Origin of the sequence: Priestia sp. J2 (assembly GCF_020790095.1) — a bacterium.
GTDB lineage: Bacteria > Bacillota > Bacilli > Bacillales > Bacillaceae_H > Priestia > Priestia zanthoxyli.
In genome coordinates this window covers 510172-566247 of sequence record NZ_CP086208.1, presented here as the reverse complement: position 1 = coordinate 566247, position 56076 = coordinate 510172, and the positions used below count along the sequence as shown (strand labels likewise).

Genomic DNA, 56076 nt, shown 5'->3' with positions numbered 1-56076 from the left:
GAGTAATTGAAAACCCGTCATGTATACAACAAATAAAACAACCACTATATTGCCGTATTGAAACGGCGCAGCTACAATTAAAAATCCGCCAATGACAGTTAAGCGAACGAGCAAGCTTAAATAATCTCCTGATCGCAAAAATGTTCTGGTGTACAAGTAATGGTAAGTAGCATTTTGACGAAATGGAATACGTGTTACTAGCCAATCTAAATATCTACGGCGTTTGATTCGTTCTTTGACTTGTGGAACATCCGTAAATAAATTAGCTAATCGATAAAAATAGCCCATGCGCTTTTCTTCTAAGTCAATTAGCTTTTCCCATTTAATCGGCTTCCTTTTTGTAAGAGAGCGATAATAAACGGCTAGCGCAATCATAATTACCGCTACAATTCCTGTGAAAAATACGTATGCATGCGAAAATAAGAAATAAGTAAAAACTGCGTTTAAGAAAAACCTGACGATATAATCTGTCCACTTCGCCCACTTTTCTTCAAACCATACGGCCCACCAAGACATGCCTAAGTTTACAACTTTCAGAATGAGTAATAGCAGAAAAAACACAAAAACGTTTGAGTAAGAATCGTGCATTACCTTTACTTGAAGAGGTGCTGCTGCACCAGTCGCAAATAATAAAATATAAAGCTGAATCGTAAAGGTAAACCAAAAAGATTTTTTAAAATAAGGCTGCAGCTTCGTCTCCAAAGGAAGTAAAAAGACTAAATCAGGTCGTTTTAAAAACGTTTGAATTTGACCCATGGTTAAAATCAATCCCATAAGAATCGCAATCACTACAGCCGAAGGAAACGCAGGTGTTAATGTACTCAGCCACTGTTGATAATAGTAGGCTAAACCGCCAATCGCAAAAATTAACACTAATTTAATGTGGTCATTTAAGATATATTTTGTATATCTTCTTACATCCACTAAATATTGCTGAAATCGTTGCTTCCATAATGCATCAATCTTACTCATAGCCTTCTTCCTTTGTTAATTCAATATAAATTTCATCAAGAGTAGCATTGCGCATCTGAAATTCTTCTTGAAGGTCTTTAAGCGTTCCTTGCGCTCTTACTTCTCCGTTATGTAAAATAACAAATTTATCGCAGTAGCGCTCCGCGGTCGCCAAAATGTGTGTGGACATTAAAATGCCTGCGCCTTGCTTTTTCATATCCGTCATCAAATCAAGTAAAGATTGAATACCAAGCGGGTCTAAACCTAAAAAAGGTTCATCAATAATATAAAGAGACGGCTGAACCAAAAAAGCGCACATAATCATAACCTTCTGCTTCATTCCTTTTGAAAAATGCGCAGGGAACCATTTTAACTTCCGGTCTAAACGAAATTCTTTTAAAAGCGGCTGCAGACGTGCTTCATATGTTTGAGGCTCAAGTCCATAAGCCATAGCTGTCATATCTAAATGTTCTTTTAATGTTAATTCATCGTATAGCACCGGAGTTTCTGGAATAAACGTAAACTGACTTCGATAACCTGTTGGGTCTTGTTGAAAGGTTTTATTATTAATGGATACACTTCCTTTTTTTGCTTCCATTAATCCAATGATATGTTTAATCGTTGTACTTTTTCCGGCTCCGTTTAACCCGATTAACCCAACTAGTTCACCTGCATTTACATCAAACGATACATCTTTTAAGACGGGAGTTTTTGTATATCCCCCTGTAATATTGTTAATTTGCAATAAAGAACCCATCACGATCTCCTTTTATTTGTTCTTTTTTGTCTAAAAGCGCAAGCGCTATTTGCTCTATTGTACCAAATCTTTTTCGTCCTCACATCGTTTTCAATTCTTTTCGGTTAATTTTTCCAGAATATAATCGAAATATCGGGACATTCTATATAGGGAAGAAGGAAAACAAGTTATTGATTACAACTAATCATTACAAAGCTTCTTACATTTGGGATGAGGTGTCTACAGCAGGCATATTTCAGAAAACCTTATTGTAAATCAATGTATGTTTGATTCATAAGGGGATGGTAGTCATGAACGTAGTAAGAATATATATAATGGGTAGACAATAATGTTCATTTATTACTGTGTAAATGAGGTGTTTGTCAAAGACCAAGAACGATTTCGTTCACATTGTATATTTTTTTAGCTTAATGCTTAAATGAGGTGTTTGTTAAAGAGAATATACTTTTTCAAGTGACTGTTTCATTAGGCAATGCAATTACGTAAATGAGGTGTTCCTTAAAGATCATATGCTGCATTAAAAGCTATTTTTTCCTTCTTCACATGACGGGATGCATAATCGTTTGCATCCCGTTTTTGTGTATAAAATATGAGTGGCTATTTCTTGCCTGCTGATTGCATTTCTACTTTGTGGTAAAATAAACGTACATGTATACCCATACATTTATATTAGTAACGGAAGGTGAACATAATGAGCACACATGATGAAAACTGTATTTTTTGCAAAATTATTCGCGGTGAAATTCCAGGTGCAAAAGTATTTGAAAATGAACATGTATTAGCTTTTTTAGACATTAGTCAAGTAACAAAAGGTCATACGTTGGTGATTCCAAAAGTACATAAAAAAGACATTCACGAACTAACACCGGAAATTGCGCGCAATTTATTTGAAGTGGTTCCTCAAATCGCAAATGCAATTAAAGAAACATACAGCCCAATCGGCTTAAACATCTTAAATAATAATGGTGAAAAAGCTGGTCAATCCGTGTTTCATTATCATATGCACATTATTCCACGCTACGGGGAAGGCGATGGATTCGGTGCTGTATGGAAAGAGCATACAAGCGAATACACGCCTGAAAAACTTCAAGAAATCGCTGGCAATATTTCTTCTCGCCTTTCTTGAAACAAAAAAAGCTTACACATGTAAGCTTTTTTTGTTTTATCTATTAATCAGTTTATGATGTAAAACTCAATACGTCTCTCGCTCATTATGAACCATTTTCTGCCTTAACTTCTAAATTCATACGCTCTTCAATCAATTTTGTTAATGCTCTTGATCCTTCAGGTACCAAGTGGACACCATCTGATGTAAAGTATTCAGGGTGCTTAGAAGCCTCAGAGTACCAATCTACAAGCGTGACGTGATCAAACTTTTCAGAAGCAGCTTTCAAGTTCTGGTTCACGGTGCTTTCCCAGGAACGAGGAACGCGCGTATTCACTAAGTAAACGTCCGCTTGTGAAAAAGCTTTTAACAGTTGTTCAAGTTCTTCATTTGTAAAATAACCGTTCGTTCCTAACTCAATAATCACTGCGCTGTTCGGATTATTAAATGCTTGATAACTAGGAGTTAGCTGCAGTGCTTCATTGAGCTGCCTTCCTACTTTTCCGTCAATCGTAATACTAAGCGGCATCTCTTTAAGATTAGGAGCAATATCCAGCATGACCGAATCTCCAATCGCAAGAACATCTCTGTAAGAATTCGGCTGCTGTTCTTCTTTTGCATCAGATTTTTCTTCTGCGGAGTTCTTTTCCGCGTTCTTTGTTTTTTCATCCTCCGCTTTGTTCTTGTCTTTGACAGAAGTTGAAGCATTTTCTTTATGATTCGTTTGAATTTTAACCTCTGTTTGTTTTGCTTCGGTCTCATCCTTTTGCTGCGTACTAATAGCAAAGCTTGTCATATCCGCTGTAAACAACGCCAAAAAGAAAATGAGACTGCCCAAAACCGCTTGTCTCGAACGAGAGAGATTACGCCATTTAAAAAGCTCTCTCGGATGGTAATGCCGGAAATAATAGCGAAAACCGCGTGTGCGAATAGGCACCTCGATGTAACGGTACGAAAGTTCAGCAATGATAAATGTAATTCCTACTTGTAACAGCGCATGCCAATAGACCGGGCGGCCAATCTCGGCTACAGGTGTTGTAAGAACAATAACCGGATAATGCCACAAATAGATACCGTATGATCTAGTACCAAGCCAGCGAAGCGGTTTAAACGACAAAGCTTTTCCTAAAAAGCTACTAGGGTGACTAATCGTTGCAACCAGCACAGCAGCGTTTAAACAAATCAGCAGCATGCCACCTTGATAAAGAAAAGATGCATGCGTATACTCATCAACGCTCCATACGCAGAGAATAAATACAAAGAAGCTTACCATACTTACTGCGTTTAATACTTGCTTGCCCACAGCTGGAAGATTTTTTGATGATAAACGATACATGGGCCAGACAAATGCAAGTAAACAACCGATTAAAAGGGCAAACAGCCGAGTATCGGTTCCATAATAAATGCGGCTAGGATCTCCTCCTGGCTCATATAAAAAAGACATCAGAATGGCTGAGGCCATTACTCCAGCTAAAATAAATAGAGAAAGAATTCCTCTCTTTTTAATAAATTTCAAACCCAACAATAAAACAAGTGGCCATACAATATAAAACTGCTCTTCAATAGCAAGTGACCATAAGTTCTTTAATGGTGACGGTGATCCAAAACTATCAAAATATGAAACTTTATGAAAAATAAACCACCAGTTACTCATATAAAAAATAGACGATAATGCATCGCCTCGTAGCGTTGTTAACAATGGTCGGTTAAATAAAATAACCCACGCTGCAGTTAATACGACCATCACATACACAGCTGGAAGAAGTCTTCTCGTACGGCTAATCCAAAAATGCTTCAAATTCTTTAAAGGATTTTCCCAAGATTGCACCAGTAAAATTGAGGTAATTAAATACCCAGATAATACAAAGAAAACGTCAACTCCTAAAAATCCTCCAGACGCCCATCCAAAGCCTAAGTGATAAGCAATCACAGCCATGACAGCAAAGGCCCGAAGTCCGTCCAAACTATATATATACCTATTTTTCTTTTCTTTTGCACTCATAAAAATGCCTCCAAGCAATATGTACAACAAATTTCTTTCTCAATAAATATTAAGAATATTACGTAATTGTTACATTTTTGTTACAAAAATCATTATATACAATATTATTACTTTCTTCAATATATCACTTACTGAAAATCAAAGAATAAGTAAAAAGAAACAAATTCACTATCTATCTTATTCATAAATTACTAATTTAGTAGTAGTCATATCGATTCTATCTGCATGCCACTAAACCCTACACGTTTCTTTCACCTTACCCGTTTTAAAAATAGAAAAACTTCACACAAATGGTGAAGTTTCTAAGGTGTCTTTAGCATATCGACGTGTGGGAGTCCTTCATCTGAATAAATATCGGAAATAGGTCTAAAACCAAACGATTCATAAAATGTTTGAAGTCTGCTTTGAGCTTGAATTTTAATTGTCTTCTCGTGCCATTCATTCTCTAGAAAAGCAATTCCTCTTGCTACTAGTTCTCTTCCGAGACCTGTACCGCGCTGTGCTTGTTTTACAATAATACGTCCAAGAGAAGCTTCCTTATAGCTAATTCCTTTTGGTAAAACTCTAAGGTATGCGATAATTTTCTCATCTTCTTTTTTGAACAAATGATAAGCAAATTTGTCTTTTCCATCTACTTCTAAGTAAGCACACTTCTGTTCCACAACAAAAATAGAGGTGCGAAGCTGTAGAATTTCATAAAGCTCATCGTTTGTCAGCTCTTGAAATGATTTTATGCACCAACTCATGATCTGCTCACCTTTTCTTATTGTTCTTTTTCAATTAAATTCAGCGTACGTTCAAGCCAATTGATATAGCTTGTCTCCCGGTCTTGAGCACGAGATAGCACCAAGTAATGACCAAATTGAGGAGAAGAAACGGTAATGTGGTGATTAACTTCTTCTAAAAGATCATCCATTCGTTTTTTTAAAAAAGTCAGCTTCATTTTCCTGCTTGATAATTGGTTATCTATTTGTTGCTTTAACTCTTCTATTGACATGGATGAAGCAAAATAAGCTTTTAACATAAATTCATCTTTAGTTGTTTCAGGAATAGGATCAATCGTAGTGAGCCACTTGCTTAGCTCGACTCTTCCTTCTTCCGTTATCGAATACATCTTTTTTTCTAATTTTTTGCCTTGAATCACCGTTTCATAGCGAATAAATCCCTCTTCTGTTAATCGCTTTAGCTCGGGATAAATCTGGCTGTGTTTAGCACTCCAAAAATTACCAACCTCTTCTTTAAAAAGTCTGGTAATGTCATACCCGCTGAGCTCCTCCTGATTTAAGAGCCCTAATATTGCATATTTTAATACTCTCATTCTGTTCCTCCACATTATTTCTTCCATCAGTATAGCATATAAACATTTCTATTACATGTTTACCAAAACATGTTTACGTATACTTTTTATTTATCTTTTTTCTATTATTTTCTCTTTACAGATTAATTTAAATTTTTGAAAAGTTACCTCCACAACTAAGAGTTTTCATGATAGTATAATGATATTCTTTCTGACATCAGTCATTAGCCATTTTGTATGATGAGTGTTCGAACTAATTTGAGGAGGAATTAATGTGATTACGTTAAACAGAGCTTATAATTTTAATGCAGGTCCATCTGCGCTTCCCCTACCTGTCTTACAACTTGCTCAAGAGGAGCTAGTTAACTTCAAAAATACAGGTATGTCTGTGATGGAATTATCACATCGCAGCAAAGAGTTTGAAGATGTATTAACACATGCTAAAGAAACACTAACGGAATTGCTTAATATTCCAGATACACATGAAATTTTATTCCTGCAGGGCGGAGCAAGCCTGCAATTCTCTATGATTCCAATGAACTTTTTAGCTCCTGATCAAGTGGGGGCATATGTGCTAACGGGATCATGGTCAGAAAAAGCGTTAAAAGAAGCAAAGAAACTTGGAAAAACAGCAGTGGTTGCTTCTACTAAAGAAGAGAACTACAGCTCTATTCCAGCTTTAGATGATATAAAGCTTCCAAAAGAAGAGATTGGGTACTTGCATATCACGTCCAATAATACCATTTTTGGTACACAATGGGCTGACTACCCTTCTATTGAAGGAGTAGACTTAATTGCTGACATGTCAAGCGACATTCTTTGCCGTCAAATTGATGTATCTAAGTTCTCACTCATTTATGCTGGTGCTCAGAAAAACCTCGGACCATCTGGTGTAACAGTTGTCATTTTGAAGAAAGAATTGCTTAAACGTATCCCTGAAGGTTTACCAACAATGCTGAACTATGAGACTCACGTAAAGAGCAATTCTCTTTACAACACTCCTCCAACGTTTGGTATTTATATGCTTTCACTTGTTTTAGATTGGATTAAAGAACAAGGGGGCGTTAAAGCCATTGAAGCTCAAAATCATAAAAAAGCTAAGTTACTCTACGCAAGCATGGAACGTTCAAACGGTTTCTATACTCCTCACGCTACAGAGGAAAGCCGTTCAATTATGAATGTCACGTTTACTTTACCAAACGATGAGCTAACGGCTGAGTTTTTACAGCAAGCAAAAGAAAAAGGCTTTGTAGGATTAGCTGGACACCGTTCAATCGGCGGATGCCGCGCTTCTATTTACAATGCTGTGCCGCTTGAAGCGTGTGAAGCTCTTGCCGTCTTTATGGATGAATTTGCGCAGGCAAACGCGTAATTGGCAGAATTAGCTGATTCTTTTTTCACATAAATATGTTATAATCAGTATGTAAATATATGCAATGGGCATAGACGCACTATTGGTATATTTCGAGCTTAGCTTAGAAGAGGAGAGATGAGAAATGAATACAAAAGTTTTAGTTTCTTTAGCGTTATTAGTCGGAATTGGAGCGGTTCTCCACACGGTGGTACCTCCTATTTTATTTGGAATGAAGCCAGATATGATGTTAACAATGATGTTTTTAGCAATCCTGTTGTTTCCTAGCGTAAAAAATGTTGCATTGGTTAGCTTAACCACAGCAGTTATTTCTGCTTTAACAACAAGCTTTCCTGGCGGACAAATTGCAAACTTGATTGATAAACCAATTACAGCATTTGTTTTCTTTGCATTATTTATGCTTGTGAAAAAAGCAATAGGCATGAAAACACCAGTTGCCGCTGCTTTAACAGCTGTTGGCACGCTCGTATCAGGAACCGTATTCTTGTCTGCTGCCGCGCTAATCGTCGGCTTACCGGGCGGAAACAGCGTCATGGCGCTTGTTGCTGCGGTTGTGTTACCTGCAACAGTAGTGAATACAATCGTTATGGTCGTTATTTATCCAATTGTTCAATCCGTTCTAAAACGCACAAGCATCAAAGCAAAATTATCGTAACGTCAAGAGCCTGATTTAGTTAAGAATCAGGCTCTTTTTTTACACCAAAAGCTAAGGCCCGCCAAAGCGTGGCGGACCTTTAGATAAAACGGTTCATTTATAGTATGTTGCTGATCTTTTAGAGACAACCTAAAGTCCGGCTCTTAACTTGTTGTTTAAAAAGAAATGATACAGGATGCTTTTCACTTAAATTTCATTTGCAGCTCATACAATAGGTATGAAGACTTACTATGTAATAAAGGTTTAAGTTCCCCATCCTAGGTTACATAATAAAGTATAAGCGCCAATAAAAAACTCGCAAAAGCCACTGTCGCACATGTAAGAGACTTTTGTTTAAGCACATGTTTAGGTGGATATGATGCCGTTCTAGTCGTAAGGCTAAACCATTTAAAAGCAGCGAGAAAAAAACTCAGGCTAATCATCAAAAGAATGAATAAAGCTATCCCATGTTGATAACCTCCTTCTTTTGTATAAATCTATGCTATTTTTTTATGATTATGTCAGAAGGAAGTGTTAGCAATTACTTTACTACATAGGAGGAAATAAATAATGAGTAGAATGAAAAAACTAGCAGCTGGAGCAGCAATCGGAAGCACCGTAGCCGCTATTACAACGCTTCTTATTACTCCATATTCAGGACGAGAACTTAAACAGCGTGTCAGTTCTCGAAAAGACCGAGTTAACGCTTCACAACAAGAGCTCTCAACAAAAATAAAAGCTGTTTCTCAACAAGTACAAATGACCGCCAGAGAAGGAAATACTATAGTGAAAAATATCGCAAGTGACCTTTCTACTACCCTTGGTCAGTTTAAAGAAGAAATTGTCCCTCATAAGGAATCCATTCAGCATCATTTGAAAGAAATCCAAAATTCTTTGTCAAACCTAGAGGAACATGTACAGACAACTAAAAATCCCAATGAAAAAATTGACAAAAAAGAAGGTTAAAGCGCCTTCTTTTTTAATTTTTTAAAATTTTGTAAATTTACATCTTTATAATTTTTTATTTTATTGGCATAATAGAAGATAAATAAAAAAAGAGACTAAGTAGGTGGGAGAAGATGAAAAAGACTAGTGATCAGGATTACAGTTTGAAAGAAGCACTTCTATTTAGCCAACGTATTGCCCAATTAAGTAAAGCCCTTTGGAAAACCGTAGAGAAGGATTGGCAGCAATGGATTAAGCCTTATGACCTTAATATTAACGAGCATCATATTTTGTGGATTTCATATCATTTAAACGGGGCTTCCATTTCCGAAATTGCCAAGTTTGGAGTTATGCATGTTTCTACTGCATTTAACTTCTCCAAAAAACTAGAAGAACGAGGTTTACTTGAGTTTTCTAAAAAAGAAAGCGACAAGCGAAATACGTACATTCAGCTGACAGATAAAGGCGAGGCCATTTTACTAGATTTAATGGAACATTACGAACCTTCTAATAATTCAGTATTCAGCGGCGCACTTCCGTTGCGCGACTTGTACGGCAAATTCCCTGAGTTTATGGAACTAATGACCGTCATCCGCAAAATTTACGGTGAAGATTTTATGGATATCTTCGAGCGATCTTTCCATCATATCGAAGAAGAATTCACTGAAGAAGATGGCAAGCTTGTCAAGAAAGATAAAGAGAACCACCAGGAGACTATTTCAAACTCTTAATGGTTAGTCCCTTATCCATTGAATAATTTCAAAAAATTCATTCATCACATCTTGATAAGAAGGTTGATAACGAAGCGATTCGACCGTCTCTCTAGGAGTTAATTTATAATTCAGCATACCAACAAATTGTGTAAGAAGCGGAACAAAGTCTGTTAGGCCTTCCGCTTTTTGCTCAATATATTCGTTTTTTGTATCTTCACACAGAATTAAAATTTCCTCTACTTCCCTCTTTGTAAGCTGATTTCTTACCACTAAATCAATAAATGGTTTAGCTTCTTGTTCAGATGTCCCAGATAACAGTTTTATGTAATATTCTAAACGTGATACTCGAGATTCTAAAGTTTCCATCCGCTTCCCCTACTCCTTCAACGTTCATATATCTCTACTCCATATTGTACATGATTCATTCATGTTCTTCCAAATAATTCTTTCTTCGTCAATCACATTTCCTGTTTGAGTAGCACCGTATAAAGATTTTCATATACTGATTATGTACTCACTGCATATATTAATATAAATCCCTCTGTCCTTTTTAACAATCCTTTTGCACAATGGCTGATTGTTACTCATTTCTTATCCATTCACTTTGCTATTTCGTTTAAAACCTATTTCTCAACTTCTTAACTACCCTTTATAAAATAAAAACCGCATTTCTGTGTAAATACCTTTTGAAATTCTTTGTTCAACTGTATATATAACTATCTATTTTACCGCTTTTTTGGTAATGTTAATATAGATATTTGTAAATTCATACAAAGCTGTACTATATAAATGACTATAAGACTTTTTGTCTTCGTCACACTGATTTTGTTAGGGGGATTTTTATGTACATATTCTTTATTGTATTTGCACTATTCATTTTATTCTACATCAATGCACTAACAAATACATTGTGTATTCAAAAAGAAATTCCAGCTGAAAAACAGCCTAAAGTTTTTCGTACGATTAATGTATTAATTACCATTTTATTAGTTTCATCTTATATTGAAGTATCATTTACATAAAAAACGGTGAGATGTCTCACCGCTTTTTTATAGGCTTAGCAAAAACAGCTAGCGCCGATGATAACTAATAAGATGAATAATACGACTAATAGAGCAAATCCACTGCCGTATCCGCATCCGTAAGAACCCATATCTATCGCCCCTTTCCTTTTATATTCATCTGTTTCCTAGTGGTAACATGCACAACCAACAATGACTAATAAGATAAACAGTACAACTAATAGTGCAAAACCGCCTCCATATCCGCATCCGCTCATTTGAGCACCCCCTTTGTTTACTAATACTGCATCTTATGCATCAGCTCAAAAAACGTCTAGGCTTTTAGCCCAAACTCCATAATTTATTTCTCTTGCTTCTCGTTTGGAGATTACTCTGTGAGTTTGTCCACCATTTTGAAAACGCTTTATAAAAAAGCCATCATAAGCGTATAATCACTCCATGCTTAGTGGAAAATAAATGTAAATTTACGTGGTTTTAACTTCATTTGCTAACATCAGGAAATGTGATATAGTAAATCTTGAGTCAAGCTACATAAGTAAAAATGATGAGTAGGAGTGTTTACGTATGAAAAAAAGCTTAGTTGCACTAACAACGGCAGCCAGCCTCGTTGCTTTATCAGCATGCAGTGGGGGAAATGATGCTTCAAATGCAAACGATTCTTCAAAAGTAATTGTAGAAACAAAAGCAGGCAATATCACTCAAGGTGATTTGTATAAGCAAATGAAAGATACAATCGGACAAGACCAATTTAATACACTCGTACGAAGCGTTACCGAAGAAAAAGTATTGAGTAAAAAATATAAAGTAACGGATAAAGAGCTTGATCAGCAGCTGAACATTCTAAGAGAACAATACGGTGATCAGGTGGATTCAGTTATTAAGCAAAAAGGCGAAAAAGAAGTCAAAGATATGCTAAAAGTAGATATCCTCCGTGAAAAAGCTGCTACGGCAGGCATTAAAGTATCGGACAAAGAACTGAAAAAAGCTTATGATGAATATAAAGCTCAAAAACCTCAAATTCGCGCAAGTCATATTTTAGTAAAAGACGAAAAGACAGCAAACGAAGTAGAAGCGAAAATCAAAAAAGGCGAGGACTTTGCTAGTCTAGCAAAAGAATATTCAACGGATCAGCAGTCTGCAGCTAACGGCGGCGATTTAGGCTACTTCGGTGAAGGCCAAATGGTTAAAGAATTTGAAGAAGCGGCTTACAAGCTGAAAAAAGGTGAAGTAAGTAAACCAATCAAAACAGAGTACGGCTACCATATCATTAAACTAGTCGATAAAAAGAAAGTAGAATCGTTTGAGAAAAAGAAACCCGAACTTGAGCAGCAAATCAAACGTTCAAAAGTAGATCAAGCAGAAGCGAACAAGAAGATTCAAAAAGAGCTTGATAAAGCAAAAGTGGAAGTCAAAGATAAAAATGTAAAACCAATTTTCGAAGAAGGTGCGACAGATAGTCAATCTGGCGTAGAAACTCCTCAGCAGTAATGCTAAGAGCCTGTCACTCATGTGACAGGCTCTTTTATATAATCAGATAGAATCGCTGTTGCGTCTTTCTTTTTCCACTTGCATTCTTTCGATGAAGACTTGTCCCTCTTTTTCAATAAACGAATCATCCACTTGCTTATCATGTTGTGCAGCACGAATTGCCATAAATCCACTAAAGAAAATGCCTGCTACAACTAAATAAATCCAAATTGGTAGTGTCACCATATATTGATCCCCCATCACAGTTATTTACAACCACTATATGCGAAGGAAGAAAGACTTATACCTTTTTAATCAATCGTTGGTTTATAAAATGAACGATTATCAAGTGCAAAAATACGCTCTGTAAATTCACCAGGCTTCACTTTTGTTAATGCTCGGTCCAGCATATTCATTTTAGCGTCTACATTGTCAATCAAATGAAGCATCTCAGCCTCTTTAATTAACGGCTTTTTCGGACTTCCCCACTCTTCCTTACCGTGATGCGATAATACAAGGTGCTGAAGAAGCATGACCTCTTCTCCTTCAATCGCTAATTCTTCCGCCGCTTTTCCAATTTCATTCACCATAATCGAGATATGGCCAAGCAAGTTCCCTTCGACTGTGTATATCGTCGAAACAGGACCTGAAAGTTCAAATACTTTGCCAAGGTCATGAAGAATAACTCCAGCATACAGCAAGTCGCGGTTTAAGCTTGGATAAAGGGTTGAAAATGACTCAGCCAGCTTCAGCATAGACACCACATGGTAGGCAAGCCCCGATACAAACTCATGGTGATTTTTAGTTGCTGCCGGATATTCTAAAAATTCCGTTTGATATTTTTTAAACAAATGGCGAGTAATGCGCTGGACATTTGAATTTTTCATTTCAAATATACTCTTTGTAATATGTTCCACCATTTCTTCTTGAGATAAAGGCGCCACTTCTAAAAAGTCAGATGTGCGCACTCCGTCTTGGGGCTGCGCAGGACGAATGTTGCGTATTTTCAGCTGGTTGCGCCCGCGGTAATTCATTACTTCTCCAGCAGCTCGCACAATCTTTTGAGCAGCATAATTTTCCTCGTCATCTGGGGATGCATCCCACAGCTTGGCTTCAATATCACCTGTTTTATCCTGTAGGATTACCGTTAAAAATGGTTTTCCATTGCTTGCAATTCCTCTCGTTGAGGATTTAATTAAAAAATAAAGATCAACTTGCTCTCCTACTTCGTATTGAGCAATTCCTTTTGTCATGCCCTTTTCCTCCTTACCACTTCATTCTATGTATTTGATAGCAAAGCTCTTATCGCTTCGTCCGCTTATTTACAGCTCTTTACATTTCATTTTACCATCGCTTGGCACCGAATGCACGGGTAGACGCTTTTTCATAAGAGATGAGATTATGACACAACAAAATCAATACATTCTAAAGACAAACAGATTGGATAAAGGAGCTAGTATGAATCGCTTGAGGCACCGCTGTTGATTTCCGTGCAAGACTTCTCTTTCCGGCAGCCGCTGAGCCTCCTCGTCGCTTCCGCTTTCTCCGCAGGAGTCTTCGTCTTGCTCTCCAATACACAGCTAGAAACAACTACATACATGCAAACTATGGTCACCATACCAATAAAAAAATCCGGACGAGTTGGATTCTCCATCAAGAATCTAGATTGTTCGTCCGGACCTCCCTTCAACTAATCTACTTTTGTCTCAGCCTCTCACTTCTTTATGTTTCTTTTTTCGTTAACTGCAGCGCCTTTTTAATATCTTTAAAAGAGGTAGATTGACCATACATAAGGACTCCTCCTTTATACACACGGGCACCAAATATAGCTAAAGCAGTAATCGTCACAACCAAAATCCCTATCGATACACTCACTTCCCACATAGGAACATTTAACATACCTACACGCAAAAACATAATCATCGGAGCAAAAAACGGGATAAAAGATGTGACCGTAATGATTGTGGTTTCAGGATCACCAAGTCCAAACATAGCAATTAAAAAAGCGGCCACAATCACAAGGGTCATGGGCGTAATCATTTGCTGTACATCTTCAATACGGCTTACAAGAGAACCTAAAAAAGCCGCGAGCGTAGCAAAAAGAAAGTACCCTAATATGAAAAAGACAAATGCATACACGAATGTAGTCAGCGGAACATCATTAAATCCGAGATAAGAAAAGATGCCGTTATGATTTGTTTCCACACTGGCTTTTAACGATGTGTAGCCCACGCTCAGTATCACTGCAAGCTGCGTTAAGCTGAGCAGTGCAATTCCAATGATTTTAGCAAACATTTGTGTAATAGGTGATACGCTCGATACGAGGATCTCCATAACGCGGGATGATTTTTCAGTAGCTACTTCCATCGCAATCATGCTCCCATACATGATAACGGCAAAATAAATAACAAACAGCAGAACATACACAAGACCTCTTGCTTGATTTAGCTCTTGTTCTGTTTTGGCATTTTCAACTAACGCTTCTTTTTCAAATGAAACAGGGCTGTAAAGCTGATCAATTTGCTTTTCTTCTAAACCAATTTTCACTGTAGCCATAGCCACTTTTGTTTGCTGTACCGCCTGTTCTAAGGTAGACGAAAGATTTGATTCGGCCAAAGAGTTAGCTTTGTACACAGCTTGAGGCAGCTGCTTATCGTTTAAAGATAAAAGTAAATAGCTATCGAGCTGCCCGCTTTTTACCGCTTGCTTTGCCTTAGCCTCAGACGTAAATTCTTTTAAATGAATGTCTGAATCCATAGCATTTACATTTTGTTTGAACAACGTATATACGCTTTCCACTTCATAGATGACACCCACATTTGTGCCATTATCGTCTGAATTAAAAACGTCGATAATTTTCTCCATATTTGTAAGAGCAACTAGAATAAGAGCAGTAATAATCGTCGTAATAATAAAAGATTTTGTTTTTAATTTATTAAGATATGTATGAAAAACGATGACCCAAAATTTATTCATAGGAAGCACCTACCTTTTCAATAAAAATATCATTTAATGAAGGCTCTTCCACTGCAAATTTAGATACAAATGAAAAATGTTTAAGTTCTTGAAAAATGAGTTGCGATACGGATTCATGCTGAATTTGAACAATCATGCCTTCAACCGTTTTTTTCACCTTTACAACACCTTCAAGCTCCGTAATTCTCTCAAACGGACCTTTCCCATGTATAATGACGTTTTTCTTACCAAATGAACGCTTGATCTCCGGCAGTCTTCCATATACAACAGGCGTACCATGATGCATAATACATAAATATTCACAAAGTTCTTCCACATGTTCCATTCGATGACTTGAAAAAACAATCGTCGTCCCGCGTTTTTTCAAATCAAGTACCGCTTCTTTTAGTACCTCTACGTTTACAGGATCCAAGCCGCTAAAAGGTTCATCTAAAATAAGCAGCTCGGGACGATGAATAACGGAAGCGATAAATTGAATTTTTTGCTGATTTCCTTTGGATAGCTCTTCTACTTTTTTTGAAGCATATTGAGGAATATTAAATCGAGATAACCAGCGCTCCATTTCTTGCAGCACTTTAGCTTTTTTCATCCCGCGCAGCCGTCCTAGATAAACAAGCTGATCTTTGACTTTTAATTTCGGATATAATCCCCTTTCTTCTGGAAGGTAACCAACTAGATGACTTCTACTGTAAGTTAAAGATTTATCATTCCATTGGATGTGACCTGAGGTTGGTTCAATGAGCCCTAAAATCATTCGAAACGTCGTTGTTTTGCCAGCACCGTTTGCACCTAAAAAACCAAACACTTCACCCTTTGGAATTTGCAAGGATAGTTCATTTACAGCTGTAAATTCACCGTACCTTTTTGAAACTTCACGGATAGAAAGATACATTTAATTCCTCCTTTGTAAATAAACCTATGTTTATTGTATGGAAAAAAATGATATCTGTAAACCTTAGCAGGATTTAGAGGAATAAGACGAGAAATATGTTGAATACGCTTACAATTATACTATAAGAGGAGAGTAGATTTTATGAGTACTTATACATTAACCGCTTTTGAAAAGACTGGAGAAAAATTATTAGATGAAAGCTTCGAAGCAGCTTCTGAAACAGAAGCAAAGACGATCGGCACCAAAAAGTTAGAAGAGCTTGCCTATTTAGAAAAAACACATCGATGCGTTAGCTCTAGCGGAAAACTTGTATTATTTCATCGTTAATACAAAACGCCGGAAAGGTTTAGCTTTCCGGCGTTTTATATTACTTTACAGCTTCTTTTAGTTCTTTACCAGCTTTAAATGCCGGTACTTTTGATGCTGGAATTTGCATTTCTTCACCCGTTTGAGGGTTACGGCCTGTACGAGCAGCACGCTCGCGTACTTCAAATGTACCGAAGCCGATTAACTGAATTTTTTCACCTTCACCTAGCGTTGATGAAATTGTTTCTAGTAATGCGTCAACTGCTTTAGATGCATCTGCTTTTGTTAACTCTGATTTTGTTGCCACTGCGTTTACTAAATCTGTTTTGTTCATTTCCAATCACCTCATTAGTTTCTACATTATCTTGTGTTACCACTGTTTTGCAACTTTTAAACATGCTCTATCAATATGATAGACAAAAATATTGGCTTTTAAACTAGTTCACTTAATTTTCGGAAATATCTTTTTCACTTTGATTAAAAACAGGCGCTCGCTTTTCCAGAAACGCACGTACACCTTCCTTATGATCCGAACTTTGGCTCATAGCAAACTGACTTCTTTTCTCAAGCGCGAGCACTTGCTTTAATTGTGAAACGGATGTCTCCACATAAATTCGCTTTGTTTCCTTCAAAGCACGTGAAGGTTTTTTTAGCCAATATGAGAGATAATCTTCTACATGCTTCGCCAAATCTCCTTCTTTTATTTCATCAATTATGCCAAATTGATGAGCTTCCTCTGCTTTTAATGTCTTTCCTTCCCAAATCAGCTGTTTTGCACGATGAGCACCGATGCGCTTTTCTAGCAAAAAGTGACCGCCTCCGTCTGGAATTAGAGCAATACCGATGAAGTTCATCGCAATTTTTGTGTGTCTTTCTGCAATAATATAATCAGAAGCAAGCGCAATGCTGAGCCCTAGCCCTGCTGCCGCACCGTGCAGTACACTTATCGTCATTTGAGGGAGGCTGTATAAAGTCAGCACGGCTTCATTAATCAAGTCCATCACCTGCTCAAAACGTTCTGATTGTGAAGGTGACATCATCATATTAATATCTCCACCTGCTGAAAATACTTTTCCGTTTCCTTTTACTATTAAAAAATCTGCTTCGCTTTCTTCGACAACTTTTAAACATTGAATAAACTGCTCTAGCACTTTTTCGTTTAATGCATTTAACGCATCCGGCCTGTTAAACGAAATTGTGGCGACACGCTCTTGCAAAACTAGTTCTACTACTTTTAATTCGACGGTCATATTACTCACCCTTTCTGATAATGATTGACGACTTGTTCACGAAGCGTACGTTTTAAGAACTTTCCTACCGTTGTCTTCGGGATTTCATCCATAAATAAAATGTCATCTGGAAGCCACCATTTCGCGAACTGCGGCGCTAAAAATTTGAGCAGCTCTTCTGACGAAACGATACCTTTGTATGCATCTTTTAACACGACACAAGCCACTGGACGCTCTTGCCACACCTTATGAGGGACTGCTATGACGCAGGCTTCAAAAACAGCTTCATGGGCAATAAGCGCGTTTTCTAGATCAACCGATGAAATCCATTCTCCTCCGCTTTTAATCAAATCTTTTGTTCGGTCTACGATTTTGATCGTTCCCTCTTCGTCAACCGTCACAATATCTCCGGTATACAGCCAGCCGTCTTTAAACGTATCTTCTGTTCTTTTATCCTTATAATATTCAGAAGCTATCCATGGGCCCTTTAGTAATAGCTCACCCATTTCCACTCCATCCCAAGCAACTTCTCCATTTTGACCTATTACTTTCATTTCAACCCCAGGAACTAAGAAACCTTGCTTCGCTTTTACGCTGAGCTGATACTCAAAGTCTTCGCAGTACTGATAGCTTTTTAAGCGGGAGACGGTCACCACAGGGCTTGTTTCCGTCATTCCGTACGCATGCATAAATTCAATTTGATATTTTTCCTGAAATTCTCGAATGACGCTTTTTGGGGCCGCTGATCCGCCACATAAAATAGCTCGCAAACTATCAACTGAGTAAGGTTTTTTTTCTAACTCTTGTAAAAAATTTAACCAAACTGTAGGCACAGCTGCAGCAAGAGTTACTTTCTCTTGTTCAATCAGAGAAGCAATCGTCTCTGAAGTACAAAAAGCACCCGGCAGCACGATCTTTGTTCCAAACCAAACCGCCGCAAAAGGAATTCCCCATGCGTTCACGTGAAACATTGGAACGATAGGCATAGCGGTATCAGCTTCTGATAAACCAGCACTATCAGCAAGCCCTAGCGCCATACAGTGCAAATAAATAGCGCGATGAGAATATACAACGCCCTTTGGCTCTCCTGTAGTAGCAGATGTATAGCAAAGACCTGCTGGTTCTTCTTCGCTTAAATCTTGAACAAAGGAATGCGATGAGTGCCCTTGCTTAATCCAATTTTCGTAATGATACACTGGTAATTCCGTTTCTGGCAGCTCATCTTCATCTGACATAACGATATAGGCTTCAACATGTGGAAGCTTTTGATGAATACTTTCAAATAAAGGTAAAAAGCACTCATCAAGTAAAATGACTTTATCGCGTGCATGGTTAATGATGTATACAATTTGCTCAGAATCTAACCGAATATTAATTGTGTGAAGGACAGCGCCTATTCCCGGCACGGCAAAATAAGCTTCTAGATGCCTATGATGATTCCATGCAAACGTTCCGACTCTTTCTCCTCGCTTCACTCCAATTCCTTCTAACATACTAGAGAGCTGCCGAGTCCGTTTTATTAACTGAGTATAGGTTAAACGCTGAATTCCTTTTGAAGATTTAGAAACCACTTCTTTTTTACTAAACAGCTTTTCAGCTCTTTCCATCATAGATGGTACGGTTAACTGTACATTCATCATTAAGCGGCACCTCGCATCGTCATAATAAGAAAACGCTTACAACTTTTTTATATATTCAACAGATTCCGACATTTCCCTGCTGAAAATAAAAAAAGATCACTAAAAAGTGACCTTTTTATTTACTAAACAATTCATCTAAAATCTTGAGTTTTTCATTTGTGTAGTGCTCGAATCCATCGTTGTACGATTTTGGATCTTTTGGATTCGCAAACCTTGTAATGATACCTGTTTCTGGATGCACGAATTTACTAGATGCCCCGCATCCAAGGCCAATAATCGTCTGCTTTTCTTCCATGATCATAATATTATACAGGCTCTCTTGACCAGGGAATGAGTAACCAACGTTCTCTAAATTACCTAAAATATTTTTTTGGCGATATAAATAATAAGGCTCATACCCTTGTTCTTGAGTCCACTCAGTCGCCAAATCCATCATTTTACCAATTTCATAGCGATCTGCCACTTTGTATTTTCGTTTATTTTGAGTCATTTCAGATGCGCGTTTAAACGATAGCGTATGAACAGTTAAAGATTCAGGAAGCAATTTTTTAGATTCGTCTAGCGTATGCTGAAATTCTTCTACACCTTCATTTGGAAGCCCAATAATTAAGTCCATGTTAATGTTATTCATTCCCATTTTTCGGGAAAGATGAAATTTATTAATGGTTTCTTCAACTGTATGATGACGTCCGATAGCTTTTAAAGTTTCTTGAATATAAGACTGCGGATTTACACTAATACGATCAATGTTCCATTTGTTCAAAACAGCTAGCTTTTCTTCCGTAATCGTATCGGGTCTTCCTGCTTCTACCGTAATTTCACGGATATTTTGTACATCAGGAAACGATTCATACATCTCTTCATACAGCATGTCCATTTCTTCAGCGGTAATGCTAGTTGGCGTGCCTCCGCCATAATATACAGTTGTAATCTTGACGTTATTTTCTTTTAACCATTTTCCCACTTCGCGCATCTCATAATGCAAGCCGCCTAAAAATGACGTAACGGATCCTTGACGTCCGTTAATCGCATAGGCTGGGAATGTACAGTATGCACACTTCGTCGGACAAAACGGAATGCCTATATAAATACTTACCTCGTTCTTTAACTCATGTAAATCGGGAATAGCTGCTAATTGACGATCCACAATATGCTGCATTAAATTAATCTTGTCATCGGTAATTAAATATTCTTCCTTTAACTCACGATGCGCTTGTTCTTTACTTTTGCCCGACTGCAGTTTCATATGAAGCAGCTTCGTCGGACGGATACCAGTTAAAATACCCCATTTTTGAACAATGTTTGTATACTCCTGTAATACAGATAAGTAAACGCGAAGTACCACATTTTTTATTTGCTTAAATTTTTCTTTTTCTGTTTCATAAGGCGTAAACGATTTAGAAAGCTCTTCTGTAAACACCTTCTCTGTTTCAGCGTCATGCAGCACTGCTTTCGCATAAATTTCTTCATGAACTTTTAGCTCTACTTCGACCTTCAGCTGAGCTTCGTTATCATCCTCAAAGGAGACGTTGCTTTCTTCAAAAAACAAATCTGAAATTCGGTGAAGCGGACGTAAAAAACGCTCATCTTCTATACCTTTTATATAAATGTTCAATATAATCACCTTTCAAATCAATTGTATCTAAGTAATCAGTTTACAAAACCTACGTATGTCCGGTCAAGGTGCTCAGCTCAAGGGAATGCGCGGACAGCAAACAAACGGAAAAAGAGATTGAGCCATAACTACATTAATTCAATCTAAAGACGTGCAAATAGGATAAATCAGCTCATATAAATCGCTTGTTATACCGCTGTTGATTTTCATGCAGGGCTTCGCTTCTGCGTGGTCTCATCTCTTCCGCTTTTCCCGCAGGGGGCTTCACCTTGCCCTCCGATCAACAGCTAGAAGCAGCTACATACGTGGAACCGACGTTCACCCTACCAATAAAAAAATCCGAACGAGTTTGATTCTTCGTTCGGATCTTCATTCACCTAAACTACTTTTGCCTAACCTCTTTTTTCCTTAATTTATTTTAAACGAAAGCTGTCAATTTGATGAAGATAACCAAGGCGCTGCTGCTTTCTAAATAATTCTTTTACCATGTAGGCTACACCATTTTCATTATTAGAACGAGTAACCCAATCCGCCAGCATTTTTAATTCTGTTGGTGAATTGCCCATGGCCACACCCATTCCCGCATGTTCAATCGTTTCTAAATCATCATAGCAATTTCCAATGGCTACTACGTCTTCCATTGGTATCCCTAGACGATTTGCTACATAACGAACGCCGGCAGCTTTTGTGGCTCCTTTTGGCGTAATATAACATCTATTTTCATTTGGATACGAAAACCATTCAATATCCGGAACTGCACTAGCAATTGTTTGCTCGGCGTATTCTTTTTCTCTACGATCTGCAAAATACACTTCTATTTTTGGCGTAGAAACAGGTTCATCACGAAGCGTATCTCCTAAGGAATCTACGAACTGCACAGGATAAAAGAGCGGTTCTCCCGTTTTTAACACGCTTTTAGCTACAATATTATTAGGAAGCTTTACACGATTTCCAATTGAAAACCTTTCGTGTAAAATGCGGACATGACAATTAAAATTTTCAAAAAGCTGAATGAGATTAAATGTTTTTTCCTCGCTAATTCTCTTATCTAGTATCGGTTTGTCTATCGATGTTCCGATAAAGGCACCACTATGAGTAATTAGCATTGCTGGATGAACTTTAAGTGACCGAGCAATTTTTTTAGCAGACGGAAAATGCCTGTTTGTTACTAACGTAACGTAAACCCCTTTATTTTTCACGAATTGAATTGCGTCTTTCGTTTCTTTTGTAACGCGCCCTTGGCTATTTAAAATGGTTCCATCAATATTCAACGCTAGCAATCGATAAGCCATATGAGAACCCCTTCTTTCATAGATGTCTAATCCGTTAGGATACGGTTATAAATGACCTTTTCATGTTAGTCGGCATGTGTAGCCTTGTTACTAAGCTTATGAGTAGAACTGCACAATTAGAAGAAATTTCCGCATAAAAAAAGAGGAAAAGATTTCTCTTTTCCTCTTTCCTCTATCTCTTATTCAGCCGCACCGTAAAGTTCTTCAAGTGGCTTCATGATAATTTTGTTTAATTCACCAATTACCATGCTCATACGTTGCTCAGCTTCCATTAGCTTCGCGATATTTTGATCTTGTTGAACGATTGCAACTGTTTGCTGAGCTTGCTGAACTTCTTCTTCAGTGATTTCTTGGCCCATCATTTGCTTTTGTTGCAGCTCCATTTGCATTGTACGGAAGCGCTCAAATAATTGTTTTGAACCTGCATCAGCGTTTACTGCTGCATATAAGTTTTTTAAGTTTGTGTAATCGTCGCTTTGACGAATTGCTTTTTCTAAATCATTTGCTACATCATGTAAGTTTACAGACACGTTAAGTTCCTCCTAATTAAGTTCTATAATTTCTTGACTTCCCTAACTATAACAAATTATTATATAAAATTCAGCTTAAGACCTTTATTTTCTCAGAAAACGATAAATTCTCTTCACAGATTGGGCTAATTCCTCATAGTATATATCAGCATTCGCCTACTAAAGGAAAGAAAAAGAGGATTCGTTTATGAATACTTTTACCATTTCTCTAAAACCACTAGAGAACCATATGAGCAACGACATTTACATTAGTTCTGCTCTGTTCTCCCGTGTGAAGTGCAAGCACGAGTTTACGTTAACAGTAGGCTCCATCACGAAAGAAGTCGAAGCCACCGTGTTTCAGCATCGAGAATGCTGTTTCATGATGTCAGAAGCTCTATTTACAGACTTTCGCTTTCCGTATGAAACGCATCAGCTGAGAGGCATTTATGAAGAAAACACGTTTAGGTTGGGGCCCGTAATTAGCATCGTAACAGAAGTTCGAGAAGATGAAGAACTCTTCGGCTCTATTTCTGTATTTTGTAAGGAATTTGTTCAAGCTTGCAAGGAGCTAGGGTGTTTTTGCTATGTGAGCAAATTAAGCGACGTGAAGTCATTATCCCCTAAAGGATATGTTTATCGCGCTGATCGATGGGTTTATTCAGACGTTCCCTTTCCGGGAATCGTACACAACCGGATTCATGCCAGGAAAACGGAGCAAACCGCTGATTTTCAAACCTTTAAAACATTTTTAAAAGAACATGACGTTCCTTTCTTTAACGCACGCTACTTAAATAAATGGACGGTTTTTCAACAGCTTACAGATGTTGTACACTTGCTTCCATATTTGCCAAAAACGTATCAACTTCGTTCACGTCAAGATCTTCTTGACGCTTTGGAACTTCATGACGATGTTTTTTTGAAGCCTGTTCATGGCAGCCAAGGAAAAAATATTTTTAAAATTTCAAAGAAAGAGAAGTATATTTTAGACTATACAACGTTTACGCAGACGTATGAAAAAGAATATGAATCTCTTTATGACTTATTTGAAACGCTTTATAGTCAATTAAAAAGGCAAGGATTCCTCATCCAAGAAGGAATTTCACTGCAGACATACAAACAGTGCCCTTTTGATTTCCGCATTCTCTGTCATAAAAAAGACGACTTGACGTGGAAAATCACGTCCATTGTCACACGTGTATCAAAACCCGGCAATTTCGTCTCAAATCTTGCCCGTGGAGGAGATATTCATCCTCCTCAACAAGTGTTAACTCAGCTCTATGATTCAAAAACTACGCGCCATATCCTTTCACTTTTAAAAGAGATTGCGATTGAAATTTGCACGCAGCTTTCTCATCCGTCTGAACTTTATGCAGAATTCGGTATTGATTTAGCGATTGATCAAGAAGGAAAGCCTTGGATTATTGAAGTAAATGTCAAACCTTCCAAACAATCAGATTCAAGCTCTTTCTCTGTCCGTCCATCAACAAAAGCACTGCTTGATTATTGTCTGCACGCAACGAATTTTCAATTTGCCAAGGAGGATTTACGATGATTTCATTAGGCTTTTTAACGATTCACCCACAGCAAGAAGTAGAGTACGTGACCGAAATTGCTAAACATGCTTCTGAGTTTTCCATTGAAATATACCGTTTTACTCCTTTTAACATTCATCCTAACACCGAAAGTATTGAAGGCTTCCGCTACGATTTACAACAAAAGAAATGGATAGAAGATTCCTTCTTACTTCCTTCATTTATTTACGATCGCTGCTTTTATCGAAAAGACTCGCTGTCTAAAAAGGCTCGCCCTATTGTAAACTGGCTTAAACAGCGGGAAGATGTTACATTTTTAGGCCATGGATTACCCAATAAGCTAGATGTCTATGAAGTAATTAAAAAAGATAGCTATTTATCTTCATATATTCCTCCTACCACTCCAATCGAAAGTGTAGAGCAGCTTGTTCAGCTGCTTCGAACCAACGATAGCCTAATGATTAAACCTGCCAACGGCTCACAAGGTAAAGGGATTGTGAAATTAAGACAGCGCGGACGTGAAATTGAAGCTTCTTATCAACAAAATGACATTGTAAACACCATTTTATTTTCCTCTTTTCAGGAGTTTAAGAACTGGTTTACGAAAACGACCCGTGATGTACTGTATATTGCTCAGCCTCATATTTCATTTTTCCCTTATGAACGCACTCCTTTCGATATAAGACTGCTATTACAAAAAGGAAACGATGGTGCTTGGAAAGAAATTGGAAGAGGAATTAGACAAGGTGAACGGGACTCCATCGTAACAAATGTAAGTTCAGGAGCATCTATTGTACCTTTTGAGAACTTGCTGCCTCGCATCCCTCGCGTTCATCGTCAATATGTAATGGATGAAATCAACACCATTTGTAAAACGATTCCGTCCGTGCTGGAAAATCACTTTCCTTCTCTTTTTGAATTAGGTATTGATTTATGTATCTCGAGAGACTTCAGCATCTGGATTCTAGATTTAAATTCAAAACCGGGAAGAAAAATAGTAATGGAGACAGCACCTGAACAAAAAGAAGTCATGTATAAAAATGTCCTGTCTTACTGCGTCTATTTAGCTAACACACTATCGTATCGTAAGGAGTAATGCTATGAAAAAAACTCTTACTCGCCTTGTTGTAGTAGAGCAGCTAGGCTGCGATCTTTCTGTTCCTGCATCTCTTTACAAAGACTCCTTGAAACAAGCAGCTTTTGGAACAATGACAGCTCCATGCCTTATACAATCTTCAGAACGTGGAGAAATTCAGATTTCAGCTGAGCTAATGACAAAACTTCAAATTCCTTTCGCCCATATGATGCAACCTATTATTGTGAATGAGACCATTCACTTAGGACCTTTAATCGGTGTGTTATCCGCTGGTTTTACTGGTTCTCTGCTACGGCCAATTGGAAAGCGTTCCCTTCACTTAGCTAAACTTCTTTCTACTGCAAGTATAACAGGGGGACTGCCTTTTATTTTTGGAACTCATCATATCAACTGGGAAACCGGGACCATAAACGGCTATTTTTATGAAGAAAGCGGCTGGACACAGCATGAAATCCCGCTTCCTAACGTTGTATATAATCGTTTGCCAAATCGAAAAACAGAGGGGTTAGCGCCTTTTAAGTTCATTAAAGAAAAGATGATGACTGATTACGGCATTCCATTTTTTAATCCTGATTTTTTCAACAAGTGGGAAATTCATGAGCTTTTAAAACTGAACGAGCAGACAGCCTATTTGTTACCTTACACAGTTGAAAGTCCTTCGTGTGAGCAAATAAAAAAACTTCTGTTTCTTCACCAAACCGTTTATTTAAAACCGAAAAACGGAAGCTTAGGCCGCGGCATTTATACCCTATCTTTTAAGGATTCCATGTACACGCTGACTTACAAAGGAGAAAAAGGTCTTCATGTTCAAGAAAAAGAAACCTTAGAGGATCTATTATCAGAATTTGAATATTTACTTACTAATCCTTCCTACATTGCTCAGCAAGGTATTTCATTAATCAAAAAAGAAAAGCGCTGTGTAGACTTTCGCGTGCATACGAATAAAGACGGCAATAACCAATGGGTGCTTACGGCTCTAGCTGCTAAAGTAGCCGGTCCCAACAGCATCACTACACATCTTGATTACGGCGGAGAAATTGAAGCTACAGCCAAAATATTCACCAACCCTTCTTACAAAAAAGAAATTGAAAATAAGCTAAAAGATGCCGCCATCTCAATTAGTCATGTGCTTGAACAGGAATTGAACGGATTAATTGGAGAGCTTGGATTCGATTTTGGAGTAGATTATCAAGGAAACGTGTGGCTGTTTGAAGCTAACTCTAAGCCCGGTCGCTCTATTTTTTCACACCCTTCCTTACGAAAAGCAGATCAACAAACTAGAAAACTTTCTCTAGAATATGCGATTTACTTATCTGGATACTATCTAAATACACCTGAAGGCATCAGCATATGATTACAATTTACTATCACAAAGAAAAGCAGCAGTGGTTTCATCATAACCCTTCAGCCTCTTACACATGGGGAGTTCAAGAAATTGAGCTTCCCTTTACTCAAAACATTTCTTCTACTCAAGCTTTTCTTCGTTTAAAAGGAGAAAAAGTCGGTCCTATTGTGGGAGTTTTAACGAACAAAGCTGTTTTGGAAAAACTAAATGTAAAACAGCGCCCTTTATTAGAACTCTTACATCATACCCTGCAAGAAAAAGGTGGGCTTCTTGCTTTATTCGCTGAAGAAACAATGTCTCATCACTTCTTTGAAGGGTATTGCTTTGACGGTGCAAAAAAGCAGTGGATCAAAACAACTTTGCCGCTGCCAAACGTTATATATAATCGTTATCCAGGAAGAAAATCAGAAACCAAGAAGCTGACATCTTTACATCAAAAAATTAAAGGCAAGCACATCCCACTTTTTAATTCCGCTTTTTTTTCAAAATGGAAAGTATATCAATTATTTTCAAAGGATCCACTACTATCTTCTCACCTTCCTAAAACCTATCGTTTAACACCAGAAATTGATATTGCTAAGCTTCTGCAAAAACACTCTTCCCTTTACTTTAAGCCTATTAACAGCAGTAAAGGCGCTGGGATTTTTCGATTATCTTCCCATAAGCATACGATTATTTACCAAGATCATAAACGCAAAGAAGAATTTTCTTCTTTAAAAGCAATTGACCTTCCCAGGTCTGCTTATCTCATTCAAGAAGCGATTGAGACGCAACCATTCAAAGACAGGCGCTATGACTTACGTATTTTAGCGCATCACAAAGATAGCCGATATGTTATTAGCGGCGTCGGTATTCGACATAGTCCCTATCAATCCATTACAACACATACTTTAAACGGCGGAAGCATTTCACCTTTTCAAGATCTTGAAGATGAAGTAGATACTTCCTTTCTTTCGTCTTTTGTAAATACGTGCGGGCAAGTCCTTCAAAAGTCCTTCCCTCTAGTTGAAGAATTTTCTCTTGATATGGCAAAGTCAGCTCAAGGGCAGTATTATTTGTTTGAAGTGAATGCAAAGCCGATGATTTTTGATGAAACAGATATTCAAACCCAAGGTGCTAAACACATATGCAACATATTTTACAAATTAACAAAATTTTTAGATTAAATGATTTTTCATCTCCTTTTCTCATGGTAAGCTTATAATAACTAATTGAGAAAGGAGATTTTCTTTATGGTTTCACACTTTCAGGTTAAACCACTGTATCAAAATAATCGGATGCCAGGCTGGCACATCTCGTTTTATATGAATCGGGTTTATTATGAGGCTGATTATTTAAAAGATGGACAAATTGTATGGAAAACTGCGCTTTCTAATCAAATAGATGAAACACAATTAATTGATTATATTCATGAGCTTATGCTTTTTCACGTTTATGAATAGTAAGCTTTCACCGAAGGGAACGAGCACAGATGAAACAGCTGCACACACTATTTGGGGATAAAATGATTAAGGCTAAAATCCCTTCTCAATTTGAACGTTACAAATGGTTTTCATGTGATGAAGGCTTCATTGGAATTGAACACACTGCTTTATCTCAAAAAGAGCAGGCGTTACTTTCTGCTTTTTTAACTCCTTATGATGAGAAAGTTTCTTTACTGACGCCAGAGCAATTGTATTGGTCAAACCTGTTATTTGAAGCACCTGAAAAAGTCATTCACTCTCATCATACGCACCATTCTTTTCGCTTCACCCAGTTTTTAATTAAACGTTTGTTTGAACAAAAAATAGAGTTTGAAAATGCGCTTCACGCCTTGTATTCTACCTCCATTACTGTGTTGTGGATTGATAAACAATCAGGTATCGTTATCGAAACCTTTAATGATCCTAATGAATTAACTGAAAATTTATCAGATTCTATCGAGGTGCTATGTCATGATTTTGAAACTTCGATTCAGTTCTTTGAAGGACAAATTCACTTGTTTCCGTCTTCACCGCGATTAATTCTTGAGCGTGAAAAGAAATGGTTTTATCAAATCAAGCATACAGTCGAACAAAACCATGTTATCCATTTTACTGACGTTTTACCCCATTTGGTTCTACAAGAGTCTTCAGAGGCAATCCAAAATCATATGATACATTTACTTGACTTAATAAAAGATGATGGAGATCTGTTAGAAACGATTAAAGTTTATTTAGAATGTAATTTAAACGTATCTCTTGCTGCTAAGAAATTGTACATGCATCGCAACAGCTTGCAGTATAGAATTGAGAAATTTATTGATCGCACACACCTTGATATCAAACACTTCACAGGAGCTGTGTCTGCTTACTTAGCCATTCTTGCTTTAAAAAATTCGCAAGATGGAGAATAAAATGAAAGGGTTTTCGTAAATAGTGCACGAAAACTCTTTCTTTTTTTTGTGCATGTTTGCCATTTACTGTTTCATTAAAAAAAATTACACTAGAGTTAAGAAAACGGTTTCACAGAGTACATAAAAGGGGGAAATGGAAATGGCTGAATTACGTTTAGAACATATTTATAAAATGTATGATAAAGATGTGACGGCAGTAAAAGATTTTAACCTTCACATTCAAGATAAAGAATTTATTGTATTTGTTGGGCCTTCAGGCTGCGGGAAATCAACAACGCTTCGTATGGTTGCAGGGCTAGAGGAAATTTCCAAAGGTGATTTTTATATTGACAGCAAGCGTGTAAATGACGTGGCTCCAAAAGATCGCGACATTGCAATGGTATTCCAAAACTACGCATTGTATCCGCATATGAGCGTATATGACAACATGGCTTTTGGTTTAAAACTTCGTAAATTACCAAAAGATGAAATCGACCGCCGCGTAAAAGATGCCGCTCGTATTTTAGGACTTGAGCAATACTTAGAGCGCAAGCCAAAAGCATTATCCGGCGGACAGCGTCAGCGTGTAGCACTAGGTCGTGCAATTGTTCGTGATGCTAAGGTCTTCTTAATGGACGAGCCTTTATCAAACTTAGACGCGAAATTACGTGTGCAAATGCGTTCTGAAATTGCGAAGCTTCACCAGCGTTTGGGTACAACGACAATTTACGTAACACATGACCAAACCGAAGCAATGACAATGGCTTCTCGTCTGGTTGTTATGAAAGATGGGATTATCCAACAGGTTGGTACACCAAAAGAAGTATACGAAAAACCTGAAAATGTATTTGTAGGCGGGTTCATTGGTTCTCCTGCTATGAACTTTTTAACCGGAACGTTAAAAGACGGAAAGGTTCAAGTAGGCGATTCGCTTCTTGCAGTTCCGGAAGGTAAAATGAAAATACTTCGCGAGCAAGGATATTTAAACAAACAAATTATTTTAGGCATCCGTCCTGAAGATTTTCATGATGAGCCTGTATTTATTGAATCTTCACCTGGCACAAAAGTTACAATCAAAGTCGATGTATCCGAGTTAATGGGAGCTGAAACCATGCTTTATTCTAAACTTGGCGGACAAGATTTTGTAGCGCGCGTGGATTCCAGAACAGATATTAAACCGCTTCAATCTCTAGACTTAGCATTAGATATGAACAAAGCTCATTTCTTTGATGCAGAATCAGAACAGCGCATCCGTGCTGAGCACGAATAAAAAAAGACCTCTAGGGGTCTTTTTTTATTCCTGTATTTGCTGCAATTCTTCACTGTTACAAGTAGAGCAGTAAAAGAGATGAATACATTGGTGATTTGCTAAATCACTAAGATACCCATTTTCTACTTTTAACTGATCGATTTCCATGTAAGCACTGTAATCATCAAAATAATCGCTGACTTTTCCCATATCCCCCAGCACTCCTCCACATGTTTTGCACGTCATTTGTACATCACTAAACCCATTACATAAGGAACAAATCGACATCCGCGCACCTCGCTTTACCTGATCAATATGTACCTATAATATGCACGGAATAAAACTCTCTTACTCTTTATCAAACTCCATATAAAAATTTCTATAAATTACCAATAATTTTCTATGTATATGTTTTTTTACCTTTCGCCATAATACTAGTAACAACCGAGCACAACAGCTCGCAAACATTGAGTTACGCCGCGGTAGGCAAGCAGGTCTAATCGATGTATCTGCTCGGCTGGTTCAACTCCAGCTAACTCAACCATTACAATCTATTTTATCTAACGAGGAGATGAATACACATGGCAAATTATCAAAACGCATCAAACAGAAATTCATCAAACAAGTTAGTAGCGCCTGGTGCTCAAGCTGCTATCGATCAAATGAAGTTCGAAATCGCTAGTGAGTTTGGTGTAAACTTAGGACCAGATGCAACAGCTCGTGCGAACGGATCTGTTGGTGGCGAAATCACAAAACGTTTAGTACAATTAGCTGAGCAAAACTTAGGCGGCAAGTACTAATATTAACTAATTTCATATTATGGCTTTAGCGCTCCAAGATCTCTTGGAGCGCTTTCTAATTTCTTTTAATCAGCTTCCTCATTCTTATTCGCAAATGATTTTACGGAAACTTTGCGAATACGTCGATTTTCTACTTCCTTAATGGTAAACAATATCTCTTCATATGAGAAAAAGTCTCCTTTAGCAGGAATATGATCAAACTGCTCATATATCCATCCCCCTAAGGTATGGCACGTACTGTCAGGAGAACTAACCGCTATATAGGTCAAAAATTCATCAATAGGGATGTCGGCGTTAAATTCGTACTCCTTTTCCCCTATCTGGTGTACATACTTAACAGCTTCATCATGTTCATCCCAAATTTCTCCTACAATTTCTTCTAATATATCCTCTAAGGTCACAAGACCGGCCGTTCCCCCAAACTCATCAACTACAATTGCCATGTGAACCTTACTTTTTTGGAGCTCTGGCAATAGAACAGATATTTTCATGGATTCTACTACAAAAATAGGTTGTCTCAACAAATCACGAATAAAAATCTCTTTTCTTTGGACTAAACAGGTTAAAAATTCTCTTTCTGATAAAATGCCAATAATATTATCGATATGATCTTCGTATACAGGGACTCTCGAATATCTCTCTTCTAGAAACATTTGACAAACCGAATCAATATCGGCATTTACGTCAACTGCTGTGACATCTATTCTAGGTTTTAAAATTTGCCCCACCACAATGTCATTAAAATTGAGTGAACGATGAACTAGCTCTTTTTCAATATTATTAATCGTTCCTTCTTCTTCGCTTAAATCTACCATCACTTTAATTTCATCTTCTGTAATCGTTGGTGTAGGGGCAGACGCTAACAAGTGAGCAGTTCCTTTTTTCACCTGTAAAAATAAGAAGGAAATCGGGGTTAACAATTTAATAATAATAAATAACAAGGAAGAAATCATCAGCGCAAAAGATTCAGCATGCTCTCTAGCTAACGATTTTGGCAAGACTTCACCAAAAATCAAAATGATGATGGTCATAACGATGATACTAATCACGAGTGCTAGGTTTCCTTTAAACACATCGAGGGCAATTTTAGCTGCCAAAGAGGAAGCAGCAATGTTTACGACAACATTTCCTACTAAAATTGTCGATAGCGTCTGTTCAAAGTGTTCAGCAATATGCAGCGCTTTTTTACTTCCCCGATGTTTTTTCTCAGCGTAATGTTTTAAACGAATTTTATTTACGCTTGAAAAGGCTGTCTCAGCAGATGAAAAGAACGCTGATAACATAAGCAAAACGACTAATATCATCATTTGATTCAGAGGCAAGTCTCCCAAAAGACATTCACACTCCTGTTTTTTTGATTTTTCTGTCTTTTTATCATATCAAATTTTTTTGTTGTTGAATATTTCATTCATCAACTTTGTATTACTTTATGCTACGCATGCTTTTTATTATGAATAAGTATACAGATTGTATATCCTAAAGAATAGATACTATCTTTTATAGAGGGGTGTAGCCAATGAAAATTTTACTATTAGGCTCTACAGGGCGAGTGGGACAGTCTTTATTAAAAATGATGCTCAAAGATGAAAACGACGTTACTGTACTTGTCAGAGACCGCAATAAGCTAAAAATCAGTCATCCAAACCTACATATCTTACAAGGCGATGTACTTCATCAAGAAAATATCAGCTTTGCCCTCAAGCACCAAGATATTGTAGTCAGCGCGTTAAATACAGATGGTGCAGAGACGATTTCAAAAAGTATACCGCTAATTATAAACAGCATGAAGCATTACGGCGTTCATCGTATTCTTACTATTGGAACTGCAGGCATCTTACAGTCACGAACAGAACCAGAAAAGTATCGTTTTCAATCAAATGAATCAAAGCGTAAAACGACCAGAGCAGCAGAAGATCATTTAAAAGGATACTTACACTTGAAGGAAAGTGATCTAAACTGGACTGTTATATGCCCAACCTACTTGCCTGACGGTGAAGTAACAGGCACTTATCGAGTGGAAAAAGATATTTTACCAGCTGATGCGGTTAAAATTTCAACGGGAGATACCGCTCACTTTACCTACCATGAGATATGGGCTCAAAACTTCTCCAAATGCCGCGTTGGAATTGCTTATTGAAAAATCAGAAGAACTTTTCGTTTTCAAAACGAGAAGTTCTACATCCAGAAAATACCGATTATAGCTAATCCACCTAGAACAAAACCTCCTATTTGACCAACGAGAGCCGGTGTCAAAACAGGCTTTCCTTTTTCTTTCTCTAATGCGCTAATATCAAGCTTCATCTGATACATTTCTTCTTTTAAATCTTCAATCTGGCCGTGCAACGCTTGAATCTGACGTTCTTGGTCACTCATCGACTATCTTCCCCTCCCTTTTTATTTTTATCATATGCGTAAAAAAGTTAAAGCTTTACTTTTCAGCATCACTTTTTCTAAATGATAAAAACTCCTTTCCCCGGCTTTAGGATAAAAAACTCTTTCCTTCTCATAATAAAAAAGAATAGAGTCCTTAGTCACTGTTGAAAGGAGAACACGATGATAAAACTTGTGTTGATTCGGCACGGACAAAGCGTGTGGAATCTTGAAAATAAATTTACAGGCTGGACGGATGTAGATCTTTCTAAAAATGGATTGCAAGAAGCGCGAGAAGCTGGAAAAGTGCTAAAGAAAAACGAATATACTTTTGATATTGCCTATACTTCTGTTTTAAAACGATCCATTCGCACTCTATGGATTATCTTACATCAAATGGACTTCATGTGGATTCCTGTATACAAATCTTGGAGGTTGAATGAACGACACTACGGAGCTCTTCAAGGTTTGAACAAAGAAGAAACCGCAAAAAAATTTGGCGAAGAGCAAGTACATTTGTGGAGAAGGTCGATGAACGAACGCCCTCCTGCTTTAAAGACAACAGATATTCGCTATGAAGCTTCCAACCCTAAGTATAAGGAATTAGCTAAGGGACAATTTCCTGTAACGGAAAACTTAGCTGATACAGAAAAGCGGGTTCTAGAATATTGGAACGAAACTATTGCTCCTTCTATTAAAGCTGGCAAAAGAGTTATTATTTCCGCTCACGGTAATACGATTAGAGCTCTGATGCAGTATTTGGATAACATTTCACCTGATGGCATTGCGAACTTGAATATTCCCACAAGTGTGCCGCTTGTGTATGAGCTTGATGATAATTTAAAGCCCATTAGACATTATTACTTAGGCATCGACGGAGAGATTCCTACACATATTCCTTCTTCATAAAAAACGTGCCTAGATTGTAGGCACGTTTTTTTATGTGTTTGAACGAAAGTATTTTCTATACGCCCAGTGATTAGTAGGACCGTGTCCGGAACCAATTTCAAGCGTATGCTTAATCGCATAGTGAACAAAATCCGAGGCGGTTTGAACTGCTTCAACCACGCTTTTGCCTTTTGCTAGTTCAGCCGTGACGCAACCAGCAAACGTGCATCCCGTTCCGTGTGTATGCTTTGTATTCATCTTTTCATGCGTGATTTCAACGTACGTATGACCATCATACACTATATCAATCATATCTTGATGAGATTGATCATGTCCGCCTTTAATTACCACGTGCTTTACACCCAGCTCATGCATCTGTTTTGCCGCTTCTTTTCTGTCTTCAATCGTGTGAATTTCTTTACCCGTGATGACTTCCGCCTCCGGTATGTTCGGCGTAATGACTTCACAAAGAGGCAACAATTCTTTTAGAGCCTGTACAGCTTCTCTTTGAAGAAGAGATTGACCACCTTTTGCAATCATAACGGGATCAACTACAATATTTTGCAGTCCGTACTGTTTGATTTTACGAGCCACTGCGTAAATAATATCAGCACTGAACAACATACCTGTCTTCACTGCATTGGGAAATAAGTCAGTGGCAATTGAATCTAACTGCGTTTCAACTGCTTCTACTTCTAAAGGATAAACTCCTTGAACGCCAACTGTATTTTGTGCAGTCACAGCTGTAATAACAGACATGCCAAAAACGTCACGCTCTTGAAATGTTTTTAAATCTGCTTGAATTCCTGCTCCTCCACCGCTGTCTGATCCAGCAATGGTTAATGCTTTTGGTACTGTCATGCTTGAAACCTCCATCTCTTTCTTACCCAATATACCGATGATAAAGTGACTTTGCTTCTACTATATCGTTTGTTCCATGGACAAAGACGCGCCCGTCTTGAAACATCACTAAACGGTAATCATCTACATAAAAAGAAAGCAGATACGGATTTTGTTCAATTTTATATCCTTTTTCTTTTAATCGTTCACCTAAAGACTGCAGCGGCTGCTTAGCTGATTTGCCCGGACGGATTTGTACCGTGTTTCTTCCGCATAGCACAGCTGTTTTCGTTTGATTTTCATATTGTAAAAAGGGATACGTTTGTTCACTGCCGCATGAGCGGCAAGCAGATTTGCGAAACACGTTCACATTGATGCTCGTATACTCATTTTTCCATACGTCAAACGAAACAAGTTCCCTTCTGAGCGCATTCCAGTCTCCGACTAATATTTTTAACACTTCTGTTACTTGATGAGCGACTACCATTTGTACAGCAGGACTAATAATCCCCACTGTATCACATGTTAACCCTCCAAGCGGTACAGACTCAAGCAAACAGGATAAACACGGTGTTTCACTTGGTATGATAGTATAACTAATTCCATAACTTCCTACACATGCTCCATAAATCCAAGGAATATCATATTTTTGTGATAAATCATTCATTACAAGGCGTGTGTCAAAATTATCGGTCGCATCAATCATAACATCTATCCCCTCAACAAGCTGTTCTAAAACTTGAGGGGTACCGTCTGCTACGTGCGCTTCTACTTTTACATCATGATTAATATCGTGAAGCCGTTTTTTAGCGGCAATTGCTTTTGGGATTCTTTTATCAGCATCTTTTTCACTATACAATTGCTGCCGCTGAAGGTTGCTCCACTCTACATAGTCCCGGTCAATGAGCGTTATTTTCTTTACCCCCGCTCGCGCAAGGGCCTCGGCGTTCCCTGTTCCAAGAGCACCTGCTCCTACAATCAGAACATGCTTTTCTTGAATTTGCTGCTGTCCGCCTTTTCCAATAGGTTGAAACAGTTCTTGGCGGGAATAACGATTAATCAACCGATACTCATCCCTTCTGTTGGACTGCTTGCCGTTGCATATTGTTTCTTTTCAATACGTCCTGCTTCAAATGCTGCTCTTCCTGCTTCAATCGCTAGCTTCATAGCACGAGCCATTTTCACAGGATCTTTTGCTCCTGAAACAGCTGTATTTAATAACACACCATCTGCTCCTAGCTCCATAGCTTGAGCCGCATCTGAAGCCGTTCCAATACCTGCATCTACAATTACTGGAACAGTTGATTGTTCAATGATAAAACGCATGTTCAACGGATTAATAATACCTTGACCTGAACCGATAGGCGAAGCTCCTGGCATAATGGCATGTACGCCTAACTCCTCTAAACGACGCGCAAGTAAAACATCATCTGATGTGTAAGGTAAAACGGTAAAGCCCTCCTTTAACAGCTCTTCACTAGCTTTTAATGTTTCAACGGGATCAGGAAGCAGCGTTTTATCACATCCAATTACTTCTACTTTCACCATGTCACAAAGTCCAGAAGCTTTAGCTAATTTAGCAATACGTACCGCTTCTTCTGCAGTTTTTGCTCCAGCCGTGTTAGGTAACAGAGTGAAACGCTTCACATCAAGTGCTTCTAGTAAATTAGGCTGATTTTGATCAAAAATATCCATTCGTCTAACAGCAAATGTTAAAATTTCTGTTTCCGACTCTTCTACCGCTTGACGCTGAGTCGTAAAGTCCGGAAATTTCCCTGTTCCTAATAATAAACGTGAATTAAATGTATATTGTCCAATTTTTAACATACTCTTCATCCTCCTCCTACAAATGAAACGACTTCTAATGTATCTCCATCTTTTAAACTTGCAGCACTATGTTCTTCTTTTTGTAAAATGTTCTTGTTTAGCTCAACAATTACCACTCGTTCATGCAGGTTCTGAGCCTGCAACAAGTGCTCGACCGTTTCAATTTCATCTCCAACAGTAACGGTCTTACCATTAATGATTAGATTCAATGAACTCCCTCCATTACTCTCGTTAGCTGAAATGATGTAAAAAATGAATGATTCGGCTCTTTCCCTACCAAAGCATCAGCCATAATTTTTCCAGTTGCAGCACTTAATAAAATACCGTTTCGGTAGTGGCCAAACGCCATGTGTAGATTCGCTATTTCAGGATGCTCTCCTAAATAAGGCCAGCCATCATTTGTTTGTGGACGAAGACCTGACCATGCTTTTTCAAATGTGGCTTCTTTAATAGCCGGCAGAAGCACAGCAGCTTTATCCAGCAGAAATTGAATACCTTGTGCAGAAACGGTCTTAGTAAAATCATGCTGCAGCTTAGTTGCCCCGATTACGATTCTTCCACCAGCCTTTGGCACTAAATAAAAACCTTCATCTAAAAAAATCGTTTTAGAAAGCAGCGGCTTATGACTTTGAAGAGCAATACACTCTCCTTTTACAGGAAATACCTGACCTAAATGTTCAGAAGAAATAAAACGTTTAGCCCATGAGCCTGCTGCGATCACTACTTTTCCTCCATAAAAAGAGCCTTTAGACGTCTGTACACCTTTTACTGTTTCATTTTCCGTAATAAGAGAATGAACGTCACAGTATTCAAATACATCTGCTCCGTGATACAAGGCTCCATGAGCAAGAGCATGTGTTAACTTAGCCGGAGCTAGCTGGCCGTCTCCAGGTATTGTAATGGCTCCGTATATGTCTGGAGAGAGCCCCGGTTCTAACAACCGCGCTTCTTTTACGTCGATCCATCTTACATCTTTGTCCCATTGATGATGCTGATCGGCTTTTTTCTTTAATACGTGTGCATCTTCTTCTGTTACAGCGACTTTTAATAAGCCTTTTTGAATAAGCTCTACGTCGATTGCCGTTTTTTCTTTTAGTTCCTTCACCAGTTCAGGAAACATACTTCTGCTCTTAATAGCAAGGTCTAAAAGAGGACCTTCTTCATCAATTTCAGCTTGAGCACCTAAAATACCAGCAGCTGCACTTGAAGCTTCACAACCAATTTGATTGCGCTCAAGAATGGCTACTGACGCTCCTTGTTTTGACAAATGATAAGCGATAGAAGAGCTAATTATGCCTCCTCCGACTAACAGTACATCATAATGCTGCTTCATTTTCTCCACCTCCAGATGTCCATATATGAGAATATTGTTTGATTGCTTTAAGCGGATCTTGCGCAAGCATGACACCAGACATCACAGCTATACCGTGTGCTCCTGTTTGCAGCACCTCTTTGGCATTTACAGGTGTAATTCCACCAATCGCAATAACTGGTATCTTCACAGCGTCTACTACTTCTTTTAACGCTGCTATCCCTCGGCTTTTTAATTCTTTTTTTGAATGAGTTGAATAAATATGTCCGTATAGAATATAGTGAGCTCCATCTTTTTCAGCTTCTAGAGCTTCTTCCACAGAGTGAACTGATTTTCCGACAATAAGAGAAGGAAATGCGTCTCTAACGCACGAAACGTCTAAACTATGATAGGCAAGCTGCACCCCTTTTGCTTTTAAAGCATGCGCTACATCAACTCGGTCATTTACAATAATTTTAGAGCGACAAAATGGCAGGCTTTCTAGTAAACATTGAATCTGCTTTGCCGTTTTCTTTTTTTCTCTAATATGAATGGCACCCGCAAAAGGCACGATAGCCGTTAAAATGTCCCGAACCTCTTCAATTGGCTGCTTATCTGTTGTAATGACATGAAATTTAGGAATATCCATATGATCGAAACCTTTCCATTCAGAATAAAGAGAAATTTCAATCACTTTATCTTGTGTAGAGGGCTTTATTACATACAAAAAAACCACCCTACAACGTAGAGTGGTTAGCATGTATCGTTATGTAAACATGATCGCCACTTCCCTACGCTGGTACAAACCAGATCAGGTTCAAAGGGTCCGAAATGCATTCGTCTCAGCTTCAAAAAGCTCCCCTAGTGATTGCTATTTATTGATTTTGTTTTTGCACTTAAAATTATAACACAACTAGATGTAAATACAATATCTCTTTATGCTCTTACGGCTCTCTTCCTTTTATAGATGTATCTTTTAAGCTTCTTTACTAAGAGGCCCGGCGCACCGCACCATTCTGCTTTTTATATCGTTAGTAATCGGTATAGTCGTCAAATTCTTCTTTGTCTTTTTCCTTTTTCCGATCCCATATAAACAGCAGGAGTAACATAATAAAAGTTAGAATATAAAAACCGTAAAAAATAAATGCCGCCACAACATTTATAAATAAAAATAAAAAACCGATGATCTGACCTGCAACAGCAACAATCAACAAAATGTATTTCCAAACTTCTGCTTTTCTATCCATTCTCTACTTCTCCGTCTTTTTGTTTTTCCCTACTAGAAACGTTCTCTTTATTTAAATAAAAACGTTCCTGCCAGTAAACCGACTGTAAATAAACCAATTGTTCCAAATGCTGAAATCCCCACGTACACCAACATTTTCTGATAAGATTTTTCTCGAATTAACTGCACGGTTTCCACACTAAACGTTGAAAAAGTGGTAAAAGCCCCGAAAAAACCAATGCCGATCATTAGAAATATTGAATCATTATAAGCATGACTCGGAACCTTTCCATAATAACTACCGTAAAAAAGACCAAGTCCAAACGCACCAAGCAAGTTAACAAACAGCATTGATACTGGAAAAGGAGGATTTGAAGCTGTTTTTGTAACCTTTAATCCCAAAAGATAACGGCATATGCCTCCAGCTGCCCCCCCAAGTGCCAAGCTCACTATGCTCATTTACTTCACCTCATGTACTTTTACTAAATTTTTTCCTGCCGTTTCACCGCATAGATAGCCTGCTAAAGCAAAAAGGATTCCGCCTACTAAAGAGACAATGAAATAAATGGCTCCACCCCATAAATAATGCTGAGTGAGAGAAACGAAGTCTCCTGCAAACGTTGAATACGTGGTAAAACCGCCGCATAAGCCCACGCCTAGTCCAAGCTTGATCCATTCCTTTGGCTGTTTCCACGCAAAAAATCCCGTTAATAGTCCTAATATGAAGCTACCTAATAGGTTTTCAATTACTGTTCCTATTGGATACCCCGTATATAATAAGGAAAGATTTAGAAAATAACGTGCATACGTACCAGCGATAGCACCAAAGGCAATTGAGATTAAGTTTATGGCTTTCATCATATCGCTCCGTTTCATAAATTCTTCTTTAAGTGTACCATAAGGAATTTATTTCTACCTTAACATTTAACTATATGTTTATTGCACCAAAAGTCATGAAAAAATGAAAGAGAAAATCGTCGCATGAAACTTCCTTTTTACTCCTCGGATATCCCTTAAAAATCCATTTAATCCAAATTCTAAAATCTTTCTGTATCCTTATGACAAACCGTGTATAGAAGGTATATTTCCCTTATTTTAAGTCACATTAATCGTATAAGTTTTTTTTGTTGACTTTTGCTGTGTTCTTGTTTAGTATCACAGAGTATCATTTCCTATCAGAATACTAGGGGGTTTAGAAAATGAAGAAATTTGCTGCACTTTTGTCGCTACTATTAGCTTTCACAGTTGTGCTTGCCGCATGCGGTTCTAGCTCAAAAAATGAAGCAAACAATGGAGACAATAAATCTTCACAAGAGGATTTATATAATAAAGTGAAAAAAGATGGTGTATTAACAATTGGAACTGAAGGTACATACCCTCCGTTCACTTTTCATGATGACAAACAAAAGCTAACTGGGTTTGATGTAGAATTGGCTCAAGAAGTAGCTAAACGTCTTGGCGTAAAAGCTGAGTTCAAAGAAACACAGTGGGATGGCATGTTTGCTGGATTAGATGCTAAACGATTTGACATGATTGCTAATGAAGTTGGTATTCGTGAAGATCGTCAAAAGAAATACGATTTCTCTGATCCATACATCCAGTCAGGGGCTGTATTAATTGTTCGTAAAGACGAAAAAGATATCAAATCATTTAAAGATTTAAAAGGAAAAAAATCAGCGCAGTCATTAACAAGTAACTATAAAGACATGGCTCAATCTTATGGTGCAAACATTACGAGTGCTGAAGGTTTTGCTCAAGCAGTAGAACTAATGAGCGCAAACCGTGTTGATGCTACAATCAACGATAAATTATCGTTCCTTGACTATAAGAAAAAGCACCCTAACGCACCTATCAAAATCGCGGATGAAAAATCCGATGGTGCTGCAAGCGGCTTTATGTTTAGAAAAGACAGCGGTAAGTTAGTGGATGAAGTAAACAAAGCATTGAAAGATATGAAAAAAGACGGAACATACGCAAAAATTTCTAAGAAATGGTTTGGCGAAGATGTTTCTCCTAAATAATATTTTCCCTGATGGAGAGCGATTGAATCAATTGATTTCAATCGCTCAATCATCTCTCTTACCAATGCTAAAGGGAGCTATTCAATATTCTATTCCACTAACATTAATCACGTTTGTACTCGGTATCATTTTAGCTGTCTTAACAGCCTTGGCTCGTTTATCATCTATAAAAGTTTTAAATATAATTGCGCGCATCTATGTATCGATTATTCGAGGTACACCGCTGCTTGTGCAATTATTTATTATTTTCTACGGCTTACCCAATTTAGATATAACAATTGACCCATTTATCTCTGCTATTATTGGATTTTCATTAAGTGTAGGTGCGTATGCATCTGAAATTATCCGAGCAGCGATTCAATCTATTCCTAAAGGACAGTGGGAAGCTGGCTACTCACTTGGTATGACCTATTCCCAAGCGTTAAGACGGATTATTTTACCGCAAGCAGCACGTGTATCGATTCCGCCATTATCTAACTCTTTTATTAGCCTTATTAAAGATACGTCACTTGCATCGCTTATTCTTGTTTCTGAGATGTTCCGTAAAGCTCAAGAAATTGCTTCGACTAACTATGAATTTTTACTTCTTTATAGTGAAGCAGCGCTCTTGTACTGGATTATGTGTACAATCTTATCCATTATCCAAGGACGCATTGAAATAAGACTAGATCGTTACGTATCTAAATAACCGTTTCGAGTAGCTAAAGGAGTTTTTCATATGATTAATATCAAAAATTTGCATAAATCATTCGGTGATTTGCAAGTATTAAAAGGGATTGATTTAGAAGTTGAACAGGGCAAGGTAATTGTATTAATTGGTCCTTCTGGATCGGGTAAAACTACTTTTTTACGTTGCTTAAATCTTTTAGAAATCCCAACAGACGGCACGATTGAACTTGATAAAAAAAGCATGAATTTCACCAAACCTGTTCGTAAAAAAGACATTACTTCATTTCGAAGCCTAACAGGTATGGTCTTTCAAAACTATAACTTATTTCCTCATAAAAGTGCGCTTGAAAATGTTATGGAAGGTCCTGTAATTGTAAAAGGCGTTTCTACTCAAGAGGCAGAAAAAAGAGGGAAAGAATTGTTAACACGCGTTGGCTTAGGCGATAAGCTCGACTTTTACCCTTTCCAGCTGTCTGGCGGACAACAACAGCGTGTTGGCATCGCCAGAGCAATGGCGATGGACCCAAAAGTTATGCTATTTGATGAGCCTACTTCAGCTCTTGACCCTGAGCTTGTAGGAGACGTTCTTCAAGCGATGAAAGACCTGGCAAAAGAAGGAATGACGATGGTGGTGGTAACTCACGAAATGCGCTTTGCCCGTGAAGTAGCAGATGAAGTTATTTTTATGGATCAAGGTGTCATTATGGAAAGAGGTACACCGGATCAAATATTTTCAAATCCTCAACAAGAGCGGACACGTCAATTCTTGAATATGATTCATTAAAAAGGTTGCACATTTTCACGTGCAACCTTTTTCTTTATTTGGCTACTGCTTTTTTCATTAAATCTGTAATGTACGCAAAGAATGCTTCAGCTGTGACGTCATACACGACGTCTACAGGTCGTCCCTCTTCAGAAATTTCTGTTCTTCCTTGTCTTGGTGTTTCTGTATACACAATACTCGAAACGGTTTTTACCTTCACAAGTGTTGAATTCCCTGTAAATGCTGTTGTGAGTACATCCCACAAATAATAAGTCGAATTGGTTTCAACATGCACAAGCGGTGGGCAAGCCGCGTAGCACTGCCCTACAAAGTCTACTCCTTCATACCTGCGAAGTGAAGCCCACATTTGGCGAATAGCCGGCGTTAATGGAACTTGATTCGTGCTTTCTAAAGCAACCATCTCAATTTTAATGCTGCTTTCCCATACTTTTGCTACTGCTTCTGGATCCCAAAAAGCATTCCATTCCGCCGTTCCATCATGTTCAGGCTCCTGCACATTTCCTACTTCTTGAAATGTACCGCCCATCCACACTAACTTGTCAATTTTCTCTTCTATTTCCGGCGCTTTTTCAAGTGCTCTTGCCAAATCAGTTAGCGGTCCTGTAAATAATAAAGTCGTTTTTCCGTCGGTGTGCTGCAATGTTTCAATTAAATGATCATGAGCAGGAAGCTGACTTATTTTTGTTTGCACTTTCCCTTTTTCATTTAAAATCGGGAGCGCATCTACATAAAACGTATGCATGCGCCATTCTTTTGGAAATGGATTCATACCGCGTGACGTAGATTTGGCTACCTCGATATCATAACTTCCAAAACGATCAATAATTTTTTGGCTTGCGCTGATACCTGGCTCTAGATATCCGTCAGCAGGAATAACAGATACCCCCGTTACCTTTACATCATCCATTTGCAGCAGTAAAAAAAGCGATACTAAATCATCAATGCCTGCATCATGGTTAAAATATACGTTTGTGCTCATGTCTCTTCTCCTCTTTTCTATGTATTGCTAACTAATAGCTATACCGCTATTTTATAATGAAATGATCTCTTTCGTAATCAAAGTATTAGGAACTTCTTTTACTATTTTCTATAATGGGTATAGAAATAAGGTAATCTATGTATAGATGTATACATCTCAGTATAGAAAGGAGAAATAAAATGGAGCAATCATTTTCAGCATTAATAGTAGATAAAAAAAGTGAAGACCAAGTGGAGGCGTCTGTCCAAGAACTGACGCTAAACGATTTGCCAGAAGGCGATGTACTTATTCGCGTTCATTATTCAGGGGTGAATTATAAAGATAGCTTAGCCAGCATCGCAAACGGCAATATTGTGACAAGCTATCCATTTGTTCCAGGTATTGACCTAGCAGGAATCGTTGTATCTTCTGACAGCCCTGATTTTAAAGAAGGTGATCGTGTCATCGCAACAAGCTATGACATTGGCGTATCACACTTTGGAGGCTACAGTGAGTATGCGCGCGTACCCAGCGAATGGATTGTCCCTCTTCCTGAAAATTTAACGTTAAAAGAAGCAATGATTATCGGAACAGCGGGCTTTACAGCTGCTTTATCTGTGCATCGCTTAGAGGAAAACCATACTAGTCCATCTAACGGCTCTGTGCTTGTAACAGGCGCTACGGGAGGTGTAGGAAGCTTTGCGGTTGCCATTCTTTCAAAATTAGGCTACAAAGTGGAAGCAAGTACGGGAAAAAGCTCGGAAGCAGCTTATTTGAAAGAGCTTGGCGCTTCCTCTATTGTAGCGCGTGAAGACGTTTATAACGGCAAATTAAAAGCATTAGGCAAGCAAAAATGGGCCGCTGCGGTTGATCCTGTGGGTGGAGAGCCTCTAGCTTCTGTCCTCAGTCAAATTCAGTACGGAGGCTCTGTAGCGGTCAGCGGGCTAACAGCTGGAGGCAAAGTGCCAACAACCGTCTTTCCCTTCATTTTAAGAGGGATTAATTTACTCGGTATCGATTCTGTTTACTGTCCAATGAATACTCGAAAAGAGATTTGGAATAGACTCGCTAATGACTTTAAGCCTGAAAGCTTCGAACCTTTCATTCAGCAGGAAATTTCACTACAACAGCTCCCTGAGGTACTTCCGACTTTATTAGAAGGACAAGCTCGAGGACGAACAATTGTGAAGCTATAAAAAAAACGGAGAAACCTAGGTTTCTCCGTTTTTTACAAACAGAAGCATGTTATTATGCATCTATTTTTGCTATTAAATCCGTCACTAATTCTTTCATGGTCACATCGGCTAAGACTTGTTCCATGGCATCTTGAGAACGTTTTAAAATCAATTCAAGAACACTTTGAATATTGGCTCCTACAGGACACTCCACATTCGGATTTTCATGCATTTGAAACAATTCTCCTTCTTCCACTGCTGCCACCGCTCGATAAACGTCTAACAACGTTATCTCGTCTAAATCTTTCAATAGATACGCTCCGCCAGCTCCGGCTTTTACACCCACGAGTCCAGCTTTCTTTAACATCCCAATTACTCGTCTTATAACAACAGGATTTGTATTTACACTGCTAGCAATCCACTCTGAAGTACTAGGATGACTGCTATCTACTTTAATTAAAGATAGTATGTGAACGGCCACGGTGAATCGACTGCTAATTTTCATTGCTCTCACTCCTATTTTGTTGTAATCATTATAGTTACAACATTTATGAAAGTCAAGCATGCTTTTTTAGAAAAGAATGTTCTCTTCTACCGCCTCATAAAAACGCAGCGTTTTCTTGATTTCCATAGCTTCAGAACATGCTTTCGTTTTCTTTTTATTCGCTTCTTTATGTTCGTTCACATGTTCTTCTCTTGAGATCCACGCTTGAAAGAACTGCTTATCTTCCCACTTGGATACAAAGACATATTCAACTTTATCTGCGGAATCTTTTTTCCAGCATTCGAACGATAAATTTCCTTTGGCTTCCTCAATTTCTGTTTTATTTTTCTTAGCTTTTTGCTTGAGCTGTTTTTCAAATTTCTTTTCCGTTTCAAAACTTGCGTTTACAACAAACATCTTATCTCCCTTTCTAAATGAAAATGATTCTCACCAAATTATTGCATAGTAATTTTATTTTTTCAATTTATATGGATAATAAAATTACAGAAGCACAAAAAGACCGCTATTTAAGCGGTCTCCTTTTTATAAATGTTTTCGATGCACTGTTTTTCCATCATACGTGAAGGCAATTGGCTTGCCTTCCATCATCGTTTCTAAATGAACCGGTCGGCCCCAAAGCTGATGAACATACGGTACCACTTTTTCTAAGTATTTGACATCTAATTCAATTCCTTCATACCAGTGCTTTAAATAAAGCTCTCCATTTTTTAAATAGTCTCCATTCGTTACTGTGATATAAGGAAAGCCTCCGTTTACGCGCATGTTAACAAGCTGGTCTCTGACTTCCGTCCATTCTTTGTCGACGATTTTATAATCTTTTCCTTGCTTTTGGAATAAATACATGTCCTCGCGCATAACTAAATCTTTTGTTAAGTAATTGCGGATGAAGGAAATATCTGATTCAACTTCACGTACCTCAAACATCTTCTCTCTTCCTGACCCCGGCTCTACGCCTCGGCGAATCATATCTTCTGTTGGATTGTTGTAACGTTCTTCAATATCTTCAAATATTTTTAATCCTAAATAATATGGATTGATTCCCGTCTTAGATGGCTGCACAACCCCTGCATTTAGCTTGGCGAATTCTATCGCTTCATCACTCGTTAAGTCCATTTCTCGAATAATGCGCTGATGCCAAAAAGAAGCCCAGCCTTCATTCATAATTTTTGTTTCAAGCTGCGGCCAGAAATAAAGCATTTCTTCTCGCATCATCGTTAAAATGTCCCGCTGCCAATCCTCTAAATAAGGACTGTATTCTTCAATAAATAATAAGATGTCTTTTTCAGGCTGAGGCGGAAATTTTTTAAAAGACTTTGGAGGTTTTGGTTTTTTCTTTTCTTTATAGTCCAAATTCCATAAATCATCATAAGGAGAAATGATTTCTTCTTCCGATGATTCTACATCATCTATGCTCCAAGAAAGCTTGGCACGCATAAGAGACGGATCAATATGTTCCTGAATCGATAAGACAGCATCCAAAAACTTTTCTACTTCACGCTTACCGTGCTTTACTTCGTATTCTTTAATTCGATCAGCGGTCGCTGCCATACTTTCTACCATATCCCGTTTCGTGTTGGCAAAACGGCTGTTATTTTTAAAGAAGTCACAGTGAGCTAACACGTGAGCTACAATTAATTTATTTTGAATAAGCGCATTGGAATCCAATAAAAATGCATAACAAGGATCTGAATTGATAACTAATTCATAAATTTTACTCAATCCAAGATCGTAGTGTAATTTCATTTTGTAAAATTGTTTTCCAAAGCTCCAATGTGAAAAACGAGTTGGCATCCCATATGCACCAAACGTATAAATAATATCTGCCGGGCAAATTTCATAGCGCATCGGATAAAAATCCAGGCCGAAACCGCTAGCTATTTCCGTAATTTCATCAATCGCACGGTATAATTGCTTATAATCTGCTTCTTTCACGACAGCTCCCCCTTTCACTCCTTACTTCAATCTATGTACAAACATGTCAATTCATGTGTTTTCATCAAAAAGAAGCTTTATTTTTTCAAGAAAAGGGGATTTTTATTTAGTTGTCTTAAATAATGGATGTAATTTAAGTGTTACGCTGCATCATTCTTTGCCTTTCTTATCATTTAGCTGGTGCTGTACGTTTATTCTTCTTACATAATGACTACAACCTCTTTTAATTATGCACTGGTCTTTTGCCCAACATTTACAGCGTAAGAATTCCCGCAAATATCATACACTAATTTCAACTCCTCAAAAGGAGGAACGTTATTAATGGATGTAATTGATTATGATCGAGCTTTATATTACACACACCGTTCACAATGGGATAACTTATTAATTTTAATGGTTCGAACAGACGACGATTTTCTTTCAAAAAAGATTGAACATTTTTTGCACGCCTACAATTTTGAACGAAACTACCGCATCATTCAAGAAGAGCTCTATTCTTTACTACGCTACATTGATCATGCAACGGAATATTCGGAGCACAACCCGGAGCTTCTGGAAGAATCATTGTACTAGTATTTTTGATACACACACTTGGACAAAGAAGGGATGAATTCCCTTCTTTATTTTTTTATGTTGCACTAAAAATATGCATATTTTATTTCAAAAAACATCAAATAATATATGTAAACATATTTATTTTTATCGTTGACATAAAAGTGAATTCGACGTACAATCTTCAGTACATACGCTAAGATATTTCAGTACATACTGGGAGGAACATATATGAATACTAAAAGGTTTCGCACATTAGATTTAACATTAGCTGGTATGTTTGCAGCTCTTATGGCTATTGGTGCAAACATTACTTCTTGGGCACCTTTTTTACAAGTAGGCGGCGTGCCTCTTTCGCTTCAGCCTTTTTTTGTTATATTAGCAGGACTTTTACTTGGGAGCCGAATGGGTTCTATTTCGATGATTGTATATGTATTAATTGGCATTGCCGGCGCTCCGGTATTTGCTCAATTTAAAGCAGGAATTGGTATTTTATTTGGAAGCACCGGCGGCTTTTTGCTTTCTTATATTGTCGCTGCATTTATCGCAGGAAAAATTATGGAAATGCGCGGCAAGCCGACTTTTTCTATCTTTTTAATTTCATCGCTAGTTGGTATTGCCGTTATTTATTTAATTGGTACTACGTATATGTATATAGCGGTTAACTACTGGCTTGAAGCTCCTGCAATGACATATGCAGCTGCTTGGAAGATTATGTCGTGGTTTGCTGTAAAGGATCTTATTTTCACTGTTCTTGGGGCTATGCTTGCTCCGAGAATTTATAAGGCCCTACGATCTTCTTCATATTTGTCAAATACGCAATCAAATAAAGTATCCTAAAAGAAGCCTGCTCAAGTTTGAGCAGGCTTTATTTTTATACCGTTTTCACTTTATCTAGTACACGCTCCACTTCACCCATTACAGCTGTTTGTACAGCTTCTAAATGGGCAATGCTCGTTGCTTCATCTTCTGACACGACGCCAAAATAGAACTTCACCTTTGGCTCTGTACCAGACGGACGAAGGCAGAACCAAGAACCGTCCTCTAAGATATATTTTAATACATTTGATTTTGGTAATGTAATCTCTTCTACTTTTCCTGCTTTAATATGCTGGCGCTCACTTAATGTATAATCCTCTACAACCGAAACATTTAACCCTGCAATGTCAGTAGGAGGCTCATTTCTAAATGTAGCCAAAATATGCTGAATTTGCTCAGATCCTTCTTTTCCTTTAAGCGTTAAAGATTTCAGACCTTCACGATAGAAACCATATTTAGTAAACACTTGCTGAAGCGCTTCATATAGCGTCATGCCCTGCTTTTTATAATAAGCACAAGCTTCTACCGCTAGAATGGCTGCTTGTACAGCGTCTTTGTCACGAGCAAAGTCACCAATTAAATAGCCGTAGCTTTCTTCATAGCCGAATTGGAATGTATACTCGCCCGTTTGCTCATATTGCTTAATTTTTTCACCGATAAATTTAAAACCTGTTAGAGTGTCAACAACTTGCAATCCAAATGAACGAGCAATTTGTGCGCCGATTTCTGACGTTACAATCGTTTTTAACACAACGCCATTAGCAGGCAGCACACCTTTTTCTTTCTTTTGAGAAAGCAAATAGTGAAGCAATAAAGCACCGGTTTGGTTTCCTGTTAATAACGCATATTCGCCGCTTGGATCTTTGACAGCAATTCCTAAACGGTCTGCATCTGGATCCGTTGCGATTAAGATATCGGCATCAATTTCTTTTCCTTTACGAACAGCATATTCAAATGCAGCCGGCTCTTCAGGATTCGGAGATTTAACCGTCGAGAAATTCGGATCAGGAAGTTCTTGTTCTTCAATAACCGTAACATTTCCGTAACCGATGGATTGAAGCGCGTTGCGAACTGGCTTATTAGCTGTACCATGTAGAGGTGTAAAAACTACCTTTAAGTCTTTACCTATTTCAGAAGCTAGCTCTGGATTAATTAAAATCGTTTTTAGTTTCTCATTGTATGCTTCGTCAATCGCTGAACCAATCATTTCAATAAGACCTTTTTCTTTTAGCTCCGCTTCAGATTGAACAGCTAATGTAAGTTCATTTTCCACAGCATTTACAAAGCCAACTAGTTCATCAGCTTCTTTTGGCGGCAGCTGACCACCGTCTGGACCATATACTTTGTATCCATTATATTCAGGAGGATTGTGGCTCGCTGTAATAACAATACCTCCAAATGCGTTTAACTCACGCACTGCAAATGAAAGTTCAGGTGTTGGTCTTAGCTCTTCAAATACATACGTTTTAATTCCGTGACTTGCTAATGTTTTTGCTGCTTCCATCGCAAATTCAGGCGATTTGTGGCGAGAATCATATGCAATGACTACGCCTTGCTTGATAGCTTCTTCGCCAGCTTGTTTAATGTACTCAGCAAAGCCTTCAGAAGCTTTTCGGATTGTATACGTATTCATACGGTTTGTACCCGCTCCAATTTCTCCACGCATTCCGCCTGTTCCAAATTCCAATGTTTTGTAAAAACTATCTTCTAATTGTTTTTCATCACCTTTGATTGCATCCAAATTTTGACGTAATTCAGGATCTAAATTTGGGTGATTAATCCAAGATGTATACGTTTCTTTCCAACTCATAAAAAAAAGCCCCCTTATATAAATGTAAATATGTATGAAAAGAGAAAAACGAGTAATCGTCTTTCTCTTTTTTTAACAGTCATATTATATTTCTTCGTCAAAATTTGACTTCCTGCTATTATATTATGGCTGTATTGACAAATTTTGAGGTACTTTTTTATTTTATCATGAAATACCTGTCATACGGTTAACTTTTTCATCTACTGGTACAACTGCGTCATGAAGGTGCTGTTCTAATTCATCGGTGTAAGCTTTTGTTTGCTCAGGCGTCCACTTTAACTCTTCGGCCATATGAGCAATCACTTGTTTTTTCCAGCTTCTTACCCAGTTGATATCAAAGAATAAAGCGCCCGTACGGCGAATGAAGAAGTCCACTGGTTTTGAAACCATTTCTTCTTCTATGCCATATTGAATTTGCAAAAATACACTAGCTGGAAGGTCGCTGTTTTTTAGCTGATCCGGACGTTCAATCATGTAGCGGTATACTTTGTCTACGTTTGAGCCATAGCGTTTTACAAGCTTTTCAGCAGCGTCACGTGATAACCCTAGTTTGATGCCTTCTTTGACTTTTTGCTCTACAAACGTTGGGAACCCGCCTGAACCTCCTACATCACCTCCAGAAATTGGTAAATGTTTAGTTTGACAGCTTTCAAATTCGCGTCCTTCTGCTTTAAAATCTTCAGCTACGCGATTTACGACAATTTCAGCCATTTTACGGTACCCAGTTAATTTCCCTCCAGCGATTGTAATTAAACCTGATTCTGATGTCCAGATTTCATCTTTACGCGAAATTTCAGAAGGATCTTTTCCTTGTTCGTGAATAAGTGGACGAACACCCGCCCAGCTTGATTCTACGTCGTCTACCGTAATATCAACCGTTGGGAACATATAGTTAATCGCATCAACAACATATTGACGGTCTTTTACAGTCATACGCGGATGTCTAGCGTCTTCTTTATAGACCGTGTCTGTTGTGCCTACGTATGTTTTTCCATCACGCGGAATTGCAAATACCATACGTCCGTCAGGTGTATCAAAGTAAATGGCTTGTTTTAACGGAAAGCGCTCTTGATCAATAACTAAGTGAATTCCTTTTGTTAATTGAAGCTGCTTGCCTTTTTTTGAATTATCTTTTTCACGTAGCGTGTCCACCCATGGACCTGCAGCATTGACGATTTTTTTTGCATAGATATTATATTCTTTATTCGTAAGCTGATCGCGAACAACAGCCCCTACTACTTTTCCTTTATCGTAGATGAAGTTTTCCACTTTTGTGTAATTGACTAAATCTGCTCCTCTTGCGGCAGCTTCTTTAGCTACTTCAATCGTTAAACGTGCATCATCTGTTTTATATTCAACGTAGTAACCGCCGCCTTTTAACTCTTTAGATTTCACTAGTGGCTCGCGTCTAAGCGTTTCTTCTGCGCTAAACATTTTGCGGCGCTCTGCACGTTTTACTCCTGCTAAGAAATCATATACGCGCAATCCAATTGAAGTTGAGAATTTCCCAAATGTTCCACCCGTATGGAAAGGTAACAGCATCCACTCCGGAGTCGTTACATGAGGGCCATTTTCATATACAATGGCACGTTCTTTACCAACTTCGGCTACCATTTTAACTTCAAACTGTTTTAAATAGCGTAGACCGCCGTGAACAAGCTTCGTTGAACGACTAGATGTTCCTGCTGCGAAATCCTGCATTTCAACTAATGCCGTTTTCATGCCTCGATGAGTCGCATCAAGTGCAATACCTGACCCAGTAATTCCCCCACCAATTACTAATAAATCATATTGATTTTGTGTCATGTCTACCAATTTATTCGAACGTGTTTGACTTGAAAACATACGTCATTCCCCTTTCATTTTTCAAAGATATCAAAATTTTCCAATATACAAAAAGAGAGACCACAAATCACATATATAGTATGCCTACATATGGATCTGTGGTCTCTCCGATTCTCCAACCAATTTATTAACTTGAATACATTATATCATACATGCGCTTTTAATTAAAGGATTTTCATCAAATAATTACTTAAAAGCCATTGTTGCATGTACGGCTTTTTTCCAGCCGCTATATAATTCTTCACGTTGTTCTTCTTCCATGTTTGGTTCGAAAGATTTTTCCATATTCCACTGTTGCGCAATTTCATCACAATCTTTCCAGTAGCCGACCGCAAGACCCGCTAAATATGCTGCCCCAAGAGCGGTTGTTTCATTCACTTGAGGACGCTCAACAGGAACATCTAACACATCACTTTGGAACTGCATTAAGAAATTATTTTTAACTGCTCCTCCGTCTACACGCAATGTTTTTAATGTAATTCCAGAGTCTGCTTCCATCGCGCTTAATACGTCTCTTGTTTGATAAGCTAATGATTCAAGCGTTGCACGGATAAAGTGTTCTTTTTTTGTACCTCGAGTTAATCCAAACATCGCTCCACGTACATCGCTATCCCAATAAGGTGTTCCAAGTCCTACGAAAGCTGGCACAATATATACGCCGTCTGTAGACTCTACTCGTGTTGCATAGTTTTCAGTTTCAGCCGCATTTTTAAACATTCTCAAACCGTCGCGAAGCCACTGAATAGCAGATCCTGCTACAAAAATACTGCCTTCAAGCGCGTATTCTACTTTGCCGTTGATCCCCCATGCTAATGTAGTTAACAAACCGTGATCCGACTTAACTGCTTTTTCACCCGTATTCATTAACATGAAGCAACCTGTTCCATACGTGTTTTTCGCCATTCCTTTTTCATAGCACGCTTGTCCAAATAAAGCGGCTTGCTGATCCCCTGCTGCTCCAGCAATTGGAATGTTTTGACCAAAGAAATGATAATCTACGGTATGAGCGTATACTTCAGAAGAAGGCTTTACTTCCGGAAGCATAGATTTTGGTACTCCTAAAATATCTAGTAGTTCATCATCCCATTTTAAATCGTAGATATTGAACATAAGCGTGCGAGAGGCATTTGAGTAATCCGTTACATGCGCTTTTCCGCCTGATAACTTCCAAATTAACCATGTATCAATTGTTCCAAATAACAATTCACCGTTTTCTGCTTTTTCTCGTGCACCTTCTACGTTATCTAAAATCCACTTTACTTTCGTTCCAGAGAAGTATGCGTCAATTAATAACCCCGTTTTGTCGCGGAACGTATCGTTTAATCCTTTTGCCTTTAATTCTTCACAAATACCAGACGTTTGACGAGACTGCCATACGATAGCATTATACACGGGTTTTCCTGTTGCTTTTTCCCATACTACGGCTGTTTCACGCTGATTCGTAATCCCAATTGCTTCAATTTGGTCCGCGTGAACGCCTGACTCAGATAAACAAGATGCGATAACAGCAAGGATAGAACCCCAAATTTCACTTGCATTATGCTCTACCCAACCTGGTTTTGGAAAGTACTGCGTAAACTCTTTTTGAGCTACATGCACAACTTCACCTTTTTTATTAAATAACATTGCTCGTGAGCTCGTTGTTCCTTGGTCTAAAGATAAAATAAATTTTTCCATATCAATATCCCCTATTCTCTGTATAGTGTCGTTTCTTTATTGTACATAGTTAGATGGTAAAGCACATTCATTTTTTCGGTACTACTGCTGATTGAATTTGCGCTGCTTTTTGTTTAGAAACCGCGTAGATAACCGCTAAAACAATCACTGCAATACTTAAGACAATCCATAAGCTGTTAGACATTTTATTTAAGAATGCTGCTTGATAAAAGACTGCGCCAATTGATCCCCCTAATAGAGGCCCCACTACTGGCACCCATGCATATTTCCAGTTCGAGCTGCCTTTACCCGGTATCGGCAAGATAGCATGAGCAATACGAGGTCCTAAATCACGAGCAGGGTTGATAGCATACCCTGTTGTTCCTCCTAATGATAAACCAATACTTACGATTAAAAATCCTACTACTAAAGGATTTAATCCATCTGTAAATTTATTTGCTCCAATTGCTAAAATTCCTACTACTAATACAAATGTTCCAATCGCCTCACTTAAAACGTTTGCAAATGGGTTCGCAATTGCTGGCCCCGTTGCAAATACGCCTAGTTTTGTACCAGCATCTTTTGTTTCTTTCCAGTGTGGAAGATAGTGTAAATAAACAACTGTTGCACCAAGAATCGCTCCAATAAACTGAGCTAAAATGTACATCGGTACTTGCGACCATGGAAAATCACCTGTAATAGCAAGCGCTACTGTTAGCGCTGGGTTTAAGTGTGCTCCACTCATATTACCAACCGCATATGCTGCCATGGCTACTGCCATTCCCCACCCCATTGTGATAACAATCCATCCTGAATTAGCAGCAAACGATTTTTTTAAATTGACGCCCGCACATACACCAGCGCCAAGGATAATTAGTATCATTGTTCCAATTACTTCTCCTAAAAATGCTTGCATATAAATACCTCCCCTTTGTATAAACACGGTTAACATTACAAGAAAATAAGAAAATCCACCATACATCCCCCTAATAAAATCATTAAAAGGCTATACCGTGGATCTCCTATTCTCCCTCACAACTATTAACTTATCTAGAAGTTTACTAGATGATGAAAGCGTTGTCAAACAGTTTTTTTAAGTTGAAATACTCCACAGTTCTCTATTTGATGTTGTAACAGCAGAAGCCCCGGCTCCTAAAGCATTACGAACTTCTTCTTCGGTTCGTATTAAACCTCCGGCTAACACCGGAATGCCTGTTTCAGCTTTGACTTCTTGGATTAAAGTGGGCACAATTCCAGGAAGAAGCTCAATATAATCGGGTTTTACTTTCTTCATTAACTCGTAGCTTTTCTTCAAAGCCGTGCTGTCTAATAAAAAGACCCGTTGAATGGCATAGATTCCTCTTTGTTTAGCTTTTAAAATGACGTTTGTTCTTGTCGAAATAATCCCCGCAGGCTTAAACTCCTGACACAAAAAATCAACCGCATACTCATCGTGCTTTAAGCCATGAATTAAGTCTAAATGAATGATTAGCTTTTTTTCATGCTTATGAACCTCTCTCATAATTCCTTTTAGCATGCCCACTTGATTGTCTAAAAGAACTCCGTACTCGTAATTGCTTACTAAAAAATTTTCCAATTGCTTCATATCTCGAACAGCGGGTAATACCGATTGTCCATGAAAACTCATGTTTTCCCCTCTTTTCCATGGTTAGTCCACAAAATTCATTGTAATAGTTTTTATTATGGCAAAAGTTGAAATAAAAAACACCATGCATTTGCATGATGTTTTTAGAAACTGCGTTATTTTTTATATTTAATATTGTAAACGTCATGGCGTCGATCTTTT

The 56076-nt window shown here is 38.1% G+C and carries 64 protein-coding genes, 1 tRNA gene and 1 riboswitch (2 of these 66 cut by a window edge); of the genes, 25 read left to right on the top strand and 40 right to left on the bottom strand.

Annotated elements, in window-relative coordinates:
• Together LJY09_RS03025 and LJY09_RS03020 are read right to left on the bottom strand one after the other, a co-directional pair.
• Positions 1–972, bottom strand: partial view of an ABC transporter permease gene (locus LJY09_RS03025; protein ID WP_028412550.1) — the 5' portion only. 234 nt of this gene lie to the left of the window's left edge; the window shows 972 of its 1206 coding nt (coding positions 1–972); the start codon lies at positions 970–972; the stop codon falls past the left edge of the window.
• Positions 965–1708 carry an ABC transporter ATP-binding protein gene (locus tag LJY09_RS03020; protein WP_013055321.1) on the bottom strand — a complete coding sequence of 248 codons (744 nt, stop codon included), beginning with the start codon at positions 1706–1708 and terminating at the stop codon, positions 965–967. The genes LJY09_RS03025 and LJY09_RS03020 overlap by 8 nt, the downstream gene beginning before the upstream one ends.
• Before the next feature lie 691 nt (positions 1709–2399).
• On the opposite strand from LJY09_RS03020, the gene LJY09_RS03015 reads away from it, so the two are divergent.
• Complete coding sequence (locus LJY09_RS03015) at positions 2400–2834, top strand: HIT family protein (RefSeq protein ID WP_014461670.1); 435 nt, start codon at positions 2400–2402, stop codon at positions 2832–2834.
• An 85-nt stretch (positions 2835–2919) separates the two neighbouring features.
• Here the strand turns inward: LJY09_RS03015 and LJY09_RS03010 are convergent, their stop codons facing one another.
• The 3 genes from LJY09_RS03010 to LJY09_RS03000 form a co-directional block, all read right to left on the bottom strand.
• Positions 2920–4815 (bottom strand): acyltransferase family protein, encoded by a 1896-nt coding sequence (locus LJY09_RS03010; protein ID WP_028412551.1) that lies wholly within the window; start codon positions 4813–4815, stop codon positions 2920–2922.
• Positions 4816–5117: 302 nt separating this feature from the next.
• Positions 5118–5561, bottom strand: a complete 444-nt coding sequence (locus LJY09_RS03005; RefSeq protein WP_098999424.1) for a GNAT family N-acetyltransferase — start codon at positions 5559–5561, stop codon at positions 5118–5120.
• Between the two features lie 17 nt (positions 5562–5578).
• On the bottom strand, positions 5579–6133 hold the full coding sequence (locus LJY09_RS03000; protein ID WP_028412553.1) for a PadR family transcriptional regulator: 555 nt from the start codon (positions 6131–6133) through the stop codon (positions 5579–5581).
• A 253-nt stretch (positions 6134–6386) separates the two neighbouring features.
• Here LJY09_RS03000 and serC point away from each other — a divergent pair, with 253 nt between their 5' ends.
• The 4 genes from serC (at position 6387) to LJY09_RS02980 (ending at position 9794) form a co-directional block, all read left to right on the top strand.
• The gene (serC, locus tag LJY09_RS02995) at positions 6387–7484 is read left to right on the top strand and encodes a 3-phosphoserine/phosphohydroxythreonine transaminase (protein ID WP_034327445.1); all 1098 of its coding nucleotides are present in this window, start codon (positions 6387–6389) and stop codon (positions 7482–7484) included.
• A gap of 124 nt (positions 7485–7608) precedes the next feature.
• Complete coding sequence (locus LJY09_RS02990; protein WP_028412555.1) at positions 7609–8139, top strand: tryptophan transporter; 531 nt, start codon at positions 7609–7611, stop codon at positions 8137–8139.
• A gap of 549 nt (positions 8140–8688) precedes the next feature.
• On the top strand, positions 8689–9084 hold the full coding sequence (locus tag LJY09_RS02985) for a YtxH domain-containing protein (protein ID WP_028412556.1): 396 nt from the start codon (positions 8689–8691) through the stop codon (positions 9082–9084).
• Between the two features lie 113 nt (positions 9085–9197).
• Positions 9198–9794, top strand: coding sequence for an HTH-type transcriptional regulator Hpr (locus LJY09_RS02980; RefSeq protein ID WP_014461677.1), 597 nt, complete (start codon positions 9198–9200; stop codon positions 9792–9794).
• 3 nt (positions 9795–9797) lie between these two features.
• On the opposite strand, the gene LJY09_RS02975 is transcribed toward LJY09_RS02980, so the two are convergent.
• Positions 9798–10142 carry a DUF1878 family protein gene (locus LJY09_RS02975; RefSeq protein WP_028412557.1) on the bottom strand — a complete coding sequence of 115 codons (345 nt, stop codon included), beginning with the start codon at positions 10140–10142 and terminating at the stop codon, positions 9798–9800.
• Between the two features lie 476 nt (positions 10143–10618).
• Here LJY09_RS02975 and LJY09_RS02970 point away from each other — a divergent pair, with 476 nt between their 5' ends.
• Complete coding sequence (locus LJY09_RS02970) at positions 10619–10798, top strand: hypothetical protein (protein WP_013055312.1); 180 nt, start codon at positions 10619–10621, stop codon at positions 10796–10798.
• 35 nt (positions 10799–10833) lie between these two features.
• Here the strand turns inward: LJY09_RS02970 and LJY09_RS02965 are convergent, their stop codons facing one another.
• Together LJY09_RS02965 and LJY09_RS02960 are read right to left on the bottom strand one after the other, a co-directional pair.
• Positions 10834–10929 (bottom strand): YjcZ family sporulation protein, encoded by a 96-nt coding sequence (locus tag LJY09_RS02965; protein WP_016762974.1) that lies wholly within the window; start codon positions 10927–10929, stop codon positions 10834–10836.
• 36 nt (positions 10930–10965) lie between these two features.
• Positions 10966–11055: a YjcZ family sporulation protein gene (locus LJY09_RS02960; protein WP_074682953.1), complete on the bottom strand. Its 90-nt coding sequence runs from the start codon at positions 11053–11055 to the stop codon at positions 10966–10968.
• Between the two features lie 307 nt (positions 11056–11362).
• Between LJY09_RS02960 and LJY09_RS02955 the strand changes: the two genes are divergently transcribed.
• Complete coding sequence (locus tag LJY09_RS02955) at positions 11363–12286, top strand: peptidylprolyl isomerase (RefSeq protein ID WP_013055311.1); 924 nt, start codon at positions 11363–11365, stop codon at positions 12284–12286.
• Between the two features lie 42 nt (positions 12287–12328).
• Here LJY09_RS02955 and LJY09_RS02950 read toward each other — a convergent pair whose 3' ends face one another.
• From LJY09_RS02950 to LJY09_RS02935, 4 genes are all read right to left on the bottom strand, one after another.
• Positions 12329–12511, bottom strand: coding sequence for a sporulation YhaL family protein (locus LJY09_RS02950; RefSeq protein ID WP_013055310.1), 183 nt, complete (start codon positions 12509–12511; stop codon positions 12329–12331).
• Positions 12512–12576: 65 nt separating this feature from the next.
• A complete protein-coding gene (gene yhaM / locus LJY09_RS02945) occupies positions 12577–13518 on the bottom strand; it encodes a 3'-5' exoribonuclease YhaM (RefSeq protein WP_013055309.1) in 942 nt (313 codons plus the stop codon).
• A 469-nt stretch (positions 13519–13987) separates the two neighbouring features.
• On the bottom strand, positions 13988–15241 hold the full coding sequence (locus LJY09_RS02940) for an ABC transporter permease (protein ID WP_098999425.1): 1254 nt from the start codon (positions 15239–15241) through the stop codon (positions 13988–13990).
• Positions 15234–16133 carry an ABC transporter ATP-binding protein gene (locus tag LJY09_RS02935; protein WP_228307482.1) on the bottom strand — a complete coding sequence of 300 codons (900 nt, stop codon included), beginning with the start codon at positions 16131–16133 and terminating at the stop codon, positions 15234–15236. The genes LJY09_RS02940 and LJY09_RS02935 overlap by 8 nt, the downstream gene beginning before the upstream one ends.
• A gap of 141 nt (positions 16134–16274) precedes the next feature.
• On the opposite strand from LJY09_RS02935, the gene LJY09_RS02930 reads away from it, so the two are divergent.
• Complete coding sequence (locus tag LJY09_RS02930; protein WP_154974286.1) at positions 16275–16460, top strand: YhzD family protein; 186 nt, start codon at positions 16275–16277, stop codon at positions 16458–16460.
• Positions 16461–16500: 40 nt separating this feature from the next.
• On the opposite strand, the gene LJY09_RS02925 is transcribed toward LJY09_RS02930, so the two are convergent.
• The 6 genes from LJY09_RS02925 to LJY09_RS02900 form a co-directional block, all read right to left on the bottom strand.
• Positions 16501–16773, bottom strand: coding sequence for an HU family DNA-binding protein (locus LJY09_RS02925; RefSeq protein WP_013055305.1), 273 nt, complete (start codon positions 16771–16773; stop codon positions 16501–16503).
• Positions 16774–16885: 112 nt separating this feature from the next.
• Positions 16886–17689 carry an enoyl-CoA hydratase gene (locus tag LJY09_RS02920; protein WP_228307481.1) on the bottom strand — a complete coding sequence of 268 codons (804 nt, stop codon included), beginning with the start codon at positions 17687–17689 and terminating at the stop codon, positions 16886–16888.
• A gap of 5 nt (positions 17690–17694) precedes the next feature.
• Positions 17695–19308 carry a long-chain fatty acid--CoA ligase gene (locus LJY09_RS02915; protein ID WP_014461684.1) on the bottom strand — a complete coding sequence of 538 codons (1614 nt, stop codon included), beginning with the start codon at positions 19306–19308 and terminating at the stop codon, positions 17695–17697.
• Positions 19309–19423: 115 nt separating this feature from the next.
• Positions 19424–20923, bottom strand: coding sequence for a coproporphyrinogen III oxidase (locus LJY09_RS02910; RefSeq protein WP_042992344.1), 1500 nt, complete (start codon positions 20921–20923; stop codon positions 19424–19426).
• A 413-nt stretch (positions 20924–21336) separates the two neighbouring features.
• Positions 21337–22215 carry a Cof-type HAD-IIB family hydrolase gene (locus tag LJY09_RS02905; protein WP_013055300.1) on the bottom strand — a complete coding sequence of 293 codons (879 nt, stop codon included), beginning with the start codon at positions 22213–22215 and terminating at the stop codon, positions 21337–21339.
• A gap of 179 nt (positions 22216–22394) precedes the next feature.
• The gene (locus tag LJY09_RS02900) at positions 22395–22745 is read right to left on the bottom strand and encodes a YlbF/YmcA family competence regulator (protein ID WP_014461686.1); all 351 of its coding nucleotides are present in this window, start codon (positions 22743–22745) and stop codon (positions 22395–22397) included.
• A 187-nt stretch (positions 22746–22932) separates the two neighbouring features.
• On the opposite strand from LJY09_RS02900, the gene LJY09_RS02895 reads away from it, so the two are divergent.
• From LJY09_RS02895 to LJY09_RS02865, 7 genes are all read left to right on the top strand, one after another.
• On the top strand, positions 22933–24279 hold the full coding sequence (locus tag LJY09_RS02895; protein WP_228307480.1) for a YheC/YheD family endospore coat-associated protein: 1347 nt from the start codon (positions 22933–22935) through the stop codon (positions 24277–24279).
• Positions 24276–25355, top strand: coding sequence for a YheC/YheD family endospore coat-associated protein (locus LJY09_RS02890; protein WP_014461688.1), 1080 nt, complete (start codon positions 24276–24278; stop codon positions 25353–25355). Before LJY09_RS02895 ends, LJY09_RS02890 begins: the two co-directional genes overlap by 4 nt.
• 4 nt (positions 25356–25359) lie before the next feature.
• Positions 25360–26709 carry a YheC/YheD family endospore coat-associated protein gene (locus LJY09_RS02885; protein WP_226556411.1) on the top strand — a complete coding sequence of 450 codons (1350 nt, stop codon included), beginning with the start codon at positions 25360–25362 and terminating at the stop codon, positions 26707–26709.
• Entirely contained in the window at positions 26706–27866 is a 1161-nt protein-coding gene (locus tag LJY09_RS02880) for a YheC/YheD family endospore coat-associated protein (protein WP_226556412.1), read from the top strand. The genes LJY09_RS02885 and LJY09_RS02880 overlap by 4 nt, the downstream gene beginning before the upstream one ends.
• Before the next feature lie 66 nt (positions 27867–27932).
• The gene (locus LJY09_RS02875) at positions 27933–28142 is read left to right on the top strand and encodes a YheE family protein (protein WP_013055294.1); all 210 of its coding nucleotides are present in this window, start codon (positions 27933–27935) and stop codon (positions 28140–28142) included.
• Positions 28143–28171: 29 nt separating this feature from the next.
• Complete coding sequence (locus LJY09_RS02870; RefSeq protein WP_228307479.1) at positions 28172–29074, top strand: PucR family transcriptional regulator; 903 nt, start codon at positions 28172–28174, stop codon at positions 29072–29074.
• Positions 29075–29213: 139 nt separating this feature from the next.
• Entirely contained in the window at positions 29214–30323 is a 1110-nt protein-coding gene (locus LJY09_RS02865) for an ABC transporter ATP-binding protein (protein ID WP_013055292.1), read from the top strand.
• Between the two features lie 24 nt (positions 30324–30347).
• Here LJY09_RS02865 and LJY09_RS02860 read toward each other — a convergent pair whose 3' ends face one another.
• Positions 30348–30512 carry a hypothetical protein gene (locus tag LJY09_RS02860; RefSeq protein ID WP_228307478.1) on the bottom strand — a complete coding sequence of 55 codons (165 nt, stop codon included), beginning with the start codon at positions 30510–30512 and terminating at the stop codon, positions 30348–30350.
• 258 nt (positions 30513–30770) lie between these two features.
• Here LJY09_RS02860 and LJY09_RS02855 point away from each other — a divergent pair.
• Together LJY09_RS02855 and LJY09_RS02850 are read left to right on the top strand one after the other, a co-directional pair.
• Positions 30771–30846 (top strand) — tRNA-OTHER (locus LJY09_RS02855).
• 37 nt (positions 30847–30883) lie between these two features.
• The gene (locus tag LJY09_RS02850) at positions 30884–31102 is read left to right on the top strand and encodes an alpha/beta-type small acid-soluble spore protein (RefSeq protein WP_013055290.1); all 219 of its coding nucleotides are present in this window, start codon (positions 30884–30886) and stop codon (positions 31100–31102) included.
• Positions 31103–31167: 65 nt separating this feature from the next.
• Here the strand turns inward: LJY09_RS02850 and LJY09_RS02845 are convergent, their stop codons facing one another.
• Complete coding sequence (locus LJY09_RS02845) at positions 31168–32433, bottom strand: hemolysin family protein (protein WP_140451883.1); 1266 nt, start codon at positions 32431–32433, stop codon at positions 31168–31170.
• A 185-nt stretch (positions 32434–32618) separates the two neighbouring features.
• Between LJY09_RS02845 and LJY09_RS02840 the strand changes: the two genes are divergently transcribed.
• On the top strand, positions 32619–33239 hold the full coding sequence (locus LJY09_RS02840) for an NAD(P)-dependent oxidoreductase (RefSeq protein WP_228307477.1): 621 nt from the start codon (positions 32619–32621) through the stop codon (positions 33237–33239).
• A 38-nt stretch (positions 33240–33277) separates the two neighbouring features.
• Here the strand turns inward: LJY09_RS02840 and LJY09_RS02835 are convergent, their stop codons facing one another.
• Positions 33278–33475 (bottom strand): hypothetical protein, encoded by a 198-nt coding sequence (locus tag LJY09_RS02835; RefSeq protein ID WP_014461693.1) that lies wholly within the window; start codon positions 33473–33475, stop codon positions 33278–33280.
• Between the two features lie 180 nt (positions 33476–33655).
• On the opposite strand from LJY09_RS02835, the gene gpmA reads away from it, so the two are divergent.
• Positions 33656–34381, top strand: a complete 726-nt coding sequence (gene gpmA, locus LJY09_RS02830; protein ID WP_014461694.1) for a 2,3-diphosphoglycerate-dependent phosphoglycerate mutase — start codon at positions 33656–33658, stop codon at positions 34379–34381.
• 30 nt (positions 34382–34411) lie between these two features.
• Here the strand turns inward: gpmA and thiD are convergent, their stop codons facing one another.
• From thiD to LJY09_RS02785, 9 genes are all read right to left on the bottom strand, one after another.
• The gene (gene thiD / locus LJY09_RS02825; RefSeq protein ID WP_042992349.1) at positions 34412–35221 is read right to left on the bottom strand and encodes a bifunctional hydroxymethylpyrimidine kinase/phosphomethylpyrimidine kinase; all 810 of its coding nucleotides are present in this window, start codon (positions 35219–35221) and stop codon (positions 34412–34414) included.
• 22 nt (positions 35222–35243) lie between these two features.
• Positions 35244–36263, bottom strand: a complete 1020-nt coding sequence (locus LJY09_RS02820; protein ID WP_014461696.1) for a thiazole biosynthesis adenylyltransferase ThiF — start codon at positions 36261–36263, stop codon at positions 35244–35246.
• Positions 36260–37027 (bottom strand): thiazole synthase, encoded by a 768-nt coding sequence (locus LJY09_RS02815; RefSeq protein WP_014461697.1) that lies wholly within the window; start codon positions 37025–37027, stop codon positions 36260–36262. The genes LJY09_RS02820 and LJY09_RS02815 overlap by 4 nt, the downstream gene beginning before the upstream one ends.
• 5 nt (positions 37028–37032) lie before the next feature.
• Positions 37033–37236, bottom strand: a complete 204-nt coding sequence (gene thiS / locus LJY09_RS02810) for a sulfur carrier protein ThiS (RefSeq protein WP_228307476.1) — start codon at positions 37234–37236, stop codon at positions 37033–37035.
• Positions 37233–38360 (bottom strand): glycine oxidase ThiO, encoded by a 1128-nt coding sequence (gene thiO, locus LJY09_RS02805; protein WP_228307475.1) that lies wholly within the window; start codon positions 38358–38360, stop codon positions 37233–37235. Before thiO ends, thiS begins: the two co-directional genes overlap by 4 nt.
• On the bottom strand, positions 38344–38967 hold the full coding sequence (locus tag LJY09_RS02800) for a thiamine phosphate synthase (protein ID WP_140451899.1): 624 nt from the start codon (positions 38965–38967) through the stop codon (positions 38344–38346). Before LJY09_RS02800 ends, thiO begins: the two co-directional genes overlap by 17 nt.
• Before the next feature lie 122 nt (positions 38968–39089).
• Positions 39090–39191: riboswitch (TPP riboswitch) on the bottom strand.
• Positions 39192–39349: 158 nt separating this feature from the next.
• Complete coding sequence (locus LJY09_RS02795) at positions 39350–39565, bottom strand: hypothetical protein (protein WP_013055279.1); 216 nt, start codon at positions 39563–39565, stop codon at positions 39350–39352.
• Between the two features lie 47 nt (positions 39566–39612).
• A complete protein-coding gene (gene crcB, locus LJY09_RS02790) occupies positions 39613–40002 on the bottom strand; it encodes a fluoride efflux transporter CrcB (protein WP_014461701.1) in 390 nt (129 codons plus the stop codon).
• On the bottom strand, positions 40003–40401 hold the full coding sequence (locus LJY09_RS02785; protein ID WP_116740308.1) for a fluoride efflux transporter FluC: 399 nt from the start codon (positions 40399–40401) through the stop codon (positions 40003–40005).
• Between the two features lie 341 nt (positions 40402–40742).
• On the opposite strand from LJY09_RS02785, the gene LJY09_RS02780 reads away from it, so the two are divergent.
• The 3 genes from LJY09_RS02780 to LJY09_RS02770 are packed head-to-tail and all read left to right on the top strand — an operon-like array spanning position 40743 to position 43017.
• Positions 40743–41564, top strand: coding sequence for an amino acid ABC transporter substrate-binding protein (locus LJY09_RS02780; RefSeq protein WP_013081647.1), 822 nt, complete (start codon positions 40743–40745; stop codon positions 41562–41564).
• Positions 41548–42252: an amino acid ABC transporter permease gene (locus tag LJY09_RS02775; RefSeq protein ID WP_013055275.1), complete on the top strand. Its 705-nt coding sequence runs from the start codon at positions 41548–41550 to the stop codon at positions 42250–42252. The genes LJY09_RS02780 and LJY09_RS02775 overlap by 17 nt, the downstream gene beginning before the upstream one ends.
• 30 nt (positions 42253–42282) lie before the next feature.
• Complete coding sequence (locus tag LJY09_RS02770; RefSeq protein ID WP_013081645.1) at positions 42283–43017, top strand: amino acid ABC transporter ATP-binding protein; 735 nt, start codon at positions 42283–42285, stop codon at positions 43015–43017.
• Positions 43018–43051: 34 nt separating this feature from the next.
• On the opposite strand, the gene LJY09_RS02765 is transcribed toward LJY09_RS02770, so the two are convergent.
• On the bottom strand, positions 43052–43996 hold the full coding sequence (locus tag LJY09_RS02765) for a nucleoside hydrolase (protein WP_014461703.1): 945 nt from the start codon (positions 43994–43996) through the stop codon (positions 43052–43054).
• Between the two features lie 179 nt (positions 43997–44175).
• On the opposite strand from LJY09_RS02765, the gene LJY09_RS02760 reads away from it, so the two are divergent.
• Positions 44176–45171 (top strand): NADPH:quinone oxidoreductase family protein, encoded by a 996-nt coding sequence (locus tag LJY09_RS02760; protein ID WP_014461704.1) that lies wholly within the window; start codon positions 44176–44178, stop codon positions 45169–45171.
• Positions 45172–45223: 52 nt separating this feature from the next.
• On the opposite strand, the gene LJY09_RS02755 is transcribed toward LJY09_RS02760, so the two are convergent.
• The 3 genes from LJY09_RS02755 to LJY09_RS02745 all read right to left on the bottom strand — a co-directional run bounded on the left by LJY09_RS02755 (position 45224) and on the right by LJY09_RS02745 (position 47587).
• The gene (locus LJY09_RS02755; RefSeq protein WP_014461705.1) at positions 45224–45655 is read right to left on the bottom strand and encodes an Rrf2 family transcriptional regulator; all 432 of its coding nucleotides are present in this window, start codon (positions 45653–45655) and stop codon (positions 45224–45226) included.
• Positions 45656–45721: 66 nt separating this feature from the next.
• The gene (locus tag LJY09_RS02750; RefSeq protein ID WP_228307474.1) at positions 45722–46051 is read right to left on the bottom strand and encodes an antibiotic biosynthesis monooxygenase family protein; all 330 of its coding nucleotides are present in this window, start codon (positions 46049–46051) and stop codon (positions 45722–45724) included.
• Positions 46052–46177: 126 nt separating this feature from the next.
• Complete coding sequence (locus LJY09_RS02745) at positions 46178–47587, bottom strand: SpoVR family protein (RefSeq protein ID WP_014461707.1); 1410 nt, start codon at positions 47585–47587, stop codon at positions 46178–46180.
• Between the two features lie 321 nt (positions 47588–47908).
• Here LJY09_RS02745 and LJY09_RS02740 point away from each other — a divergent pair, with 321 nt between their 5' ends.
• Entirely contained in the window at positions 47909–48160 is a 252-nt protein-coding gene (locus LJY09_RS02740) for a YhdB family protein (protein ID WP_013055267.1), read from the top strand.
• A 210-nt stretch (positions 48161–48370) separates the two neighbouring features.
• Positions 48371–48979 (top strand): biotin transporter BioY, encoded by a 609-nt coding sequence (locus tag LJY09_RS02735; RefSeq protein WP_116740307.1) that lies wholly within the window; start codon positions 48371–48373, stop codon positions 48977–48979.
• 34 nt (positions 48980–49013) lie between these two features.
• Here the strand turns inward: LJY09_RS02735 and LJY09_RS02730 are convergent, their stop codons facing one another.
• From LJY09_RS02730 to LJY09_RS02705, 6 genes are all read right to left on the bottom strand, one after another.
• Entirely contained in the window at positions 49014–50768 is a 1755-nt protein-coding gene (locus LJY09_RS02730) for a phospho-sugar mutase (protein ID WP_014461710.1), read from the bottom strand.
• A gap of 165 nt (positions 50769–50933) precedes the next feature.
• Complete coding sequence (locus LJY09_RS02725) at positions 50934–52613, bottom strand: glycerol-3-phosphate dehydrogenase/oxidase (protein WP_154974275.1); 1680 nt, start codon at positions 52611–52613, stop codon at positions 50934–50936.
• 186 nt (positions 52614–52799) lie between these two features.
• Positions 52800–54290 (bottom strand): glycerol kinase GlpK, encoded by a 1491-nt coding sequence (gene glpK / locus LJY09_RS02720; protein ID WP_033580665.1) that lies wholly within the window; start codon positions 54288–54290, stop codon positions 52800–52802.
• A gap of 67 nt (positions 54291–54357) precedes the next feature.
• Complete coding sequence (locus LJY09_RS02715; protein WP_033580666.1) at positions 54358–55185, bottom strand: MIP/aquaporin family protein; 828 nt, start codon at positions 55183–55185, stop codon at positions 54358–54360.
• Between the two features lie 177 nt (positions 55186–55362).
• Positions 55363–55917 (bottom strand): glycerol-3-phosphate responsive antiterminator, encoded by a 555-nt coding sequence (locus LJY09_RS02710; protein WP_033580667.1) that lies wholly within the window; start codon positions 55915–55917, stop codon positions 55363–55365.
• Positions 55918–56030: 113 nt separating this feature from the next.
• Positions 56031–56076, bottom strand: the end of a protein-coding gene (locus LJY09_RS02705; RefSeq protein ID WP_013055260.1) for a carbon-nitrogen hydrolase family protein. Its footprint extends 1493 nt past the window's final position; 46 of the gene's 1539 nt are visible here — the last part of the coding sequence; its start codon lies off the right edge, out of view — the gene reads right to left on this strand; the stop codon is at positions 56031–56033.

What these genes read in the sequence shown, in the direction of transcription:
- LJY09_RS03020 (WP_013055321.1), bottom strand. Translation starts at nt 1,708, where the DNA reads ATGGGTTCTTTATTGCAAATTAACAATATTACAGGGGGATATACAAAA.
- LJY09_RS03015 (WP_014461670.1), top strand. Translation starts at nt 2,400, where the DNA reads ATGAGCACACATGATGAAAACTGTATTTTTTGCAAAATTATTCGCGGT.
- LJY09_RS03010 (WP_028412551.1), bottom strand. Translation starts at nt 4,815, where the DNA reads ATGAGTGCAAAAGAAAAGAAAAATAGGTATATATATAGTTTGGACGGA.
- LJY09_RS03005 (WP_098999424.1), bottom strand. Translation starts at nt 5,561, where the DNA reads ATGAGTTGGTGCATAAAATCATTTCAAGAGCTGACAAACGATGAGCTT.
- LJY09_RS03000 (WP_028412553.1), bottom strand. Translation starts at nt 6,133, where the DNA reads ATGAGAGTATTAAAATATGCAATATTAGGGCTCTTAAATCAGGAGGAG.
- LJY09_RS02990 (WP_028412555.1), top strand. Translation starts at nt 7,609, where the DNA reads ATGAATACAAAAGTTTTAGTTTCTTTAGCGTTATTAGTCGGAATTGGA.
- LJY09_RS02985 (WP_028412556.1), top strand. Translation starts at nt 8,689, where the DNA reads ATGAGTAGAATGAAAAAACTAGCAGCTGGAGCAGCAATCGGAAGCACC.
- LJY09_RS02980 (WP_014461677.1), top strand. Translation starts at nt 9,198, where the DNA reads ATGAAAAAGACTAGTGATCAGGATTACAGTTTGAAAGAAGCACTTCTA.
- LJY09_RS02975 (WP_028412557.1), bottom strand. Translation starts at nt 10,142, where the DNA reads ATGGAAACTTTAGAATCTCGAGTATCACGTTTAGAATATTACATAAAA.
- LJY09_RS02970 (WP_013055312.1), top strand. Translation starts at nt 10,619, where the DNA reads ATGTACATATTCTTTATTGTATTTGCACTATTCATTTTATTCTACATC.
- LJY09_RS02965 (WP_016762974.1), bottom strand. Translation starts at nt 10,929, where the DNA reads ATGGGTTCTTACGGATGCGGATACGGCAGTGGATTTGCTCTATTAGTC.
- LJY09_RS02960 (WP_074682953.1), bottom strand. Translation starts at nt 11,055, where the DNA reads ATGAGCGGATGCGGATATGGAGGCGGTTTTGCACTATTAGTTGTACTG.
- LJY09_RS02955 (WP_013055311.1), top strand. Translation starts at nt 11,363, where the DNA reads ATGAAAAAAAGCTTAGTTGCACTAACAACGGCAGCCAGCCTCGTTGCT.
- LJY09_RS02950 (WP_013055310.1), bottom strand. Translation starts at nt 12,511, where the DNA reads ATGGTGACACTACCAATTTGGATTTATTTAGTTGTAGCAGGCATTTTC.
- yhaM (WP_013055309.1), bottom strand. Translation starts at nt 13,518, where the DNA reads ATGACAAAAGGAATTGCTCAATACGAAGTAGGAGAGCAAGTTGATCTT.
- LJY09_RS02940 (WP_098999425.1), bottom strand. Translation starts at nt 15,241, where the DNA reads ATGAATAAATTTTGGGTCATCGTTTTTCATACATATCTTAATAAATTA.
- LJY09_RS02935 (WP_228307482.1), bottom strand. Translation starts at nt 16,133, where the DNA reads ATGTATCTTTCTATCCGTGAAGTTTCAAAAAGGTACGGTGAATTTACA.
- LJY09_RS02930 (WP_154974286.1), top strand. Translation starts at nt 16,275, where the DNA reads ATGAGTACTTATACATTAACCGCTTTTGAAAAGACTGGAGAAAAATTA.
- LJY09_RS02925 (WP_013055305.1), bottom strand. Translation starts at nt 16,773, where the DNA reads ATGAACAAAACAGATTTAGTAAACGCAGTGGCAACAAAATCAGAGTTA.
- LJY09_RS02920 (WP_228307481.1), bottom strand. Translation starts at nt 17,689, where the DNA reads ATGACCGTCGAATTAAAAGTAGTAGAACTAGTTTTGCAAGAGCGTGTC.
- LJY09_RS02915 (WP_014461684.1), bottom strand. Translation starts at nt 19,308, where the DNA reads ATGATGAATGTACAGTTAACCGTACCATCTATGATGGAAAGAGCTGAA.
- LJY09_RS02905 (WP_013055300.1), bottom strand. Translation starts at nt 22,215, where the DNA reads ATGGCTTATCGATTGCTAGCGTTGAATATTGATGGAACCATTTTAAAT.
- LJY09_RS02895 (WP_228307480.1), top strand. Translation starts at nt 22,933, where the DNA reads ATGAATACTTTTACCATTTCTCTAAAACCACTAGAGAACCATATGAGC.
- LJY09_RS02890 (WP_014461688.1), top strand. Translation starts at nt 24,276, where the DNA reads ATGATTTCATTAGGCTTTTTAACGATTCACCCACAGCAAGAAGTAGAG.
- LJY09_RS02885 (WP_226556411.1), top strand. Translation starts at nt 25,360, where the DNA reads ATGAAAAAAACTCTTACTCGCCTTGTTGTAGTAGAGCAGCTAGGCTGC.
- LJY09_RS02880 (WP_226556412.1), top strand. Translation starts at nt 26,706, where the DNA reads ATGATTACAATTTACTATCACAAAGAAAAGCAGCAGTGGTTTCATCAT.
- LJY09_RS02875 (WP_013055294.1), top strand. Translation starts at nt 27,933, where the DNA reads ATGGTTTCACACTTTCAGGTTAAACCACTGTATCAAAATAATCGGATG.
- LJY09_RS02870 (WP_228307479.1), top strand. Translation starts at nt 28,172, where the DNA reads ATGAAACAGCTGCACACACTATTTGGGGATAAAATGATTAAGGCTAAA.
- LJY09_RS02865 (WP_013055292.1), top strand. Translation starts at nt 29,214, where the DNA reads ATGGCTGAATTACGTTTAGAACATATTTATAAAATGTATGATAAAGAT.
- LJY09_RS02860 (WP_228307478.1), bottom strand. Translation starts at nt 30,512, where the DNA reads ATGGGAAAAGTCAGCGATTATTTTGATGATTACAGTGCTTACATGGAA.
- LJY09_RS02850 (WP_013055290.1), top strand. Translation starts at nt 30,884, where the DNA reads ATGGCAAATTATCAAAACGCATCAAACAGAAATTCATCAAACAAGTTA.
- LJY09_RS02840 (WP_228307477.1), top strand. Translation starts at nt 32,619, where the DNA reads ATGAAAATTTTACTATTAGGCTCTACAGGGCGAGTGGGACAGTCTTTA.
- LJY09_RS02835 (WP_014461693.1), bottom strand. Translation starts at nt 33,475, where the DNA reads ATGAGTGACCAAGAACGTCAGATTCAAGCGTTGCACGGCCAGATTGAA.
- gpmA (WP_014461694.1), top strand. Translation starts at nt 33,656, where the DNA reads ATGATAAAACTTGTGTTGATTCGGCACGGACAAAGCGTGTGGAATCTT.
- thiD (WP_042992349.1), bottom strand. Translation starts at nt 35,221, where the DNA reads ATGACAGTACCAAAAGCATTAACCATTGCTGGATCAGACAGCGGTGGA.
- LJY09_RS02815 (WP_014461697.1), bottom strand. Translation starts at nt 37,027, where the DNA reads ATGTTAAAAATTGGACAATATACATTTAATTCACGTTTATTATTAGGA.
- thiO (WP_228307475.1), bottom strand. Translation starts at nt 38,360, where the DNA reads ATGAAGCAGCATTATGATGTACTGTTAGTCGGAGGAGGCATAATTAGC.
- LJY09_RS02800 (WP_140451899.1), bottom strand. Translation starts at nt 38,967, where the DNA reads ATGGATATTCCTAAATTTCATGTCATTACAACAGATAAGCAGCCAATT.
- LJY09_RS02795 (WP_013055279.1), bottom strand. Translation starts at nt 39,565, where the DNA reads ATGGATAGAAAAGCAGAAGTTTGGAAATACATTTTGTTGATTGTTGCT.
- crcB (WP_014461701.1), bottom strand. Translation starts at nt 40,002, where the DNA reads ATGAGCATAGTGAGCTTGGCACTTGGGGGGGCAGCTGGAGGCATATGC.
- LJY09_RS02785 (WP_116740308.1), bottom strand. Translation starts at nt 40,401, where the DNA reads ATGAAAGCCATAAACTTAATCTCAATTGCCTTTGGTGCTATCGCTGGT.
- LJY09_RS02780 (WP_013081647.1), top strand. Translation starts at nt 40,743, where the DNA reads ATGAAGAAATTTGCTGCACTTTTGTCGCTACTATTAGCTTTCACAGTT.
- LJY09_RS02775 (WP_013055275.1), top strand. Translation starts at nt 41,548, where the DNA reads ATGTTTCTCCTAAATAATATTTTCCCTGATGGAGAGCGATTGAATCAA.
- LJY09_RS02770 (WP_013081645.1), top strand. Translation starts at nt 42,283, where the DNA reads ATGATTAATATCAAAAATTTGCATAAATCATTCGGTGATTTGCAAGTA.
- LJY09_RS02765 (WP_014461703.1), bottom strand. Translation starts at nt 43,996, where the DNA reads ATGAGCACAAACGTATATTTTAACCATGATGCAGGCATTGATGATTTA.
- LJY09_RS02760 (WP_014461704.1), top strand. Translation starts at nt 44,176, where the DNA reads ATGGAGCAATCATTTTCAGCATTAATAGTAGATAAAAAAAGTGAAGAC.
- LJY09_RS02755 (WP_014461705.1), bottom strand. Translation starts at nt 45,655, where the DNA reads ATGAAAATTAGCAGTCGATTCACCGTGGCCGTTCACATACTATCTTTA.
- LJY09_RS02750 (WP_228307474.1), bottom strand. Translation starts at nt 46,051, where the DNA reads ATGTTTGTTGTAAACGCAAGTTTTGAAACGGAAAAGAAATTTGAAAAA.
- LJY09_RS02740 (WP_013055267.1), top strand. Translation starts at nt 47,909, where the DNA reads ATGGATGTAATTGATTATGATCGAGCTTTATATTACACACACCGTTCA.
- LJY09_RS02735 (WP_116740307.1), top strand. Translation starts at nt 48,371, where the DNA reads ATGAATACTAAAAGGTTTCGCACATTAGATTTAACATTAGCTGGTATG.
- LJY09_RS02730 (WP_014461710.1), bottom strand. Translation starts at nt 50,768, where the DNA reads ATGAGTTGGAAAGAAACGTATACATCTTGGATTAATCACCCAAATTTA.
- LJY09_RS02725 (WP_154974275.1), bottom strand. Translation starts at nt 52,613, where the DNA reads ATGTTTTCAAGTCAAACACGTTCGAATAAATTGGTAGACATGACACAA.
- glpK (WP_033580665.1), bottom strand. Translation starts at nt 54,290, where the DNA reads ATGGAAAAATTTATTTTATCTTTAGACCAAGGAACAACGAGCTCACGA.
- LJY09_RS02715 (WP_033580666.1), bottom strand. Translation starts at nt 55,185, where the DNA reads ATGCAAGCATTTTTAGGAGAAGTAATTGGAACAATGATACTAATTATC.
- LJY09_RS02710 (WP_033580667.1), bottom strand. Translation starts at nt 55,917, where the DNA reads ATGAGTTTTCATGGACAATCGGTATTACCCGCTGTTCGAGATATGAAG.